Source organism: Pseudomonas sp. JS425, assembly GCF_018223845.1.
GTDB classification, from domain to species: domain Bacteria; phylum Pseudomonadota; class Gammaproteobacteria; order Pseudomonadales; family Pseudomonadaceae; genus Aquipseudomonas; species Aquipseudomonas asiatica.
Window position 1 is genome coordinate 573,617 of the sequence record NZ_CP073661.1, and the last position, 54,634, is coordinate 628,250.

Below are 54,634 nucleotides of genomic sequence, written 5' to 3' on the forward strand. Positions count from 1 at the left end.
TTGAACCCAGTGGTGCGGAAGACAAAACTGCCCAGTGGGTCGTCATCACCAATCACCACGTTCAGTCGACCGTAAGGTTTGCATGCATTGCCTTGGGCCAGTGGGCAACCATCAGGTGAAGGGCAGGGCAGCGATTGGATGCCGTCCTTGGTCAAACGCTTGCAAGTTTCACCATTGCCGACGCACAACGGCCTGCCGGTAGTACGGTCGAACAGGCTGAAGTCCGCACGAAAGTTGAGGTCTGGTTCGTTGAACATTAAGCGGATCGGAATGCTGCGCAGCTTGCCGTCCTGACCATTGCGCAGTTCTTCGTTGAGTGGATGCAGCAGCCAGCCGTCACGGCTCTGGACTTGCGACGTGATGGTGAACTGATTGTCCTTCTCTGGCAGGCGCTTGCCATTTTTCTCGACGACCTTGCCGATGGAAATGCGCCCGAGTACCGGCGGGGTAATGGCTAAACCTTTAAGCATGGCGGTTATCCTTGATCTGAAATAAAAAAGCCACCGGGACGTGAGTGGTCCGGGTGGCTAGGGTGAGCAAGCTGTTTTAGGCGATCAGGAAGCGACGAGTGCCTGCTTTGGCCTTGGGGTAGCGAGCTTGCAGGTAGGGCTTGTCTTTGAGCATCTGTTCGACATCTAGACCAATGCTGTCCTTGGATTTCTTCCAGCTGATGTAACCCTCTGCAAAATCTGCTCGGGTGGCCTCCCCCATGGCCTGCTGCAGAACCTGCTTGAGCTGCGCCTCCCGCGTTTCCTGCTGAGCAATGCTCTGACGAATAGACTTGAGTTCCAGGAAGGTGCAGGTCAGTTCCTTGTGCTGTCTGAAGTCCAGGGTCTGTCCGTTATCCTCGGGGTAGAGGCAGCGCAATGCCGCTTCCGCAGACGCTGTGCCATCGACTGGTGGCGGGGTGTCACTGACGACGTAATCCCAGAACAGCCGTTCTAGATCAATCAGCCGCTTAATCAGCGCCTCGTCGCGTGTGATGCGATGGATTTCCAGATGCTGGCCACCGAGCAGCACCGCCACATCAGCGGCCTGCTTGCCAGTGACTGCAAGCTGGTGCATGACTTGCAATTGCACATATTCGGGCACGCCCTCTTTCCAGAGGCGTGCCCCGTTTATGCCGGCAGTCTTGCACTCTAGGATCTGCACATCGTCGGTACCGATCACCTCGCGGTCGATATTGGCGAGCATCCAGGGCAGCGCCGGATCGGGATGCTGCAGCACCGCGTTGATCCGTCGGACCTTGTGCTGGCTGCGCTTGCTGTAATGCCAGGCCACGATAGGCTCCAGCACATTGCCCCAGTACAGCGGGCTTTCCTCATCGTGAGGATCGACCTTGGGCATGCTGGCATCGCGACCGGTCTTCTCCAGCCACAGCTCCAGCTGCGACTTGTAGGGATTCAGACCCACCGCAGCGGCAGCATCCGAACTGCCGATGCCTTTCTTGCGGATCTGCAACCAGTCCTCGCGGGGCAGCTCCTTGGTGCTGACCAGGCGCAGGGCGGGGCGTTTCTGGCGGGTGCTGCTATTCAATGACGTTGCTTTCATCGTCTTTACCTGCTGGTATAAAAAACGCCCGACCAGCACATGGCTGACCGGGCGCAAGGGGTGAGGTAAGTAAGGGTTAGGCGGCGAGTTGCAGAGCGGCATCCAGGGCGCGTTGTTTGATCTGTGCTCCCTGACCGAACCATGCCGAGTCCAGGCGGTACTCGTTACTGCGGGCACGGCGCTCGTGGTCGACGTACTCGGTCACGGCATTGAGCAGGCCCCAAGCAGTGCCGCGTGCTGAGTCCAGTTGGCTGCCACGACCACGGCCCTCGTACAGTTCCTGGACCTTGCGTAGGGCGCGCTCGTTGGGCAGTTGCTCCGGCAGAGCGCCGGTCGGGCTGGTCTCACACACCACGTTCATGAAATAGCCTAGCGCTTCATGCCTCTGCACCTTACGCTCGGCCAAAGCTCTCATGCGATACATAAACTCGTCCCATTGCGAGACGGCGATACCGAGTTGCTTCTTCACCGCCTTGGGATCGAAGCGGGTGTTGTGTGGCACCTTGATTGCCCGGCTGCTGCCGTCGAGGGCGATGGTCAGGGTGTTATTGCAGACTACGCGCACGGTGGTCGGCGTGGCGGTGGTGGCCAGGGTGCCGTCGCAGGAGGTTGCCAGCAGCAGATAGCCATTCACTTGGTCGTTACCTTTGAGCTCTGTGCCTTGGCCGGTACGTGCCAGCGCCCAGAACTTGCGCCCACCCTTGAGCACGCCAGCCGTTTCCAACTCGTAACCGGAGGCGTCGGTGAGGTCGCGATAAAACTCCAACACTTCACGCGGCTGCACCGTGTGGTAGCGCTGCGAGACCACCGACAGCGGTGCTTTGGTGTCGGAGCGGTAGAGGACTTTCTGTTCGGGGAAGGAGTGAATAGTGCCAAGGTGACCGACAGTATCCGACTTGAAGTGCACCGGACTTTCCTGGATTTGCCAGTCCATGCCGGCTTCACGTTGCCAGACCTCGATAGGTTGTTTACGGGGGAGTTGATTGCCCAGACCGTGCCAGGGAGTAGCGCCGGCGTAGGCCATGGTTTCAATGAGATGAGCCATAGGAATGATTCCTTGCGAATGAATGGGGAAGGGCGTCGTTTCAGCAAACGACGCCTGATCACAACGACTTAACGATTGACGCTAAAGCTGTAACCACACTCCAGGCATTCGTAATTAGCCAGCACCTTGTCATCAATCTGCTCACCTAGCGTGGCCCCGGCTATCCCGCCCGCTACCCCGCCAAACAGACCACCGAGCAGAGCCCCAGCAATACTGCCAATGGCAACCCCTACCGGCCCGCCGACCACTCCCAGCACCGCACCGGCTTCAGCACCCGATAGGGCACCAGCGGCTCCACTGGCCGCACCACCTGCGGCACCAATCAAACCGCCCGCTTGTTTTCCGATATTTTTAGTGATGACGCGTCCCGAGTTGCAGCTTGGGCAAGGGGTATACATGTGCAGATCCTCTCAAGTGATGAGCGTGCCGAGGTAGAAACTGGCACGCCAAATCCCCAGCAGCAGTCGATACTGCGGGGCGTTCACTGAGGTGATATAGGTTTGAAATATTTTTGGATCCAACTATCTGCGGAGGTATTGCTATGAAAGTAATCGGATGCTTGGCGTGGGCTTTATTCTATATTTCGTTTGTTTTTTGACTAATTTTAATAAACTGGTCTAGATGTTTCAGGCTATGGGTTGCAGGGTGACCTGGGCTGCAGAGCTACGCCGGCTAGATCTCAGAATGAGTCCCCACAACCTCCGGTAGGTACAGTGTTATTGCACTGTATTGCGCGGTCGGCTACTGTGCCCGGATAGCAAACGCGAGATATCGTCGTGAACACCAGCAGCACCCTCCTGATGCGCGTCATCAAGTCCCTCGCCCGTTGGCGTTGGCGCACCTGACTTTCTCCTTGCCGGCACCGCCGGTCCGTCCTTTGTTCGTTCCTGTTTCCTCGGCTGTCGGCCACCTACCCCAAAAAACCTTTGCAGCAAAGTAAAAAGCGGGTATTTGTGCGGGTATCAGAGCAGGGTCATTCAATAAAAAGACAGTAAATTCAAGAGGTTAAGCTTAAAATGCTGCTGATGATCGACAATTACGACTCATTCACTTACAACGTCGTTCAGTACCTTGGCGAGCTGGGTGCCGAGGTAAAGGTCATTCGCAATGACGAAATGACCATCGCCCAGATCGAAGCCCTCAACCCCGAGCGCATCGTCGTATCTCCAGGCCCGTGCACGCCGAGTGAGGCGGGCGTGTCCATCGAGGCCATCCTGCATTTTGCCGGCAAGCTGCCGATTCTCGGTGTATGCCTGGGCCACCAGTCCATCGGCCAGGCTTTTGGTGGTGATGTGGTACGTGCCCGCCAGGTGATGCACGGCAAGACCAGCCCGGTACATCACCGTGACCTGGGCGTGTTCGCCGGCCTCAACAACCCGTTGACCGTTACCCGTTACCACTCGCTGGTGGTAAAGCGCGAAACCTTGCCCGAGTGCCTGGAAGTGACCGCCTGGACAGCCCATGCTGACGGTTCGGTCGACGAGATCATGGGCTTGCGCCACAAGACGCTGAATATCGAAGGGGTGCAGTTCCACCCCGAGTCGATCCTGACCGAACAGGGCCACGAACTGTTCGCCAACTTCCTCAAGCAGACCGGCGGCCGCCGCTAAGGATCGAACATGGATATCAAGAGTGCGTTGAGCCGTATCGTCGGCCAGCTGGACCTTTCAACCGAAGAAATGCGCGACGTCATGCGCCAGATCATGACCGGCCAGTGCAGCGAAGCGCAGATCGGCGCCTTCCTGATGGGCATGCGCATGAAGAGCGAAAGCATCGACGAGATCGTCGGTGCGGTGTCGGTGATGCGCGAGCTGGCCGACAAGGTCGAACTGCAGAGCCTCGATGGCGTGGTCGATATCGTCGGTACCGGCGGTGATGGCGCCAACATCTTCAACGTGTCCACCGCCTCGTCGTTCGTACTGGCGGCGGCAGGTTGCACCGTGGCCAAGCATGGCAACCGCGCGGTATCAGGCAAGAGCGGCAGTGCCGACCTGCTGGAGGCCGCCGGTATCTACCTGAACCTGACGCCCACCCAGGTGGCCCGCTGCATCGATAGCCTGGGCATCGGCTTCATGTTCGCGCAAAGCCATCATTCGGCCATGAAGCACGCTGCCGGCCCGCGTCGCGACCTGGGGCTGCGCACCCTGTTCAACATGCTCGGCCCGCTTACGAATCCGGCCGGGGTGAAGCACCAGGTGGTCGGGGTATTCGCCCAGACCCTGTGCCGCCCGTTGGTTGAAGTACTGCAGCGCCTGGGCAGCAAGCACGTGCTGGTGGTGCACTCGAAAGACGGCCTGGACGAGTTCAGCCTGGCTGCGCCGACCTTCGTCGCCGAACTGAAAAATGGCGAAATCACCGAATACTGGGTAGAGCCGGAAGACCTCGGCATGAAGAGCCAGAGCCTGCACGGCCTGGCCGTCGAGAACCCGCAGGCGTCGCTGGAGCTGATCCGCGATGCGCTGGGCCGACGCAAGACCGAAAACGGCCAGAAGGCCGCCGAGATGATCGTGCTCAATGCGGGCGCGGCGCTGTATGCCGCTGACCATGCCATGAGCCTGAAAGCCGGTGTGGAACTGGCCCACGACGTTCTGCACACCGGGCTGGCCTGGGAGAAGCTGCAGGAGCTGGGTGCCTTTACTGCAGTATTCAAGGTGGAGAACGAAGCATGAGTGTGCCGACGGTGCTGGAAAGGATCATTGCCCGCAAGTTTCAGGAAGTGGCCGAGCGCAGCGCGCGCGTCAGCCTCGCCGAACTGGAGGCCCTGGCCAAGGCTGCCGACGCCCCGCGTGGCTTTGCCAAGGCCCTGATCGAGCAAGCCGCGCGCAAGCAGCCGGCGGTGATTGCCGAAATCAAGAAGGCCTCGCCGAGCAAGGGCGTGATTCGCGAGAATTTCGTGCCGGCGGAAATCGCCGTCAGCTACGAGAAGGGCGGGGCGACCTGCCTGTCGGTGCTGACCGATGTGGATTACTTCCAGGGCGCCGACGAGTACCTGCAGCAGGCCCGCGCGGCGGTGTCGCTGCCGGTGATCCGCAAGGACTTCATGGTCGATCCGTACCAGATTGTCGAGGCCCGGGCCTTGGGCGCGGACTGTGTGCTGCTGATCGTGTCGGCGCTGGATGACGTGAAGATGGCCGAACTGGCGGCCACGGCCAAGGATGTTGGCCTCGACGTGCTGGTGGAAGTGCACGATGGCGATGAACTGGAGCGCGCGTTGAAAACCCTGGATACACCGCTGGTGGGGGTGAACAACCGCAATCTGCACACCTTCGAGGTCAGCCTGGAAACCACCCTCGACCTGCTGCCGCGTATTCCGCGTGATCGCCTGGCGGTTACCGAGAGCGGCATCTTGAACCGGGCCGATGTGGAGCTGATGGCGATCAATGAGGTCTACTCGTTCCTGGTAGGTGAGGCATTCATGCGCGCCGAGCAGCCAGGGCTTGAATTGCAGCGGTTGTTCTTCCCGGAACAGGTGAAGAAGACTGTTCAGCAATTGGACTGACCGAATGAAGCCGGCGTTATTGCCGGCTTTTTTGTATGTCTGTAATGGCCCCTTCGCGGGCTCGCCCGCTCCCACAGGATGATCACCGGCTTTGGCATCTGTGGAATTCCTGTGGGAGCGGGCGAGCCCGCGAAGAGGCCGGTAAAAAAAACACATAGGTGGATCAATGACCGATCAACCCCTGGCCCTGACCGTAGAACAAGGCCTGCACGCCGAACAGGAATTGCTGGCCGCCGTCTGCCGCGGGGAGTGCGACAGTGGCGTGCTGTTCTGGCGCCCGACCGACCACGCCCTGGTCATGCCCCGGCGCATGAGCCGTCTGGAAAACTTCGAAGCCGCCTGCGCGGAGCTGGCGATTGCCGGCTGGCCGGTGCTGCTGCGCGAAACCGGCGGCGAACCGGTGCCGCAGTCACACTCCACGGTGAACGTAGCCCTGGTCTATGTTGCCCCCCGCAGCGAAGGCGACCACGGCCGTATCGAAAACGCCTACGAGCGCCTCTGCCTGCCGCTGTGTGAGGTGCTGCGCGAGTGGGGCGGGGTGGCGTCGGTGGGCGAAATCGACGGCGCCTTCTGCGATGGCCGCTACAACGTCAACCTCAATGGCCGCAAACTGGTGGGCACCGCCCAGCGCTGGCGCCAGGGGCTGGGTGGAAAGCGCCCGGTGGTGCTGGTGCACGGTGCGCTGCTGCTGGACAACGAGCGTGATTCGATGGTGGCTGCGGTCAACCGCTTCAACGAGTGCTGCGAGCTGGAGCAGCGCTGCCGCGCCGATGCGCACATCGCCCTGCACGAAGTGGCGCCTGCGGCCCCATGGTTCGAGCGGCTGTCGCAGGCCTATGCCAAGGTGCTGGCCAACCTGCCCAGGGACTAGCGGGTACCGTAGACCACCATGGTCTTGCCTTTGACCTGCACCAGGCTGCGTTCTTCAAGGTCCTTGAGGACGCGGCCGACCATTTCCCGCGAGCAACCGACGATGCGGCCGATTTCCTGACGAGTGATCTTGATCTGCATGCCATCGGGGTGGGTCATGGCGTCGGGTTGCTTGCACAGTTCCAGCAGGCAGCGGGCGACACGCCCGGTAACGTCGAAGAACGCCAGGTCGCCGACCTTGCGCGTGGTGTTGCGCAGGCGCTGGGCCATCTGGCTGCCCAAGGCATAAAGGATTTCCGGGTCCTGGCGCGCCAGTTCGCGAAATTTCTCATAACTGATTTCGGCCACTTCGCATTCGGTCTTGGCGCGCACCCAGGCACTGCGCTGCTGTTCACCTTCGACTGGTTCGAACAGGCCCAGCTCGCCGAAGAAGTCGCCATTGTTGAGGTAGGCGATGATCATTTCATGGCCGTCATCGTCCTCGATGAGGATGGTGACCGAACCCTTGATGATGAACGACAGTGTCTCGGCCCGGTCGCCGGCGCAGATGATGTTGCTTTTGGCGGTATAGCGACGGCGCTGGCAGTGCACCAGCAGCTTGTCGATGTTCTTGATCTTGGCGGGTAGGGCGGAAGCAACCATCACGAAATCCTGTTCGACATGACGCATAGGCTTTTTATAAAGGTTGGCTGGCGAAGTGCGCCAGTCATTTGGCGCCAGCTTATCAGACACTACCGGATGTTTCGGTACTAAACCGATATGACTCGTACTTTTCCCACAGCCGTACAAGGTCTAAGCTGACACCCTTTTTCGTAAATCAGGAGTCCGGGTAGATGAAGGCACGTATCCAGTGGGCCGGTGAGGCGATGTTCCTCGGCGAATCGGGGAGCGGCCATGTCGTCGTGATGGACGGCCCGCCCGAGGCCGGTGGCCGTAACCTGGGCGTGCGCCCGATGGAGATGCTGTTGCTGGGCCTGGGTGGCTGCAGCAGCTTTGACGTGGTCAGCATTCTGAAGAAGTCGCGCCAGGCGGTGGAAAGCTGCGAGGCGTTCCTGGAGGCCGAGCGTGCCAGCGAAGACCCGAAGGTGTTTACCAAGATCCACATGAACTTCGTGGTGAAGGGGCGTGGGCTGAAGGAGGCCCAGGTCAAGCGTGCGGTAGAGCTGTCGGCGGAGAAGTATTGCTCGGCTTCGATCATGCTCGAGCGTGCCGGGGTTGAGATTAGCCACGGGTACGAGATTGTAGAGCTGGGTCAAGGCTGACATTTTGGGGCCGCTTTGCGCCCCATCGCGACACAAGGCCGCTCCTACAAGGGATCGCGTACCACCTGTAGGAGCGGCCCTGGCAATTTCAGCTGCGAAGCGCCGGCAGCGCAGCCCGCACCCATCCCGGCAAACAATCGCGCATCACCCGGCTCAACCGCTCCCGCCGCTTCTGGTAAACCAGCCCCAGCCCGATAACCCCCAGCCCGATCAGGGTCACCACCACCGGGAACAGCAGCGAGTCGGCAAACACCTCGTACGACAGGTACCCCAGGTAAGCCGCCACACCCAACGCCCCGAACACCATGAACACCGGCCGGCGCAACAGCACCGCCATTCCCATCAAGGCAATATTGATCAGGCAGTACAGGGCCTTGCCCAGCTCGCTGCCGCTGTCCACCAGCGTCAGCCCGCCCCAGAATGCCGCCAGCCCGGCCAGGTAGCCCCAGTGGGCATAGTCTTCGCGGGTGCGGCCGTCCACACCAACAAAAAGCACCAGCAAGCCCAGACCGAACCACAGCGAAACCTCGCGGCGCTGTTCCCAGCTGAATGGCGAGCCGAAAAACCATTCGCTCAAGTCCATCGACATGAACCACAGGGCGACGGCAATCGGCATGACGATAAACGGGTAGGGGATCAGCCTCAGCATCAACAGCCCGGCAAGTACCGTGGCTGCTTCCATTGCCAGCCAGCCGCCCTGCACGTAGGTGTAGTACTGGTGATAGTTCGCCTGCGCATCATCCATTGGCCACCAGCCGGCCAGCCGTTCGATGGCGAACACCGCCAACGGCACGATGCTGACCGCCACCGCCGCCAGCACCCCGGCCGCGACGGGCTGTACGCGCCGTTGCAGGTTAACGGCGAACAGTGTGAGCAGCAGAATATAGAGGCTGGCGATGAGCAGTAGCGCCCAGTCGCCGATGCGCATCCAGGCTTCGGTGAGCAACCAGCCCATGGCTGCCATGATCAGCATGGCGCCGAAGTAGAACGCGACATGGGCCAGCTGGAAGCTGCCACGCTGTGCTGGTCGCTGGCGCAAGAATGCCAGCAGGGCCTGGTCCTGGCCCGGCTGGAGAATGCCGGCTTGCACGGCGCGCGCCAGGTCCTTGGCGTCGAAACGGTCCGTCATGGTGATGCCTTCAGATACGGTAGGTGCTCTTGGTCATGACTTTGGCCAACAGGCTCATGCCAAAGCGAACCGGGGCAGGGAAGCGATAACCGCCGGCTTCCAGTGCAGACTCGGCGTGCTGTTCCTCGTCGACGCGCATCTGTTCGAGGATGGCCCGGGACTTTTCGTCTTCCTGCGGAATCTGCTCCAGGTGCTCGTCGAGGTGCTTGCACACCTGATGCTCGGTGGCGGCGACAAAGCCCAGGCTGACCTTGTCGCTGACCAGCCCGGCGAGTGCACCGATACCGAACGACATGCCGTAGAACAACGGGTTGAGCACGCTGGGGTGGCTGTTCAGCTGGCGAATGCGCTGTTCGCACCAGGCCAGGTGGTCCACTTCTTCCTCGGCGGCATGTTCCATGGCCTTGCGCACTTCGGGCAGCTTGGCGGTCAGGGCCTGGCCCTGGTACAGCGCCTGGGCGCACACTTCACCGGTGTGGTTGATACGCATCAGCCCGGCAACATGGCGGGCCTGCTGTTCGTCAAGGTCGACGTCCGGCTGGACGATGGCCGGCGATGGGCGGGCGGGTTGGCCGCTGAAGGGCAGCAAGGTGCGCATGGCGGTATCGGCCTGCAGCAACAAGCGGTCGAGCGGCGAGTAGTGACGTTCGGTAGCCATCGGGCACCTCCGCAAGAATGTGCCCGACAGTTTACCGCAATAGTGGCAGGGTCGCTTGCCGTGGATCAGCCCGGTGGCCAGTGCATCTGGCGCTGGCCAAGCACGTGCATGTGGATGTGGTAGACGGTCTGGCCGCCTTGCTCGTTGCAGTTCATGACTACGCGGAAGCCTTCTTCGCAGCCAAGTTCCTTGGCCAGGCGCTGGGCGGTGAACAAGATGTGACCAGCCAGGCCTTTGTCTTCCTCGGTCAAGTCATTGAGAGTGCGGATGTGCTTTTTCGGGATGACCAGAAAATGCACGGGCGCCTGGGGGGCGATATCGTGGAACGCCAGAACCTGGTCGTCCTCGTAGATGATCTTCGCCGGGATTTCCCGGTTGATGATCTTAATGAATAAATCGTCCACAGCACTTGCTCCATGGTGAGGGTCGGGCCGAGTGTACTCAGCCGGGCGCCGCTCGCCCAGTAGCTATTCCATACCAACCGGGCAATAGCGGCGGTGGATGGCACCGGCCAGCTTGCGCACCAGCCAGCGCGGCAGCAGACGCGGGGCGAACGCCAGCCAGCGGTTGCGCCGGCCGGGCATGATCAGCGCGCGGTTCTTGTCCAGCGCGCGTACCGTGTACAGCGCAACTTCCTCAGGGCTGAGGCAGCGTGGCTTGCCATCCAGCCGCGGAATGCGCCGGCGCGAGGAGTGCACCGGGCCTGGGCACAGTACCGAAACCTTGATGCCGGTGCGCTTGAGTTCTTCACGCAAGGCCTGGGAGAAGCTCAGTACATAGGCCTTGCTAGCGGCATAGGCGGCCATCCACGGGCCAGGCGCCACCCCTGCCAGGCCCGCGACATTGAGGATCTGTCCGCCGCCCTGCACGGCCATCAGGTTACCGATGGCGTGGCACAGGCGGCTCAGGGCCAGCACGTTGACTTCCAGCAAGTCCTGCTCGTCCGCCCACTCATGGGCCAGGAATGGCCCGTAGGTGCGCAGGCCGGCACAATTGACCAGCAGGTCTATACGTCGCTCGCCTTCCTCCAGTTCAAGCACGAAGCCTGACAGGCGTAACGGTTGGCTCAGATCGCAGGCGCGGAATAGCACCTCGACACCGAAGCGTTGGGTCAGTTCGATGGCCACCGGCTCCAGCGTTTCACGCTGGCGAGCCACCAGGATCAGGTTGCGCCCGCGCCGCGCCAGGGCTTCCGCCAGGGCGAGGCCCAGGCCGCTGGAAGCACCAGTGATCATGGCGTAACGGGTCATGCAAGGCTCCTGGGGGCTGAAGAGGGCGCCTAGTGTACAGCTTGGCCAGTCAAGGTGTTGCCTTTTGCTACAAGGTACGGTCGCGCAGGGCCTGGCAGCGCTCCAGAGCGTCCCGGTACTCGTCATGCAGCCGTCCGATGAGCGCGCTGGCACTGGGCAGGTCGTCGATACCGCCGACCCCCTGGCCCGCCGACCACACGGTCTTCCAGGCCTTGGCTTCATCGTCGATCGGCTTGAGCTTGCCTTGCTCGTGGCCGCCCTTGAGGTTATCCATGTCGTAGCCAGCTTGCTCCAGGCTCGGGCGCAGGAAGCTGGCAGGGACGCCGGACACCGCTGGGGTGTGGATGATGTCGGCGGCATGGGAATCGAGCAGCATCTGCTTGTAGGCGCCCGGGGCCTGGCTTTCTGCGGTGGCGATGAAGCGGGTGCCCATGTACGCAAGGTCCGCACCCAGCATTTGCGCGGCGAGGATCTCGTGGCCGTGGTTGAGGCAGCCGGCCAGCAGCAGGGTCTTGTCGAAGAACTGGCGAATCTCTGCGGCCAGGGCGAACGGGCTCCAGGTGCCAGCATGGCCGCCTGCGCCCGCAGCGACGGCGATCAGGCCATCGACGCCGGCTTCGGCGGCTTTCTCGGCATGGCGGCGGGTGGTGACATCGTGGAACACCAGGCCGCCGTAGCCATGTACGGCATCGACCACTTCCTTCACCGCGCCGAGGCTGGTGATGACGATCGGTACGCGATGCTCCACGCACAAGGCCAGGTCGGCCTGCAGGCGCGGGTTGGTCGGGTGGACGATCAGGTTGACGGCATAGGGTGCTGGCGCCTGCAACAGTGCCAGGCCTGCCTCGATTTCCTCCAGCCAGGCCTTGAAGCCGGCACTGTCGCGCTGGTTCAGGGCCGGGAAGCTGCCGACCACGCCGTTGGAACAGCAGGCCAGTACCAGCCTGGGGTTGGAGATCAGGAACATCGGTGCGGCAACCACGGGCAGGCGCAGGCGTTGTTCGAGGGAGGCAGGTAGCGACATGGCAAGGCTCCTTGAGCGGGTGGCTATGTCAAAACGGTTTGACCACCACCAGAATTACGATACCCAGCAGGAACAATACGGGTACTTCGTTGAACCAGCGATAGTAGACATGGCTGCGGGTGTTGCTGCCGCTGGCGAAGCGCTTGCGCTGGGCGCCGCACATGTGATGGTAGACGGTCAGCAGGATGACCAGGGTCAGCTTGGCATGCAGCCAGCCCTGGCTGAGCCAGCCGGGCGTGAGATAGAGCATCCACGCGCCGAATACGTAGGTGGCGATCATCGCCGGGTTCATGATGCCGCGAAACAGCTTGCGCTCCATGGTCACGAAGCGTTCCTGGCTGATGCTGTCCTGGCTTTGGGCGTGGTAGACGAACAGCCGCGGCAGGTAGAACAGGCCGGCGAACCAGCAGACCACGCTGACGATATGCAGCGCTTTGATCCATAGGTAAAGCATGGGGGAGTTCCTTCAGGTATTCACGGTCGTCAGATAGTAGTGGTCAAGCGCCCGAAGGGTCACCCGAAGAGTTGTTACAGGCGCCTTGCGCCCCTATTATCGTGCGCTTTCCAGACGGCTCGTTGATAAGGGGCAAGCGTTATGATCAAGGTCGGTATCGTCGGCGGCACGGGTTACACCGGCGTCGAACTGTTGCGTCTGCTGGCACAGCATCCACAGGCCGAAGTGGCGGTCATCACTTCGCGCTCCGAGGCGGGCGTTGCAGTGGCGGACATGTACCCGAACCTGCGCGGCCACTATGACGGTCTGGCGTTCAGCGTGCCGGACAGCAAGACCCTGGCCGCCTGCGACGTGGTGTTTTTCGCCACCCCGCACGGTGTTGCCCACGCCCTGGCTGGCGAACTGCTGGCGGCAGGTACCAAGGTGATCGACCTGTCGGCCGACTTCCGCCTGCAGGACGCCGCCGAGTGGGGCAAGTGGTACGGCCAGCCGCACGGTGCGCCAGAGCTGCTCAAGGACGCGGTATACGGCCTGCCTGAAGTCAACCGCGAGAAGATTCGCCAGGCGCGCCTGATCGCTGTGCCGGGTTGCTACCCGACTGCTACCCAACTGGGCTTCCTGCCGCTGCTGGAAGCTGGCCTGGCCGACCCGTCGCGCCTGATCGCCGACTGCAAGTCGGGTGTCAGCGGCGCTGGCCGCGGTGCGGCGGTGGGCTCGCTGTTCTGCGAAGCCGGCGAAAGCATGAAAGCCTATGCAGTGAAGGGTCATCGCCACCTGCCGGAAATCAGCCAAGGTCTTCGCCTGGCCGCTGGCAAGGATATCGGCCTGACTTTCGTGCCGCACCTGACGCCAATGATCCGTGGCATCCACGCCACCCTGTACGCTACCGTCGCCGACACTTCGGTCGACCTGCAGGCGCTGTTCGAGAAGCGTTACGCCAACGAACCGTTCGTCGACGTGATGCCGGCTGGCAGCCATCCGGAAACCCGCAGTGTGCGCGGTGCCAACGTCTGCCGCATTGCCGTTCATCGCCCGCAAGGTGGTGACCTGGTGGTGGTGCTGTCGGTGATCGACAACCTGGTCAAGGGCGCGTCCGGCCAGGCAGTGCAGAACCTCAACATCCTGTTCGGCCTGGACGAGCGCATGGGCTTGTCACACGCCGGCCTGCTGCCGTAAGCCGCCAGCATTCGAAAAGGCCCGCGTCGTGCGGGCCTTTTTGTAGGTCGCGACTAAAGCCGCACAATTCTTGACCGATTTTCTCGGGAAAGCGGATAATGCGCGTCATCGAGTTTTATGGCGGCTACCACGCCGGGAGAATCAACATGAGCGTCGAAACCTTCACCCCTACCGCTTTGGAATTCACCCACGGCGCTGCGCAAAAGGTGAAGAACCTGGTTTCCGAGGAAGGCAACGATCGTCTGAAGCTGCGCGTGTTCGTCACCGGTGGTGGCTGCTCGGGCTTCCAGTATGGCTTCACCTTCGATGAGGACGTGGCCGAAGACGACACCATCGTCGAGCGCGAAGGTGTTTCCCTTGTGGTCGACCCAATGAGCTTCCAGTACCTCGCCGGCGCCGAAGTGGATTACCAGGAAGGTCTGGAAGGCTCGCGCTTCGTGATCAAGAACCCGAACGCTGCCACCACCTGTGGCTGCGGCTCCTCGTTCTCGATCTGAGGCCTGGCCATACGAAGACGCCGCGCAATTGCGCGGCGTTTTGCTTTCTGGCGTAAGGTTCAGGCCGGGTAGATTGCGCCGAGTACGCGCAGGCCCTTGGCCGCTGTCACGCTAGGGCGATTGGCAGCGATGCCTTCCAGGCAGCAGTGGGCCAGCCAGGCGAAGGCCATGGCTTCGACCCAGTCCGGGTCCACGCCATGGGCGCCGGTGCTGGCGACACGGGCGTCGGGCAGCAACTGGCCAAGGCGTGCCATCAGGGCGCCGTTGCGCGCACCGCCACCGCAGACCAGCAGCGCTTCGGTGCCTTGCTGGGCGTTGCTCAACGAGTCGATGATGCTGCGTGCGGTCAGTTCCAGCAAAGTTGCCTGTACGTCCTCGTCGCGGTAAGCAGGCAGGCGGGCCAGGTGACCTTCCAGCCAGGACAGGTTGAATACTTCGCGTCCGGTGCTCTTCGGGCCGATTCCGGCGAAGAACGGGTCGGCCAGCAGTGCGCTGAGCAAGTCGGCTCGCACCAAGCCCGAGGCAGCCCAAGCCCCATCCGCATCGTAGGCCTGGCCGCGCTTGCGTTCGATCCAGGCATCCAGCAGCACGTTGCCCGGGCCGCAGTCGAAGCCGTGGACTGGCTTGTCGTGTTCGATCAGGCTGAGGTTGCTGAAGCCGCCCACGTTGAGAATTGCCAGGCGCTGGCCCAGGTGGCTGAACAGGGTTTCATGGAAGGCCGGCACCAGTGGCGCACCTTGGCCACCGGCGGCCACATCGCGCCGGCGGAAGTCGGCGACTACGCTGATGCCGGTAAGCTCGGCCAGCAGCGCCGGGTTGCCGATCTGCACGGTAAAGCCGCGTGCAGGTTCGTGTCGGATGGTCTGGCCGTGGCTGCCGATGGCGCGGATGGCTCCGGCCTGCAGCCCTTGCCTGGTCAGCAGCTCGCGGATGCCTTCGCCTGCCAGGCTGGCCCAGCGGTTTTCCGCCAGTGCAGCGCGGGCGATCTCGTCAGGGCCGCTGCTGCAAAGGCCCAGCAGTTCCTGGCGCAGGTCGCCGGGCATGGGCAGGTAGTGGGTGGCGAGCAGTTGGAGCTGCTCGCCTTGTTCGATCAAGGCAATGTCCAGGCCATCGAGGCTGGTGCCGGACATCACCCCCAGGTAGAGCCCCATGGGCTTAGCGCTTGTTCGCTGCGAGCAGGGTGGCCTTTTCCTGATCCATGCGGGCGATCAGGGGTTGGCTCTGCTGCAGGAAACGCTGGCGCTCGTTCCTGGCGATCGGGTCGGCCATCGGCACCTTCTGGCTCAGCGGGTCGACGTGCACGCCATTGACCTGGAACTCGTAGTGCAGGTGCGGACCGGTGGACAGGCCGGTGGTGCCGATGTAGCCGATGATCTGGCCCTGCTTGACCGAGCCGCCGGTCTTGATGCCCTTGGCAAAGCCCTGCATGTGGCCGTACAGCGTCTTGTAGCGGTTGCCGTGCTGGATGATCACGGTGTTGCCGTAACCACCGCGGCGCCCGGCCAGCTCGATGCGGCCGTCACCGGCTGCCTTGATTGGAGTGCCGCGTGGGGCGGCGTAGTCGACGCCTTTGTGGGCACGGATCTTGTTCAGGATCGGGTGCTTGCGGCCGGCGGAGAAGCGCGAGCTGATGCGGGCGAAGTCGACCGGGGTGCGGATGAAGGCCTTGCGCAGGCTGTTGCCATCGGCGGTGTAGTAGCTGGTGTTGCCCTGCTTGTTGGTATAGCGCACCGCGGTGTAGGTCTTGCCGCGGTTGGTGAAGCGCGCGGACAGGATGTTACCGGTGCCGACGACCTTGCCGTCCATTACCTTCTGCTCGTAGACCACGTCGAATTCATCGCCCGGGCGAATGTCCTGGGCGAAATCGATGTCGTAACCCAGCACGCGAGCCATGTCCATGGTCATGCTGTGGGACAGGCCGGCACGTTGGGCCGAGGCCGACAGCGAGCTTTTGATCACGCCGTGGGCGTAGGCGGTACGCACAACCGGCTTGCTGATCTCGCGGTTGAAGGTATAGCCCTTGTCGGTCTTGGTCAGGCGAATGGTTTCGAGGTTGCTGACCTTGCTGTGCAGGCTGGCCAGCTGGCCGTCCTTGTCGAGCTCGAACTGCAGCACCTGGCCGTGCTTGAGCTGGCTGAACTGCTTGGCCTGCTTGTTGCTGGCCAGCAGGTCGTGCACCGCGTTGCTCGGCAGGCCGACCTTGGCGAACAGGGTGGACAGGGTATCGCCCCGGGCCACAGTGACTTCGCGGTGGCTGGGTTGCTTGGCGGCTTCGACGACCGGTTCGGCGGCAGGGGCTTCCTGCTCGGCCTTCTGGGTCTCGGGGGTGGTCTCTTCGATTTGGGCGAATGGCGAGCCTTGCTCACCTTCTGCCTGCACCAGGGGCGCAGCGCGGGATTCGTCCTTCAACTGCTCGGCAGGGCTCTCCAGCTCGAGGTTGAGGGTGGTTTTCTTGGCTTCCACTTCGCTGGAGGGAAACACCAGCAGGGCCAGGCTGAGCAGGGCGGCGATGCCGCTGGCGGCCAACAGATGGCTTTTCGGATAAAGCGGGGGCGCTTTAGGCGGTTCGTTGGTCATGGGCAAGGTGACTTTGAAAAAGGTGAAATGGAAAAGATGAATGACATGATGAAGATGAAATAACTGTATAAAATATAACCAAATCCATTTTCACGCAAGGGCGCGTAGACGCCGCAAGCGTGTGTTCGGGTCACATTCCTTTGCGAAACTTGTAATTGACGGCCGATCTTGTATGGTTGGCTCCCCCTGAATCTGAGCCTTGCGGGTTTGTCTATGAAGTCGGTTGAAGAGCAGCTGGCGCTTATCAAGCGCGGTGCGGAAGAAGTACTGGTCGAGTCGGAACTGGTGGAGAAGCTCAAGCGCGGCCAGCCTCTGCGCATCAAGGCCGGCTTCGACCCGACCGCGCCTGACCTGCACCTTGGGCACACGGTGCTGATCAACAAGCTGCGCCAGTTCCAGGACCTGGGGCACCAGGTCATCTTCCTGATCGGTGACTTCACCGGCATGATCGGTGACCCGAGCGGCAAGAGCGCCACGCGCCCGCCGCTGACCCGCGAGCAGGTGCTGGAAAACGCCGAGACCTACAAGCAGCAGGTGTTCAAGATCCTCGATCCGGCCAAGACCGAGGTCGCGTTCAACTCCACCTGGATGGACAAGCTGACCCCGGCCGACTTCATTCGCCTGGCATCGCAGTACACCGTGGCGCGCATGCTCGAGCGCGATGACTTCGACAAGCGCTACACCACCAACCAGCCTATTGCCATCCATGAGTTCCTGTACCCGCTGGTGCAGGGTTATGACTCGGTGGCGCTGAAGGCAGATGTCGAGCTGGGTGGTACCGACCAGAAGTTCAACCTGCTGATGGGGCGTGAGCTGCAGCGCGCCTATGGCCAGGAGGCGCAGAACATCGTGACCATGCCGCTGCTCGAAGGGCTCGACGGCGTGAAGAAGATGTCCAAGTCGCTGGGTAACTATGTAGGTATCCAGGAAGCGCCGGGGGTGATGTACAGCAAATTGGTTTCGATCCCGGATACCCTGATGTGGCGCTACTTCGAGCTGCTGAGCTTCCGTTCCATGGAAGAGATCGAGCAGTTCCGTACCGACGTCGCCAATGGCGCTAATCCGCGCGACATCAAGATCAAGCTGGCGGAAGAGATCGTTGCACGCTTCCATGGCGAAGAGGCTGCGGCCAATGCTCACCGTGCCGCGGGTAACCGCATGAAGGAAGGCGAGTTGCCGGAAGATCTGCCGGAGGTCGAAGTCGCTGCGGCTGAAAGCCTGCCAATTGCTGCCGTGCTGAACCGGGCTGGCCTGGTGAAGAACTCGGCTCAGGCGCGTGATTTGCTGAGTGGTGGTGCGGTCAAGGTTGATGGCGCGGTGGTCGATCGTGACTTCGTCTTCGCGCTGGGTGCAACCCATGTGTGCCAGGCGGGCAAGAAGTCATTTGCACGGGTTACCCTCAAGGCCGAGTGATTGTCTGCAGGTGTAGCTATATAGAAGCGGGGAGGCCGACAGGCCTCCCCGCTTTGCTTTTCGGCGATATGAAAGTTTCTTGAAATTAAAGGTTGACGCCCTCTCGAATCCCCTTATAATGCGCCCCACTTCCAGCGACATCGGAACGAAAAACTTGTTGAGATTCAACAAGTTAGATTGTTCAGAAAGAGTTGAAAGGGCTACGATCGAATGATCGACAGCGGTTGAGATGATGGTTGACAGCGCTTCTAAACGCTGTATGATTCGCCTCCCGCTACGAGAGATCGAAGCGAGTCAAGTGTTTGAAGCTAAACGAGTTTCTCGCAAAAAACTTCAAAATAAACGCTTGACAGCAAATGAGGAAAGCGTAGAATGCGCGCCTCGGTTGAGACGAAACGCTCTTAACCAAACGCTCTTTAACAAATCGAATCAAGCAATTCGTGTGGGTGCTTGTGAGTACGGACTGATAGTCACAAAGATTATCAGCATCACAAGTGGCCATGCGAGAAATCACATAGTCATTTGAGATTGCTGAGCCAAGTTTAGGGTTTCTTAAAAACCCAAGCAGTATTGAACTGAAGAGTTTGATCATGGCTCAGATTGAACGCTGGCGGCAGGCCTAACACATGCAAGTCGAGCGGATGACGGGAGCTTGCTCCTTGATTCAGCGGCGGACGGGTGAGTAATGCCTAGGAATCTGCCTGGTAGTGGGGGACAACGTTTCGAAAGGAACGCTAATACCGCATACGTCCTACGGGAGAAAGCAGGGGACCTTCGGGCCTTGCGCTATCAGATGAGCCTAGGTCGGATTAGCTAGTTGGTGAGGTAATGGCTCACCAAGGCGACGATCCGTAACTGGTCTGAGAGGATGATCAGTCACACTGGAACTGAGACACGGTCCAGACTCCTACGGGAGGCAGCAGTGGGGAATATTGGACAATGGGCGAAAGCCTGATCCAGCCATGCCGCGTGTGTGAAGAAGGTCTTCGGATTGTAAAGCACTTTAAGTTGGGAGGAAGGGCAGTAAGTTAATACCTTGCTGTTTTGACGTTACCGACAGAATAAGCACCGGCTAACTCTGTGCCAGCAGCCGCGGTAATACAGAGGGTGCAAGCGTTAATCGGAATTACTGGGCGTAAAGCGCGCGTAGGTGGTTCGTTAAGTTGGATGTGAAAGCCCCGGGCTCAACCTGGGAACTGCATCCAAAACTGGCGAGCTAGAGTACGGTAGAGGGTGGTGGAATTTCCTGTGTAGCGGTGAAATGCGTAGATATAGGAAGGAACACCAGTGGCGAAGGCGACCACCTGGACTGATACTGACACTGAGGTGCGAAAGCGTGGGGAGCAAACAGGATTAGATACCCTGGTAGTCCACGCCGTAAACGATGTCAACTAGCCGTTGGAATCCTTGAGATTTTAGTGGCGCAGCTAACGCATTAAGTTGACCGCCTGGGGAGTACGGCCGCAAGGTTAAAACTCAAATGAATTGACGGGGGCCCGCACAAGCGGTGGAGCATGTGGTTTAATTCGAAGCAACGCGAAGAACCTTACCAGGCCTTGACATGCAGAGAACTTTCCAGAGATGGATTGGTGCCTTCGGGAACTCTGACACAGGTGCTGCATGGCTGTCGTCAGCTCGTGTCGTGAGATGTTGGGTTAAGTCCCGTAACGAGCGCAACCCTTGTCCTTAGTTACCAGCACGTTATGGTGGGCACTCTAAGGAGACTGCCGGTGACAAACCGGAGGAAGGTGGGGATGACGTCAAGTCATCATGGCCCTTACGGCCTGGGCTACACACGTGCTACAATGGTCGGTACAGAGGGTTGCCAAGCCGCGAGGTGGAGCTAATCTCACAAAACCGATCGTAGTCCGGATCGCAGTCTGCAACTCGACTGCGTGAAGTCGGAATCGCTAGTAATCGCGAATCAGAATGTCGCGGTGAATACGTTCCCGGGCCTTGTACACACCGCCCGTCACACCATGGGAGTGGGTTGCACCAGAAGTAGCTAGTCTAACCTTCGGGAGGACGGTTACCACGGTGTGATTCATGACTGGGGTGAAGTCGTAACAAGGTAGCCGTAGGGGAACCTGCGGCTGGATCACCTCCTTAATCGACGACATCAGCCTGCTGATGAGCTCCCACACGAATTGCTTGATTCATGGTTGAAGACGATCAAGATCCTGTATGGATCTTGTGTTGTTCCTGGTCAGAACTTGGAAATGAGCATTCGTTTCGAATGTTGATTTCTGACTTTTGTCAGATCGTTCTTTAAAAATTCGGATATGTGATAGATATAGACTGATGGCCAGTTTCACTGCTGGTTAATCAGGCTAAGGTAAAATTTGTGAGTTCTGCTCGAAAGAGCAACATGCGAATTTTCGGCGAATGTCGTCTTCACAGTATAACCAGATTGCTTGGGGTTATATGGTCAAGTGAAGAAGCGCATACGGTGGATGCCTTGGCAGTCAGAGGCGATGAAAGACGTGGTAGCCTGCGATAAGCTTTGGGGAGTCGGCAAACAGACTGTGATCCAGAGATCTCTGAATGGGGGAACCCACTCAGCATAAGCTGAGTATCTTGTACTGAATACATAGGTGCAAGAGGCGAACCAGGGGAACTGAAACATCTAAGTACCCTGAGGAAAAGAAATCAACCGAGATTCCCTTAGTAGTGGCGAGCGAACGGGGACCAGCCCTTAAGTTGATTTGAGATTAGTGGAACGCTCTGGAAAGTGCGGCCATAGTGGGTGATAGCCCCGTACACGAAAATCTCTTGTCAATGAAATCGAGTAGGACGGAGCACGAGAAACTTTGTCTGAATATGGGGGGACCATCCTCCAAGGCTAAATACTACTGACTGACCGATAGTGAACCAGTACCGTGAGGGAAAGGCGAAAAGAACCCCGGAGAGGGGAGTGAAATAGAACCTGAAACCGTATGCGTACAAGCAGTGGGAGCCTACTTTGTTAGGTGACTGCGTACCTTTTGTATAATGGGTCAGCGACTTATATTCAGTGGCGAGCTTAACCGAATAGGGGAGGCGTAGCGAAAGCGAGTCTTAATAGGGCGTTTAGTCGCTGGGTATAGACCCGAAACCGGGCGATCTATCCATGGGCAGGTTGAAGGTTAGGTAACACTGACTGGAGGACCGAACCGACTACCGTTGAAAAGTTAGCGGATGACCTGTGGATCGGAGTGAAAGGCTAATCAAGCTCGGAGATAGCTGGTTCTCCTCGAAAGCTATTTAGGTAGCGCCTCATGTATCACTCCAGGGGGTAGAGCACTGTTTCGGCTAGGGGGTCATCCCGACTTACCAAACCGATGCAAACTCCGAATACCTGGAAGTGCCGAGCATGGGAGACACACGGCGGGTGCTAACGTCCGTCGTGAAAAGGGAAACAACCCAGACCGTCAGCTAAGGTCCCAAAGTCATGGTTAAGTGGGAAACGATGTGGGAAGGCTTAGACAGCTAGGAGGTTGGCTTAGAAGCAGCCACCCTTTAAAGAAAGCGTAATAGCTCACTAGTCGAGTCGGCCTGCGCGGAAGATGTAACGGGGCTCAAACCATGCACCGAAGCTACGGGTGTCATCTTTGATGACGCGGTAGAGGAGCGTTCTGTAAGCCTGTGAAGGTGAGTTGAGAAGCTTGCTGGAGGTATCAGAAGTGCGAATGCTGACATGAGTAACGACAATGCGAGTGAAAAACTCGCACGCCGAAAGACCAAGGTTTCCTGCGCAACGTTAATCGACGCAGGGTTAGTCGGTCCCTAAGGCGAGGCTGAAAAGCGTAGTCGATGGAAAACAGGTTAATATTCCTGTACTTCCAGTTATTGCGATGGAGGGACGGAGAAGGTTAGGCCAGCCTGGCGTTGGTTGTCCAGGTTTAAGGTGGTAGGCTGAAATCTTAGGCAAATCCGGGATTTCAAAGCCGAGAGCTGATGACGAGTTGCCTTCAGGCGACGAAGTGGTTGATACCATGCTTCCAAGAAAAGCTCCTAAGCTTCAGATAACTGGGAACCGTACCCCAAACCGACACAGGTGGTTAGGTAGAGAATACCAAGGCGCTTGAGAGAACTCGGGTGAAGGAACTAGGCAAAATGGCACCGTAACTTCGGGAGAAGGTGCGCCGGCGAGGGTGAAGGACTTGCTCCGTAAGCCCATGCCGGTCGAAGATACCAGGCCGCTGCGACTGTTTATTAAAAACACAGCACTCTGCAAACACGAAAGTGGACGTATAGGGTGTGACGCCTGCCCGGTGCCGGAAGGTTAATTGATGGGGTTAGCGCAAGCGAAGCTCTTGATCGAAGCCCCGGTAAACGGCGGCCGTAACTATAACGGTCCTAAGGTAGCGAAATTCCTTGTCGGGTAAGTTCCGACCTGCACGAATGGCGTAACGATGGCGGCGCTGTCTCCACCCGAGACTCAGTGAAATTGAAATCGCTGTGAAGATGCAGTGTATCCGCGGCTAGACGGAAAGACCCCGTGAACCTTTACTATAGCTTTGCACTGGACTTTGAATTTGCTTGTGTAGGATAGGTGGGAGGCTTTGAAGTGGGGACGCCAGTTCTCATGGAGCCATCCTTGAAATACCACCCTGGCAACTTTGAGGTTCTAACTCAGGTCCGTTATCCGGATCGAGGACAGTGTATGGTGGGTAGTTTGACTGGGGCGGTCTCCTCCCAAAGAGTAACGGAGGAGTACGAAGGTGCGCTCAGACCGGTCGGAAATCGGTCGTAGAGTATAAAGGCAAAAGCGCGCTTGACTGCGAGACAAACACGTCGAGCAGGTACGAAAGTAGGTCTTAGTGATCCGGTGGTTCTGTATGGAAGGGCCATCGCTCAACGGATAAAAGGTACTCCGGGGATAACAGGCTGATACCGCCCAAGAGTTCATATCGACGGCGGTGTTTGGCACCTCGATGTCGGCTCATCACATCCTGGGGCTGAAGCCGGTCCCAAGGGTATGGCTGTTCGCCATTTAAAGTGGTACGCGAGCTGGGTTTAGAACGTCGTGAGACAGTTCGGTCCCTATCTGCCGTGGACGTTTGAGATTTGAGAGGGGCTGCTCCTAGTACGAGAGGACCGGAGTGGACGAACCTCTGGTGTTCCGGTTGTCACGCCAGTGGCATTGCCGGGTAGCTATGTTCGGAAGAGATAACCGCTGAAAGCATCTAAGCGGGAAACTTGCCTCAAGATGAGATCTCACTGGGATCTTGAATCCCCTAAAGGGCCGTCGAAGACTACGACGTTGATAGGTTGGGTGTGTAAGCGCTATGAGGCGTTGAGCTAACCAATACTAATTGCCCGTGAGGCTTGACCATATAACACCCAAGCAATTTGCTAGCGCAGATTGCGGTGGTGAAGACGAAACAACCGAAAGTTCGCAACATCACAAATATCGCATATCCGGATTCGCTGGGCTGTCCATTTGGACATTCTGGCAACAGAATTTCTTGACGACCATAGAGCATTGGAACCACCTGATCCCATCCCGAACTCAGTAGTGAAACGATGCATCGCCGATGGTAGTGTGGGGTTTCCCCATGTGAGAGTAGGTCATCGTCAAGATTCATTTCGCAAAACCCCTATCTGCGCATGCAGGTAGGGGTTTTGTCTTTGTGGTGCAAAAAATCCCAAGCATACGCCGCCCCTGTGGGAGCGGGTTCACCCGCGAACGCCGGCAAGGCCGGTGCCATCCACCGCGTCGCCTGCTTTGCGGCGAAAGCCCATAAGTGCGGCGCGGGTCTTCAGGGTATGCTGCAGGATCCCCATCGCCTTGCCGGCGGGCCCTTTTCCTATGCAAGCCAACGGCCCATAGCTATCATGCCTGCCTTATTCCAAGTCGAGACTGGCATGCTGAAGTTGTTGAATCTCCTCAAGGATGGTCGGTTCCATTCCGGAGAAGCTCTGGGGGCGGCCCTCGGGGTAAGTCGCAGCGCCGTTTGGAAACAGCTGCAGCACCTGGAGAGCGAGCTGAACCTTAGTATTCACAAGGTTCGTGGGCGCGGCTATCAGCTGTCGGCGCCACTGGCTTTGCTCGATGCACATGCGATCTCCGAGTTTGCCGAAGGCGAGCATTGGCCCGTCTTCATCCACGAAACCATCGACTCGACCAATGCCGAAGGCCTGCGGCTAGCCGGGGAAGGGCAGGTCGCTCCATTTCTGGTCCTGGCCGAGCGCCAGAGCGCCGGCCGGGGTCGTCGCGGTCGGCAATGGGTCAGCCCGTTTGCCGAAAACCTGTATTACAGCCTGGTTCTCCGCGTAGATGGTGGCATGCGCCAGCTCGAGGGCTTGAGCCTGGTGGTGGGGTTGGCAGTAATGCGTACCCTGCAGGCTTTTGGGGTAAAGGATGTGGGGCTCAAATGGCCCAACGATGTCCTCGTACGCGGGCAAAAGATCACCGGTATCCTCCTGGAGTTGGTGGGCGACCCTGCAGATGTTTGTCATGTGGTGCTGGGTATCGGCATCAATGTGAACATGCAGACCAACGATCAGGTCGACCAGGTGTGGACCTCGATGCGTCGCGAAGTAGGTGCGGCAATCGATCGTAACCGGCTGGTAGCGTTGCTCAATCAGCAGTTGCAGCACGAATTGGCACGGCATCGTCGCTATGGGTTTGCCGCATTCCAGGAAGAATGGGAACAGGCGCACCTCTGGCAGGGGCGCAGTGTTTCTCTGGTTGCCGGTAGCATGCGTATTGATGGCGTGGTTCTTGGCGTCGACGGGCAGGGCGGCTTGCGCCTTGAGGTGGACGGGGTGGAGAAGAGCTTCAGTGGTGGTGAGCTCAGTTTGAGGTTGCGTGATGATTCTTGAGCTCGATTGCGGTAACAGCTTCATCAAATGGCGAGTAATCCATGTCGCTGATGCAGTGATTGAAAGCGGCGGTATCGTCGACTCCGATCAGGCGCTGGTGGCCGAAGTGGCTGCACTGGCTTCGGTGCGTCTCAGCGGTTGCCGCATTGTCAGTGTGCGCAGTGAGGAAGAAACCGATGCGCTTTGCGCGCTGATTGCCCAGGCGTTTGCCGTGCAGGCACGGGTGGCGCACCCGGCCCGGGAAATGGCGGGTGTGCGCAATGGCTATGACGATTACCAGCGCCTGGGCATGGACCGTTGGTTGGCGGCGCTGGGGGCCTTTCACTTGGCCAGGGGCGCCTGCCTGGTCATTGATCTGGGGACCGCTGCAAAAGCGGATTTCGTTGCGGCGGATGGCGAGCATCTGGGTGGCTACATCTGCCCGGGGATGCCATTGATGCGTAGCCAGTTGCGTACGCACACCCGGCGTATCCGTTATGACGATGCTTCCGCCGAGCGGGCATTGGCCAGCCTGGCGCCGGGACGCTCGACGGTCGAGGCGGTCGAGCGCGGTTGCGTGTTGATGCTTCAGGGTTTTGCGCGTACCCAGCTCGAACAGGCGCGTGCATTGTGGGGGGAGGATTTCACGGTGTTCCTCACAGGTGGCGATGCGCCGCTGGTAAAGGAGGCCGTCCCCCAGGCGCGTGTCGTGCCTGACCTGGTTTTCGTAGGCCTGGCCATGGCCTGCCCATTGGATTGAGGTGCCTATGCGTTGGTTGTTTCTGCTGTTACTGGTGCTTAACGTCTTCTATTACGTGTGGCACCAGCAGGAAGCCCCGCTGAAGGTCAAGGAAGTCGCGCCCTTGTCGCTGTACAAGGGCAATCAGCAAGAAATCCGCCTGTTGCGCGAAACAGGGGTGTCGGCACCGCCCAAGCGGCGGGACGAGTGCCTGGTGGTCGGTGGTGTGATGGGGCAGGGGCAGCTCGATGCGCTGCGTCAGCGTTTGGTGAGCTTGGATATTGCCACGCTGCCGGTGGTGGGGCAGCTGCCAGGGGCGGACGGTCGTTGGCTCAAGGTTGCCCCGGAAAGCGAGCGTTTGCTGGACCAAACCGTCCTTGCGACTCTTTCCAACGATTTCAAAGACTTAAAACACAAAATTATTTTCTGCCAGGGTATTGCAACTGGCGAATAGCTTGATAGAATGGCGCCCGCTTCACAGGGAACACCACTTAGGTGGCAGAACTGGAAGCAGTGTCAAAGCAGCTAAGTTTCAGATTTGATTGAAAAAATTTGAAAAAACGCTTGACACTGGGACGGCAGACAAATAGAATGCCGGCCACATCTGGAGGGATTCCCGAGCGGTCAAAGGGGACGGACTGTAAATCCGTTGCGAGAGCTTCGAAGGTTCGAATCCTTCTCCCTCCACCAGTTTTAGCGAGAGCCGCAAGCTCCGCGGGTATAGTTTAGTGGTAGAACCTCAGCCTTCCAAGCTGATGATGCGGGTTCGATTCCCGCTACCCGCTCCAAGTTTGCTGGATTTTGCGCAAAGTGTTTCGCTCTTGTAGCTCAGTTGGTAGAGCACACCCTTGGTAAGGGTGAGGTCAGCGGTTCAAGTCCGCTCAAGAGCTCCATATAAACAAGGCAGATATGAAAATATCTGCCTTTGTTTTATCAGCGCAAGACTATTTCTTCTGCGGAGGATTGTATCGATGGCTAAGGAAAAGTTTGATCGTTCCCTTCCCCACGTTAACGTCGGCACTATCGGCCACGTTGACCACGGTAAGACCACTCTGACCGCAGCTCTGACTCGCGTCTGCTCCGAAGTTTTCGGTTCGGCAGTCGTTGAGTTCGACAAGATCGACTCGGCTCCGGAAGAAAAAGCGCGCGGTATCACCATCAACACCGCTCACGTCGAGTACAACTCGAACATTCGTCACTACGCTCACGTTGACTGCCCAGGTCACGCTGACTACGTGAAGAACATGATCACCGGTGCTGCCCAGATGGACGGCGCGATCCTGGTTTGCTCGGCCGCCGATGGTCCGATGCCGCAAACCCGTGAGCACATCCTGCTGTCCCGTCAGGTAGGCGTTCCTTACATCGTGGTCTTCCTGAACAAGGCTGACCTGGTAGACGACGCCGAGCTGCTGGAACTGGTCGAGATGGAAGTTCGCGACCTGCTGTCCACCTACGACTTCCCAGGCGACGACACCCCGATCATCATCGGTTCGGCTCGTATGGCCCTGGAAGGCAAAGACGACAACGAAATGGGTACTACCGCTGTCAAGAAGCTGGTAGAAACTCTGGATGCCTACATCCCTGAGCCGGTTCGTGCCGTTGACCAGCCGTTCCTGATGCCGATCGAAGACGTATTCTCGATCTCGGGTCGTGGTACCGTTGTTACCGGTCGTATCGAGCGTGGTATCGTCCGCGTTCAGGATCCGCTGGAAATCGTTGGTCTGCGTGACACTTCGACCACCACCTGCACCGGTGTTGAGATGTTCCGCAAGTTGCTGGACGAAGGCCGTGCTGGCGAGAACTGCGGCGTTCTGCTGCGTGGTACCAAGCGTGACGACGTTGAGCGTGGCCAGGTTCTGGTCAAGCCAGGTTCGGTCAAGCCGCACACCAAGTTCACCGCAGAAGTCTACGTTCTGTCGAAGGAAGAAGGCGGTCGTCACACTCCGTTCTTCAAAGGCTACCGTCCTCAGTTCTACTTCCGTACCACTGACGTGACCGGTAACTGCGAACTGCCGGAAGGCGTTGAAATGGTAATGCCAGGTGACAACATTCAGATGACTGTCACCCTGATCAAGACCATCGCAATGGAAGACGGTCTGCGCTTCGCTATCCGTGAAGGCGGTCGTACCGTCGGCGCCGGCGTCGTAGCAAAAATTATTGAATAAGTAGTTGATTTACTTGATCAGGCCGGTATAATGGCCGGCCTGATACAGCGTTACAGGTCAGTAGCTCAATTGGCAGAGCGACGGTCTCCAAAACCGTAGGTTGGGGGTTCGATTCCCTCCTGACCTGCCATTTCACCTCGGTGTGATGGCTTTCTTCTCACAGGATCCTCCTCGATGACTCCCAAAACTGAAGCCCAAGAATCGCGTTTTGATCTGTTCAAGTGGCTGGCTGTAGTGGCTTTGGTGGTTGTCGGTGTAGTGGGTAACCAGTATTACTCCGCCTCTCCGATCCTGTATCGCGTCCTTGCACTTCTCGTCCTGGCTGCTGTCGCGGGCTTTGTAGCTCTGCAGACTGCGAAGGGTAAGTCGTTCTTTGCGCTGGCGAAGGAAGCTCGTACCGAGATTCGTAAAGTCGTGTGGCCGACCCGCCAGGAAACCACCCAGACCACGCTGATTGTCGTGGCTGTCGTGCTGGTTATGGCACTGCTGCTGTGGGGTCTTGATTCCCTGCTCGGCTGGGCGGTCTCCTTGATCGTTGGCTAAAGGTGTCCCGTGGCTAAGCGTTGGTATGTTGTGCATGCTTACTCGGGTTACGAGAAGCATGTAATGCGCTCCCTGATCGAGCGCGTCAAGCTGGCTGGCATGGAAGACGGTTTCGGCGAGATCCTGGTCCCGACCGAAGAAGTCGTCGAAATGCGCAACGGCCAGAAGCGCAAGAGTGAGCGTAAATTCTTCCCTGGCTATGTACTGGTCCAGATGGAGATGAACGAAGGGACTTGGCACTTGGTCAAGGACACCCCTCGTGTGATGGGCTTTATTGGTGGCACCGCAGACAAGCCTGCGCCGATCACCGATAAAGAAGCAGAGGCTATCCTGCGTCGCGTTGCCGACGGTAGCGACAAGCCGAAGCCGAAGACGCTGTTCGAGCCTGGTGAAGTGGTTCGAGTCATTGACGGTCCGTTCGCTGACTTCAATGGTAGTGTCGAAGAGGTTAACTACGAAAAGAGTCGCCTGCAGGTAGCGGTGCTCATTTTCGGTCGCTCTACTCCGGTAGAGCTCGAGTTCAGCCAGGTCGAAAAGGTCTAGGCGGACGAAGCATCCCATACCCCGCAGCCCTGTGTGCTGCGGGGTTTTGTCGTCACTGGGATAAAACGCAAGTCATCCGGGGAGCCAGCAGGCGTTCGTACCCGATTTTGGAGTAGCTCATGGCTAAGAAGATTCAGGCTTACATCAAGCTGCAAGTTAAGGCCGGCCAGGCCAACCCAAGCCCACCCGTTGGTCCAGCACTGGGTCAACACGGTGTGAACATCATGGAATTCTGCAAGGCCTTCAACGCCCGTACCCAGGGTCAAGAAGCCGGCCTGCCGACTCCTGTTATCATCACTGTCTACAGCGACCGTAGCTTCACCTTCGAGACCAAGAGCACCCCTGCCTCGGTTCTGCTGAAGAAAGCTGCTGGCCTGACCAGTGGTTCGGCTCGCCCGAACACCGTTAAAGTCGGTACCGTTACCCGTGCTCAGCTGGAAGACATCGCCAAGGCTAAACAGGCTGATCTGACTGCCGCTGACCTGGACGCTGCTGTACGCACCATCGCTGGCTCTGCCCGCAGCATGGGCCTGAACGTGGAGGGTGTGTAATGGCTAAGCTGACCAAACGCCAAAAGGCAATCGCCGAGAAAATCGAAGCAGGCAAGGCCTACAACTTCGAAGAAGCGGCCACTCTGCTGGCTTCGCTGCCGGCTGCCAAGTTCGTAGAATCCTACGACATCGCCGTTAACCTCGGTGTTGACCCGCGTAAATCCGACCAGGTCGTACGTAGCGCTACCGTGCTGCCGCACGGCACTGGCAAGACCGTTCGCGTTGCTGTTTTCACCCAGGGTCCAGCTGCTGAAGCCGCTCTGGCTGCCGGCGCTGACCGCGTAGGTATGGACGATCTGGCTGCCGAAATGAAAGGCGGCGACCTGAACTATGACGTCGTTATCGCATCGCCTGATGCCATGCGCGTTGTAGGTCAGCTGGGTCAGGTTCTGGGTCCTCGCGGCCTGATGCCTAACCCGAAAGTTGGTACCGTGACCCCAGACGTAGCCGGCGCCGTCAAGAACGCCAAGGCTGGTCAGGTTCGCTACCGTACCGACAAGAACGGTATCATCCACACCTCCGTTGGCAAGGTCGGCTTCGAAGCCGGCAAGCTGAAGGAAAACGTTGAAGCCCTGATCGCTGATCTGAAGCGTATCAAGCCAGCTTCCTCGAAAGGTATCTACGTCAAGCGCGTTACCCTGAGCACCACCATGGGCCCAGGTCTGGTCATCGATCAGAGCTCGCTGAACGTGTAAGAACATGGTGGCGCGACCTGTCGCGCCACCAGCAAAAATTGGGGTCCCTGCCTGGCGGGGGCTATCCAAGACCGTAGGCGGCGCAAGCCTTAAAACACCAGCCCACGCAGATGGTGCTCCCGATTCGTTACCGAATCAGACACCAAAACGACATCCGGCCTCGGCCAGATGAAACGGTAAAAACCAGGAGTAAACCCGTGGCAATTAAACTCGAAGACAAGAAGGCCATCGTCGCTGAAGTCAACGAGGCTGCCAAAGTCGCTCTGTCCGCTGTCGTGGCTGATGCCCGTGGTGTGACTGTAGGCGCAATGACCGGACTCCGTAAAGAGGCCCGCGAAGCTGGCGTTTACGTACGTGTCGTACGTAACACCCTGCTGAAGCGCGCTGTTGAAGGCACCGAATTCTCGATCCTCAACGACGCGTTCAAAGGCCCGACCCTGATTGCTTTCTCCAACGAACACCCGGGCGCTGCTGCTCGTCTGTTCAAAGAGTTCGCCAAGGGTCAGGACAAGTTCGAGATCAAGGCAGCTGCGTTCGACGGCAAGTTCCTTGCCGCTAACCAGATCGACGTGCTGGCAACCCTGCCAACTCGCGACGAGGCTATCGCACAGCTGATGAGCGTAATCCAAGGTGCAACCAGCAAGCTGGCTCGTACCCTGGCAGCTCTGCGCGACCAGAAAGAAGCTGCTGCTGCCTAAGGCACGCGCAACTCTTTCAAAATCATACGTTTAATTTGATGGCTGCGTAGGCTGTCACCCCAATACAGGATTGAAGTCATGTCTCTGACTAACGAGCAAATCATCGAAGCAATCGGCCAGAAAACTGTTCTGGAAATTGTTGAACTGATCAAAGCGATGGAAGAAACCTTCGGCGTTACCGCTGCTGCCGCTGTTGCCGCTGGCCCAGCTGCTGGCGCTGCTGCCGCTGTTGAAGAGCAGACCGAGTTCAACGTCGTTCTGACCGAAGCTGGCGACAAGAAAGTAAACGTGATCAAGGCCGTTCGTGAACTGACCGGTCTGGGCCTGAAAGAAGCCAAAGAGAAAGTCGACGGCGCTCCTCAGGTTATCGCTGAAGGCGTTTCGAAAGAAGCCGCTGAAGACGCGAAGAAGAAGCTGGAAGAAGCTGGCGCTAAAGTCGAGCTGAAGTAATCTCGACCTTGCGACTCCAGTCCGAGCGTTGAGCGAAGGGCTGATGGCTGGTGGCTTATGCCACCGGCCTTTTTCCGTTATTGGTGGCCGGTCAGGCCGGCCCCGATAACAAGCTGCAAGACACCCATGTGGGTGGCGCAAACCAAGGGGTTTGCACGATTTTCTGGCTGCTCCCGCCGGGAGAAGCCAAACAAGCAGGTGACCAAGCTGGGGAACGCTGATGGCTTACTCATACACTGAGAAAAAACGTATCCGCAAGGACTTTAGCAAGTTGCCGGACGTCATGGATGTGCCTTACCTCCTGGCCATCCAGCTGGATTCGTATCGCGAATTCCTGCAAGCGGGAGCATCCAAGGATCAGTTCCGCGACGTCGGCCTGCACGCGGCCTTCAAATCGGTATTCCCGATCATCAGCTACTCCGGCAATGCTGCCCTGGAGTACGTAGGCTATCGCCTGGGCGAACCCGCCTTCGATGTGAAGGAATGTGTCCTGCGTGGCGTGACCTTCGCGGTCCCACTGCGGGTCAAGGTGCGCCTGATCATCTTCGACAAGGAATCGTCGAACAAAGCGATCAAGGACATCAAAGAGCAAGAAGTCTACATGGGTGAAATCCCCCTGATGACTGAGAACGGTACCTTCGTTATCAACGGTACCGAGCGTGTGATCGTTTCCCAGCTGCACCGTTCGCCTGGTGTGTTCTTCGACCACGACCGTGGCAAGACTCACAGCTCCGGCAAGCTGCTGTACTCCGCTCGCATCATCCCGTACCGCGGCTCCTGGCTGGACTTCGAGTTCGATCCGAAGGACTGCGTGTTCGTACGTATCGACCGTCGCCGCAAACTGCCGGCCTCGGTGCTGCTGCGTGCCCTGGGTTACAGCACTGAAGAAGTGCTGAATACCTTCTACACCACCAACGTGTTCCATATTTCCGGCGAGAAACTCAGCCTGGAACTGGTACCGCAGCGTCTGCGTGGTGAGGTTGCAGTCATGGATATCCATGACGAAACCGGCAAAGTCATCGTCGAGCAGGGCCGCCGTATTACCGCGCGCCACATCAACCAGCTCGAGAAGGCCGGCGTCAAGCAGCTGGACGTTCCTATGGAATACGTCCTGGGCCGCACTACCGCCAAGGCCATCGTGCATCCGGCTACCGGCGAGATCCTGGCCGAATGCAACACCGAGATGACCACCGAACTGCTGATCAAGGTCGCCAAGGCACAGGTCGTCCGTATCGAGACCCTGTACACCAACGACATCGATTGCGGTCCGTTCATCTCCGATACCCTGAAGATCGACACCACCAGCAACCAGCTGGAAGCCCTGGTCGAGATCTACCGCATGATGCGTCCTGGCGAACCGCCGACCAAGGATGCTGCCGAGACCCTGTTCAACAACCTGTTCTTCAGCGCCGAGCGTTACGACCTGTCCGCCGTTGGCCGCATGAAGTTCAACCGTCGTATCGGTCGTACCGAGATCGAAGGTTCGGGCGTGCTGAGCAAGGAAGATATCGTCGAGGTTCTGAAGACCCTGGTCGACATCCGTAACGGCAAAGGCATCGTCGACGACATCGACCACCTGGGTAACCGTCGTGTACGTTGCGTCGGTGAGATGGCCGAGAACCAGTTCCGCGTTGGCCTGGTGCGTGTCGAGCGCGCCGTCAAGGAACGCCTGTCGATGGCGGAAAGCGAAGGCTTGATGCCGCAAGACCTGATCAACGCCAAGCCGGTTGCGGCAGCGGTGAAAGAGTTCTTCGGTTCCAGCCAGCTGTCCCAGTTCATGGACCAGAACAACCCGCTCTCCGAGATTACCCACAAGCGCCGCGTCTCCGCACTCGGCCCAGGCGGTCTGACCCGTGAGCGTGCCGGCTTCGAAGTCCGTGACGTACACCCGACCCACTACGGCCGTGTGTGCCCGATCGAGACCCCAGAAGGTCCGAACATCGGTCTGATCAACTCCCTGGCAGCCTATGCCCGCACCAACCAGTACGGCTTCCTGGAAAGCCCGTACCGCGTGGTGAAGGAAGGCGTGGTCAGCGACGACATCGTGTTCCTGTCGGCCATTGAAGAAGCGGATCACGTCATCGCCCAGGCTTCGGCCGCGATGAACGAGAAGAAGCAACTGATCGATGAGCTGGTAGCTGTTCGTCACCTGAACGAATTCACCGTCAAGGCGCCGGAAGACGTCACCCTGATGGACGTTTCGCCGAAGCAGGTTGTTTCCGTCGCTGCGTCGTTGATTCCGTTCCTCGAGCACGACGACGCCAACCGTGCATTGATGGGTTCCAACATGCAGCGTCAGGCTGTACCGACCCTGCGCGCCGACAAGCCGCTGGTAGGTACCGGCATGGAGCGCAACGTTGCCCGTGACTCCGGTGTCTGCGTCGTTGCTCGCCGCGGTGGTGTGATCGACTCCGTCGACGCCAGCCGTATCGTTGTTCGCGTTGCCGACGACGAAGTGGAAACCGGCGAAGCAGGTGTGGATATCTACAACCTGACCAAGTACACCCGTTCCAACCAGAACACCTGCATCAACCAGCGTCCGCTGGTGAGCAAGGGTGACAAGGTCCAGCGTGGCGACATCATGGCCGACGGCCCGTCCACCGACATGGGTGAACTGGCACTGGGTCAGAACATGCGCATCGCGTTCATGGCGTGGAACGGCTTCAACTTCGAAGACTCCATCTGCCTTTCCGAGCGTGTGGTTCAGGAAGACCGCTTCACCACCATCCACATCCAGGAACTGACCTGTGTGGCGCGTGACACCAAGCTTGGCCCAGAGGAAATCACTGCGGACATCCCGAACGTGGGTGAAGCCGCACTGAACAAGCTGGACGAAGCCGGTATCGTCTACGTGGGTGCCGAAGTCGGTGCTGGCGACATCCTGGTCGGCAAAGTAACGCCAAAAGGCGAAACCCAGCTGACTCCGGAAGAGAAACTGCTGCGCGCAATCTTCGGTGAGAAGGCCAGCGACGTTAAGGACACCTCCCTGCGCGTGCCAACCGGCACCAAGGGTACCGTCATCGACGTACAGGTCTTCACCCGTGATGGCGTCGAGCGCGACAGCCGCGCCCTGGCCATCGAGAAGATGCAGCTGGACGAGATTCGCAAGGACCTCAACGAAGAGTTCCGCATCGTCGAAGGTGCAACCTTCGAGCGTCTGCGTTCTGCTCTGAACGGCCAGGTGGTCGACGGTGGCGCGGGCCTGAAGAAAGGCACCGTGATCACTGACGAAGTGCTGGATGGTCTGGAGCACGGGCAGTGGTTCAAACTGCGCATGGCCGAAGATGCACTGAACGAGCAGCTGGAAAAGGCTCAGCAGTACATCGTCGATCGTCGCCGTCTGCTGGACGACAAGTTCGAAGACAAGAAGCGCAAGCTGCAGCAGGGTGATGACCTGGCACCGGGCGTACTGAAGATCGTCAAGGTTTACCTGGCAATCCGCCGTCGCATCCAGCCGGGTGACAAGATGGCGGGTCGTCACGGTAACAAGGGTGTCGTCTCGGTAATCATGCCGGTCGAAGACATGCCGCACGACGCCAACGGTACTCCGGTCGATGTCGTACTGAACCCGCTGGGTGTACCTTCGCGTATGAACGTCGGTCAGATCCTCGAAACCCACCTGGGCCTGGCGGCCAAGGGTCTGGGCGAGAAGATCGACCGCATGATCGAAGAGCAGCGCAAGGCCGCTGAACTGCGCGTGTTCCTGACCGAGGTCTACAACGAGATCGGCGGTCGTCAGGAAAACCTGGACGAGTTCACCGACGAAGAGATCCTGGCCCTGGCCCACAACCTGAAGAAGGGCGTGCCAATGGCTACCCCGGTCTTCGACGGTGCCAAGGAGCGCGAGATCAAGGCCATGCTGAAGCTGGCCGACCTGCCAGAGAGCGGCCAGATGGTGCTGTTCGATGGCCGTACCGGCAACAAGTTCGAGCGTCCTGTGACCGTTGGTTACATGTACATGCTCAAGCTGAACCACTTGGTGGACGACAAGATGCACGCGCGTTCCACTGGTTCCTACAGCCTGGTTACCCAGCAGCCGCTGGGTGGTAAGGCGCAGTTCGGTGGTCAGCGTTTCGGGGAGATGGAAGTGTGGGCGCTGGAAGCATACGGCGCGGCATACACCCTGCAAGAAATGCTCACAGTGAAGTCGGACGACGTGAACGGCCGTACCAAGATGTACAAGAACATCGTGGATGGCGATCACCGTATGGAGCCGGGCATGCCCGAGTCCTTCAACGTGTTGATCAAAGAGATCCGTTCGCTCGGTATCGATATCGATCTGGAAACCGAATAACACGTGACGCGAAGGGGAGTGGGGCAGGTAATGCCCGCTCCCTGCTCCGCCAGGAGGAAAGGCCTTGAAAGACCTACTGAATTTGCTGAAAAACCAGGGTCAAGTCGAAGAGTTCGACGCCATCCGCATCGGTCTGGCGTCGCCTGAAATGATCCGTTCGTGGTCGTTCGGTGAAGTTAAGAAGCCGGAAACCATCAACTACCGTACGTTCAAACCTGAGCGTGACGGCCTGTTCTGCGCCAAGATCTTTGGCCCAGTCAAGGACTACGAGTGCCTGTGCGGCAAGTACAAGCGCCTCAAGCATCGCGGCGTGATCTGCGAGAAGTGCGGCGTTGAAGTTGCCCTGGCAAAAGTTCGTCGTGAGCGCATGGCGCACATCGAACTGGCCTCACCGGTTGCCCACATCTGGTTCCTGAAGTCGCTGCCGTCCCGTATCGGCCTGCTGATGGACATGACCCTGCGTGACATCGAGCGCGTGCTCTACTTCGAGAGCTACGTCGTTATCGACCCGGGCATGACGACCCTGGAAAAAGGCCAGCTGCTGAACGACGAGCAGTACTTCGAAGCGCTGGAGGAGTTCGGTGATGACTTCGACGCCCGCATGGGTGCCGAGGCTGTCCGCGAGCTGCTGCACGCTATCGACCTGGAGCACGAGATCGGTCGCCTGCGCGAAGAGATTCCGCAGACCAACTCGGAAACGAAGATCAAGAAGCTGTCCAAGCGCCTGAAGCTGATGGAAGCGTTCCAGGGTTCGGGCAACCTGCCTGAGTGGATGGTCCTGACCGTCCTGCCTGTGCTGCCGCCGGACCTGCGTCCGCTGGTACCGCTGGATGGCGGCCGCTTCGCGACCTCCGACCTGAACGACCTGTATCGTCGGGTGATCAACCGTAACAACCGTCTGAAGCGCCTGCTGGATCTGTCGGCGCCGGACATCATCGTGCGCAACGAAAAGCGCATGCTGCAGGAAGCGGTCGACGCCCTGCTGGACAACGGCCGTCGCGGTCGCGCCATCACTGGCTCGAACAAGCGTCCGCTGAAGTCCCTGGCCGACATGATCAAAGGTAAGCAAGGTCGCTTCCGTCAGAACCTGCTCGGTAAGCGTGTGGACTACTCCGGCCGTTCGGTAATTACCGTAGGCCCGACCCTGCGTCTGCACCAGTGCGGTCTGCCGAAGAAGATGGCCCTCGAGCTGTTCAAGCCGTTCATTTTCGGCAAGCTGGAAATGCGTGGTCTGGCGACCACCATCAAGGCTGCCAAGAAGATGGTCGAGCGTGAGCTGCCAGAGGTGTGGGACGTACTCGCCGAGGTGATCCGCGAACACCCCGTGCTGCTCAACCGTGCACCGACCCTGCACCGTCTGGGTATCCAGGCATTTGAACCGGTTCTGATCGAAGGTAAGGCTATCCAGCTGCACCCGCTGGTCTGTGCCGCGTACAACGCCGACTTCGACGGTGACCAGATGGCTGTTCACGTGCCGCTGACCCTGGAAGCCCAGCTCGAAGCGCGCGCGTTGATGATGTCGACCAACAACATCCTGTCGCCAGCCAACGGTGAGCCAATCATCGTTCCGTCGCAGGACGTGGTACTGGGTCTGTACTACATGACCCGTGAGGCCATCAACGCCAAGGGCGAAGGTCGCGTGTTCGCCGACCTGCAGGAAGTCGACCGCGTATTCCGCGCCGGCGAAGCTGCCCTGCACGCGAAAATCAAGGTTCGTATCAACGAAACCGTGAAAGAGCGTGACGGTTCCGTGGTCAAGAACACCCGCATCGTCGACACCACCGTCGGCCGTGCGCTGCTGTTCCAGGTTGTACCGGCAGGTCTGCCCTACGACGTGGTCAACCAGCCGATGAAGAAGAAGGCGATCTCCAAGCTGATCAACCAGTGCTACCGCGTGGTTGGTCTGAAAGAGACCGTAATCTTTGCTGACCAGCTGATGTACACCGGTTTCGCTTACTCGACCATTTCCGGCGTTTCGATTGGTGTTAACGACTTCGTTATCCCGGACGAGAAAGCTCGCATCATCGGTACCGCTACCGACGAAGTGAAGGAAATCGAGAGCCAGTACGCCTCCGGCCTGGTAACCCAGGGCGAAAAGTACAACAAGGTCATCGACTTGTGGTCGAAGGCGAACGACGAAGTGTCCAAGGCGATGATGGCCAACCTCTCGAAAGAGAAGGTCATCGATCGCGAAGGCAAGGAAGTCGAGCAAGAGTCCTTCAACTCGATGTACATGATGGCTGACTCCGGTGCGCGGGGTTCCGCAGCCCAGATCCGTCAGCTGGCCGGTATGCGTGGCCTGATGGCCAAGCCGGACGGCTCCATTATCGAGACGCCGATCACTGCGAACTTCCGTGAAGGTCTGAGCGTTCTGCAGTACTTCATTTCGACCCACGGTGCTCGTAAGGGTCTGGCGGATACCGCACTGAAGACCGCCAACTCCGGTTACCTGACTCGTCGTCTGGTAGACGTTGCCCAGGATCTGGTTGTTACCGAGATCGACTGCGGCACCGACCAGGGCCTGCTGATGACCCCGCACATCGAAGGTGGTGACGTTGTAGAACCGCTGGGTGAGCGTGTGCTGGGTCGTGTCATCGCCCGTGACGTGTTCAAGCCAGGCACCGAGGACGTCATCGTTCCGGCCGGTACCCTGGTCGACGAGAAGTGGGTCGAATTCATCGAGCTGAACAGCATCGACGAAGTGGTCGTGCGTTCGCCGATCAACTGCGAAACCCGTTACGGCATCTGCGCCAAGTGCTACGGTCGTGACCTGGCTCGCGGTCACCAGGTGAACATCGGTGAAGCTGTCGGCGTTATCGCTGCGCAGTCGATCGGTGAGCCGGGTACCCAGCTGACCATGCGTACGTTCCACATCGGTGGTGCTGCAAGCCGTACCTCGGCTGCCGACAGCGTCCAGGTGAAGAACGGCGGTATGGTGCGTCTGCACAACCTGAAGCAGGTAGAACGTGCCGATGGCAACCTGGTTGCCGTATCGCGTTCGGGCGAGTTGGCCATTGCCGACGAGTTCGGTCGTGAGCGTGAGCGCTACAAGCTGCCTTATGGTGCGGTAATTTCGGTCAAGGAAGGTGAAAAGGTCGAAGCTGGCGCTATCGTCGCCAAGTGGGACCCGCACACCCACCCGATCGTTACCGAACTGAAAGGTACCGTGACCTTCGTTGGCATGGAAGAAGGCATCACCATCAAGCGTCAGACTGACGAATTGACGGGTTTGACCAACATTGAAGTACTGGACGTCAAGGATCGCCCTGCCGCTGGCAAGGAAATCCGTCCTGCTATCAAGATGGTCGACGCTTCTGGCAAGGATCTGTACCTGCCAGGTACCGACGTACCTGCCCAGTACTTCCTGCCGGCCAACGCCCTCGTCGGCGTGGCTGACGGTGCCCAGATCGGTGTTGGTGACGTTATCGCGCGTATCCCGCAAGAAACGTCGAAGACCCGTGACATCACCGGTGGTCTGCCGCGCGTTGCCGACCTGTTCGAAGCGCGCCGTCCGAAAGAGGCCTCGATTCTGGCTGAAGTCAGCGGCACCATCGCGTTCGGCAAGGAGACCAAGGGCAAGCGTCGTCTGGTCATCACCCCGACCGATGGTAGCGATCCGTACGAAGAGCTGATTCCGAAGTGGCGCCACCTGAACGTCTTCGAAGGCGAACAGGTAAACCGCGGCGAAGTTATCTCCGACGGCCCGAGCGATCCGCACGACATTCTGCGTCTGCTGGGTGTGAGCGCGCTGGCGAAGTACATCGTCAACGAGATCCAGGACGTTTACCGTCTGCAAGGCGTTAAGATCAACGACAAGCACATCGAGACCATCCTGCGTCAGATGCTGCGCAAGGTCGAGATCACCGAGTCGGGTGACTCCAGCTTCATCAAGGGCGACCAGATGGAACTGACCCAGGTACTGGTAGAGAACGAGCGTCTCGCCAGCGAGGACAAGTTCATCTCCAAGTTCTCCCGCGTGCTGCTGGGTATCACCAAGGCCTCGCTGTCGACCGAGTCGTTCATCTCCGCGGCTTCCTTCCAGGAAACCACCCGCGTACTGACCGAAGCGGCGGTAACCGGCAAGCGCGACTACCTGCGCGGCCTGAAAGAGAACGTGGTCGTGGGTCGTCTGATTCCGGCCGGTACTGGTCTGGCCTACCACAGCGAGCGTAAGCGTCGCCGTGATGCCGACAAGCCGCTGCGTGTGAGCGCCAGTGAGGTGGAAGCCGCACTGACCGAAGCGCTGAACTCCAGCGGTAACTAAGTACAGGGCAGGGCCCCGGCAAGCCCCGAGCGATCAGCGGCGACATGAAATGTTGCCGATGATCGGACGGGGAGGGCCGGGGCCTCGTCTTGACTGGGTGCAAGATCCTCTTTAGACTTTTGTACCCTTAAATTTGGTGAGGCTCCGTCTCGCCAATTTTTGGCTTTCTTGCAAGACAATAGCGTCGCAAGACAATCAGTGGAGCTAGTAGATGGCAACTATCAACCAGCTGGTACGTCAGCCGCGTAAGCGTACCGTCGAGAAATCCGACGTACCTGCGCTGCAGAACTGCCCGCAGCGTCGTGGCGTGTGCACCCGCGTGTACACCACCACGCCGAAAAAACCAAACTCGGCACTGCGTAAAGTATGCCGTGTGCGTCTGACCAACGGTTTCGAGGTTTCCTCGTACATCGGTGGTGAAGGCCACAACCTGCAAGAGCACAGCGTCGTCCTGATCCGTGGCGGCCGTGTAAAAGACTTGCCAGGTGTTCGTTACCACACCGTTCGCGGCTCTCTGGATACTTCGGGCGTTAAAGGCCGTAACCAGGGTCGTTCGAAGTACGGTACCAAGCGTCCGAAGTAATCGGCCGTTTGCAGACATCCATTTATTTGAGTCGATAAGAGTAAGGTCGGGCAGGGGTCGAAAGACCTGGTCCCGGGCTAACCTGAAGACCGTTTGAGGGCTTATCATGCCAAGACGTCGTGTAGCAGCAAAACGTGAGATCCTTGACGATCCGAAGTACGGATCCCAGATTCTCGCCAAGTTCATGAACCACGTGATGGAAAGCGGCAAGAAGGCCGTAGCCGAGCGCATCGTTTACGGTGCCCTGGATACCGTCAAAGCACGCAAGAACAGCGACCCCCTGGAAATCTTCGAGAAAGCTCTCGACGCCATCGCTCCGCTGGTCGAAGTTAAGTCCCGCCGTGTTGGCGGTGCCACTTACCAGGTTCCGGTTGAAGTTCGTCCGTCCCGTCGTAACGCTCTGGCAATGCGCTGGCTCGTAGACTACGCCCGCAAGCGCGGCGAGAAGTCGATGGCCCTGCGCCTGGCCGGCGAACTGCTGGATGCTGCTGAAGGCAAGGGTGCTGCAGTCAAGAAGCGTGAAGACGTGCACCGTATGGCCGAGGCCAACAAAGCGTTCTCGCACTACCGCTTCTAATTCAAGCATCAATCATTTTGCGAGGGCTTTATGGCTCGTACTACAGCAATTAACCGCTACCGTAACATCGGTATCTGCGCCCACGTTGACGCGGGCAAGACTACCACTACCGAGCGGATCCTGTTCTACACAGGTCTGAGCCACAAGATGGGCGAGGTGCACGACGGCGCCGCGACCACCGACTGGATGGTGCAGGAGCAGGAGCGCGGTATCACCATTACCTCCGCTGCCGTTACCACCTTCTGGAAAGGTTCCCGTGGTCAGTACGACAACTACCGCGTAAACGTCATCGATACCCCCGGCCACGTTGACTTCACCATTGAAGTAGAGCGTTCGCTGCGTGTACTCGACGGCGCGGTCGTTGTGTTCTGCGGTACCTCCGGCGTTGAGCCGCAGTCCGAAACCGTATGGCGTCAGGCCAACAAGTACGGTGTTCCGCGTGTTGTCTACGTGAACAAGATGGACCGTGCTGGTGCCAACTTCCTGCGCGTTGTCGGTCAGATCAAGAACCGCCTGGGTCACACCCCGGTTCCGGTCCAGCTGGCTATCGGTGCAGAAGACGACTTCCAGGGTCAGGTCGACCTGATCAAGATGAAAGCCATCTACTGGAACGAAGACGACAAGGGCACCACGTACCGCGAAGAAGAAATTCCAGCGGACATGGTCGAACTGGCTAACGAATGGCGCAACAACATGGTTGAAGCCGCCGCCGAAGCCAGCGAAGAGCTGATGAACAAGTACCTTGAAGAAGGTGAGCTGACCGTCGAAGAAATCAAGGCAGGTCTGCGTGCGCGCACCCTGGCCAGCGAGATCGTTCCGGCTGTCTGCGGTTCGTCGTTCAAGAACAAGGGTGTTCCCCTGGTTCTCGACGCCGTTATCGACTTCCTGCCTGCTCCGACCGAAATTCCTGCGATCAAGGGTATCCACCCTGATCTGGCCGAAGTGCCGAAGGATGAGATTACCGAAGAGCAGCAGGACGAGCGTCACGCCGACGACAACGAGCCGTTCTCGGCTCTGGCGTTCAAGATCGCTACCGACCCGTTCGTAGGTACCCTGACCTTCGTTCGCGTCTACTCGGGCGTTCTGAGCTCCGGTGACTCGGTCATCAACTCGGTCAAAGGCAAGAAAGAGCGCGTTGGTCGTATGGTGCAGATGCACGCCAACCAGCGTGAAGAGATCAAGGAAGTGCGCGCTGGCGACATCGCGGCCCTGATCGGCATGAAGGACGTTACCACTGGTGAAACCCTGTGCGACGCCGACAAGCCAATCATCCTTGAGCGCATGGACTTCCCGGAGCCAGTGATTTCGCTGTCTGTCGAGCCGAAGACCAAGCAGGACCAGGAAAAGATGGGTATCGCTCTGGGCAAGCTGGCTCAGGAAGACCCGTCGTTCCGCGTCAAGACCGACGAAGAGACTGGTCAGACCATCATCTCCGGTATGGGTGAGCTGCACCTGGACATCATCGTTGACCGCATGAAGCGTGAATTCAACGTTGAGGCCAACATCGGCAAGCCGCAGGTTTCGTACCGCGAGAAGATCACCAAGTCCGGTGTGGAGATCGAAGGCAAGTTCGTTCGCCAGTCGGGTGGTCGTGGTCAGTTCGGTCACTGCTGGATTCGCTTCTCTCAGCCGGATGAAGACGATAAGGGCAATATCACTGAGGGCCTGGTCTTCACCAACGAAGTCGTTGGTGGTGTGGTTCCGAAGGAATACATCCCTGCGATCCAGAAGGGTATCGAAGAGCAGATGAAGAACGGCGTTGTTGCCGGCTATCCGCTGATCGGCCTGAAGGCTACCGTGTTCGACGGTTCGTACCACGACGTCGACTCCAACGAAATGGCGTTCAAGATCGCTGCTTCGATGGCAACCAAGCAACTGGCCCAGAAGGGTGGTGGCGTGGTCCTCGAGCCGATCATGAAGGTCGAAGTTGTAACCCCGGAAGACTACCTGGGTGACGTGATGGGTGACCTGAACCGTCGTCGTGGTCTGGTCCAGGGTATGGATGAATCGGTCTCTGGCCGTGTCGTCCGCGCTGAAGTTCCGCTCGGAGAGATGTTCGGTTACGCAACCGACGTTCGTTCCATGTCTCAGGGTCGCGCAAGCTACTCCATGGAATTCTCCAAATACGCCGAAGCTCCGTCGAACATCGTCGAAGCACTCGTTAAAAAACAAGGCTAATCCCCTTTAGGCAAGAGGTTCACTGTCGTGGCTAAAGAAAAATTTGATCGTTCCCTTCCCCACGTTAACGTCGGCACCATCGGCCACGTTGACCACGGTAAGACCACTCTGACCGCAGCTCTGACTCGCGTCTGCTCCGAAGTTTTCGGTTCGGCAGTCGTTGAGTTCGACAAGATCGACTCGGCTCCGGAAGAAAAAGCGCGCGGTATCACCATCAACACCGCTCACGTCGAGTACAACTCGAACATTCGTCACTACGCTCACGTTGACTGCCCAGGTCACGCTGACTACGTGAAGAACATGATCACCGGTGCTGCCCAGATGGACGGCGCGATCCTGGTTTGCTCGGCCGCCGATGGTCCGATGCCGCAAACCCGTGAGCACATCCTGCTGTCCCGTCAGGTAGGCGTTCCTTACATCGTGGTCTTCCTGAACAAGGCTGACCTGGTAGACGACGCCGAGCTGCTGGAACTGGTCGAGATGGAAGTTCGCGACCTGCTGTCCACCTACGACTTCCCAGGCGACGACACCCCGATCATCATCGGTTCGGCTCGTATGGCCCTGGAAGGCAAAGACGACAACGAAATGGGTACTACCGCTGTCAAGAAGCTGGTAGAAACTCTGGATGCCTACATCCCTGAGCCAGTTCGTGCCGTTGACCAGCCGTTCCTGATGCCGATCGAAGACGTATTCTCGATCTCGGGTCGTGGTACCGTTGTTACCGGTCGTATCGAGCGTGGTATCGTCCGCGTTCAGGATCCGCTGGAAATCGTTGGTCTGCGTGACACTTCGACCACCACCTGCACCGGTGTTGAAATGTTCCGCAAGCTGCTGGACGAAGGCCGTGCTGGCGAGAACTGCGGCGTTCTGCTGCGTGGTACCAAGCGTGATGACGTTGAGCGTGGCCAGGTTCTGGTCAAGCCAGGTTCGGTCAAGCCGCACACCAAGTTCACCGCAGAAGTCTACGTTCTGTCGAAGGAAGAAGGCGGTCGTCACACTCCGTTCTTCAAAGGCTACCGTCCTCAGTTCTACTTCCGTACCACTGACGTGACCGGTAACTGCGAACTGCCGGAAGGCGTTGAAATGGTAATGCCAGGTGACAACATTCAGATGACTGTCACCCTGATCAAGACCATCGCAATGGAAGACGGTCTGCGCTTCGCTATCCGTGAAGGCGGTCGTACCGTCGGCGCCGGCGTCGTAGCAAAAATCATCGAGTAATCACTCGACCGATTGAAAAAACCCCCGCTCAGCGGGGGTTTTTTTTATTGGGTTGACACTAAATGGGGGCGTCTATAGAATCACGCCTCCTTTTAGCGGGCGTAGTGCGTCCGTTGGGAACAGCCTGGAGTCTGAAATCCAATGCAAAATCAGCAAATCCGTATCAGGTTGAAGGCTTTCGACCATCGCCTGATCGACCAATCCACCCAGGAAATCGTGGAAACCGCGAAACGTACTGGTGCACAAGTGCGTGGTCCAATTCCACTGCCTACCCGCAAAGAGCGTTTCACCGTTCTGGTTTCCCCGCACGTCAACAAAGACGCGCGTGACCAGTACGAGATCCGCACTCATAAGCGTGTTCTGGACATCGTCCAGCCAACGGATAAAACCGTTGATGCGCTGATGAAGCTTGATCTGGCGGCAGGTGTGGAAGTACAGATCAGCCTCGGCTAAGACTTCGGTCTGGTCGTGTAACGCTCTGAAATGGGCGGCCATAGCGGGTGAAAGCCCCGTACACTCATGAGGTTTACAACATGACTATTGGTGTAATCGGTCGCAAGTGCGGTATGACCCGCATTTTCACCGAAGAAGGTGTCTCCATTCCGGTCACGGTCATCGAGATCGAGCCGAATCGCGTCACCCAGTTCAAAACTGAAGAAACCGATGGCTACCGTGCAGTGCAAGTCACTGTCGGCGAGCGTCGTGCTTCGCGCGTGACTGCCGCTCAGGCAGGCCACTTCGCCAAGGCCAACGTTGCCGCTGGTCGCGGTGTCTGGGAGTTCCGTCTTGAAGAAGGCGATTTCCAGGCTGGCGATCTGATCAAAGCTGAACTCTTCACTGCAGGCCAGCTGGTAGACGTTACTGGTCAGTCCAAAGGTAAAGGCTTCGCCGGTACCATCAAGCGCTGGAACTTCCGTGGCCAGGACAACACCCACGGTAACTCCGTGTCGCACCGTGTCCCAGGTTCCATCGGCCAGTGCCAGACTCCTGGTCGTGTGTTCAAGGGCAAGAAAATGTCCGGTCACATGGGCGCCGAGCGCGTGACTGTTCAGTCCCTGGAAGTAGTTCGCGTAGACGCTGAACGCAACCTGCTGCTGGTCAAGGGTGCCGTTCCAGGCGCTACTGGCGGCGACGTGGTTGTACGTCCAGCTGTCAAGGCTCGCGGTTAAGGGGAAACTGACATGCAACTCAATGTAAATGACGCTCAGGCGATCGAAGTTTCCGAACTGACTTTCGGTGGCGAATTCAACGAGACGCTGGTACACCAAGCAGTCGTGGCCTACATGGCCGGCGGCCGTCAGGGCACCAAGCAGCAGAAGACCCGTTCCGACGTGGCTGGTGGCGGTAAGCGCCCATGGCGTCAGAAGGGTACTGGCCGTGCTCGTGCTGGTACCACTCGTGGTCCGATCTGGCGTGGCGGTGGTGTAACCTTCGCAGCTCGCCCTCAAGATCACTCGCAGAAGCTCAACAAGAAGATGTACCGCGCAGCCCTGCGCTCCATCCTCGCTGAGCTGGTGCGTAGCGACCGTCTGGTCGTGGTTCAGGACTTCGCTGTTGAAGCACCGAAAACCAAAGATCTGCTGAACAAGCTGAACGGCATGGGTCTGAACGACGTACTGATCGTTTCCGACGCTGTTGATCAGAACCTGTACCTGGCTGCTCGCAACCTGCCGCACGTCGATGTACGTGACGTGCAAGGTTCCGACCCGGTCAGTCTGATCGCATACGAGAAAGTGTTGATCACTGTCTCGGCCGTGAAGAAATTCGAGGAGCTGCTGGGATGAACCAGGAACGCGTATTCAAAGTCCTCCTTGGCCCGCACGTTTCCGAGAAGGCTACCGTTCTGGCTGAGAAAAAAGGCCAGTTCGTATTCAAGGTTGCTACCGATGCAACCAAGCTGGAAATCAAGAAAGCTGTCGAAGGCCTGTTCAACGTAAAAGTTGAAAACGTGTCGACTGTTAACGTTCTGGGTAAAACCAAGCGTACCGCACGTGGTCTGGGCAAGCGTAATGACTGGAAGAAGGCGATCGTCTCCCTTCAGCCAGGCCAAGATCTCGATTTCAGCAGCAGTGCTGAGTAAGGAAGGGGTGCATCATGGCAATCGTTAAATGCAAACCGACTTCCCCTGGCCGCCGTTTCGTGGTCAAGGTGGTCAACCAGGAGCTGCACAAAGGCGCTCCTCACGCACCGCTGATCGAGAAAAAATCGAAGTCTGGTGGTCGTAACAACAATGGCCGCATCACCACTCGTCACGTTGGTGGTGGTCATAAGCAGCATTACCGTCTGGTCGACTTCCGTCGCAACGACAAAGATGGCATTCCAGCCACTGTCGAGCGTATCGAATACGACCCGAACCGTACTGCTCACATCGCCCTGCTGTGCTACGCAGACGGTGAGCGTCGCTACATCATCGCCCCTAAAGGCGTGAGCGCTGGCGACCAGCTGATCGCAGGTGCCCTGGCCCCAATCAAGGCCGGTAACTCCCTGCAGCTGCGCAATATCCCAGTAGGTAGCACCATTCACGGCATCGAACTGAAGCCGGGTAAAGGTGCTCAGATCGCTCGTTCCGCTGGTGCTTCGGCTCAGCTGATCGCTCGTGAAGGCGTCTACGTGACTCTGCGTCTGCGTTCCGGTGAGATGCGTAAAGTACTGGCTGAGTGCCGTGCGACCCTGGGCGAAGTCTCGAACTCCGAGCACAGCCTGCGTTCGCTGGGTAAAGCTGGTGCCAAACGCTGGCGCGGCGTTCGCCCAACCGTTCGTGGTGTTGCCATGAACCCGGTTGACCACCCACATGGTGGTGGTGAAGGTCGTACCTCCGGTGGTCGTCATCCGGTATCGCCATGGGGCTTCCCAACCAAGGGTGCGAAGACCCGTGGTAATAAGCGTACCGACAACATGATCGTCCGTCGTCGCAAGTAACTAGAGGGATACGACAGTGCCACGTTCTCTGAAAAAAGGTCCTTTTATCGATCTTCACCTGCTGAAGAAGGTCGAAGTGGCGGTGGAGAAGAACGATCGCAAGCCAGTTAAAACCTGGTCGCGCCGTTCGATGATCCTGCCACAAATGGTCGGTCTGACCATCGCGGTACACAACGGTCGTCAACATGTCCCAGTTCTGGTGAACGAAGACATGGTCGGCCACAAACTGGGCGAGTTCGCCGGTACCCGCACCTATCGCGGGCACGTGGCTGACAAGAAAGCCAAGCGTTAAGGGGTAAGGAAATGGAAGTAGCCGCTAAGTTGTCGGGCGCTCGCATCTCCGCCCAGAAAGCCCGCTTGGTCGCCGACCAGATCCGCGGGAAGAAGGTGGGCGAAGCGCTCAACCTGTTGGCCTTCAGCAGCAAAAAAGCCGCTGAAATCATGAAGAAAGTCCTCGAGTCGGCCGTTGCCAACGCCGAACACAACGAAGGCGCAGACGTTGATGACCTGAAGGTCTCCACCGTCTTCGTCAACGAAGGGCGTTCGCTGAAGCGCATCATGCCACGTGCCAAAGGCCGTGCTGATCGCATCGTCAAGCGGTCTTGCCATATCACTGTCAAGGTTGCGGACAAGTAACGGAGTCGATCAGATGGGTCAGAAAGTACATCCCACTGGCATTCGCCTGGGAATCGTCAAGGAGCACACCTCCGTCTGGTACGCAGACGGTGCTACTTACGCAGATTACCTGTTGAAGGATCTGAAAACGCGTGAGTACCTCCAGGACAAACTAAAAAGCGCGTCCGTAAGCCGTATCGATATTCATCGTCCGGCTCAAACTGCACGCATCACCATCCACACCGCTCGTCCCGGTATCGTTATCGGTAAGAAAGGTGAAGATGTCGAGAAGCTGCGTCAGGACCTGACCAAGCAGATGGGTGTGCCTGTGCACATCAACATCGAAGAGATCCGCAAGCCGGAACTCGACGCTATGCTGGTTGCGCAGAGCGTAGCTCAGCAGCTGGAACGCCGCGTAATGTTCCGTCGCGCCATGAAGCGCGCCGTACAGAACGCCATGCGTATTGGTGCCAAGGGCATCAAGATCCAGGTGAGCGGTCGTCTCGGCGGTGCTGAGATTGCTCGTACCGAGTGGTATCGCGAAGGTCGTGTGCCTCTGCACACCCTGCGTGCCGATATCGACTACAACACCTACGAAGCTCACACCACTTACGGTGTGATCGGTGTGAAGGTTTGGATCTTCAAAGGCGAAGTTATTGGTGGTCGCCAAGAAGAGCTGAAACCACAAGCACCAGCGCCTCGTAAAAAAGCTGCTAAGTAAGGGGTACGCCAAATGTTGCAACCAAAGCGTACAAAATTCCGCAAGCAGATGACTGGCCACAACCGTGGTCTGGCACTGCGCGGTAGCAAAGTCAGCTTCGGCGAATTCGCCCTGAAAGCTGTTGCTCGCGGTCGCCTCACCGCTCGCCAGATCGAGTCCGCACGTCGTGCGCTGACCCGTCACGTAAAACGTGGCGGTAAGATCTGGATCCGTGTGTTCCCGGACAAGCCGATCTCCAAGAAGCCTCTCGAGGTTCGTATGGGTAAAGGTAAGGGTTCCGTGGAATACTGGGTTGCCCAGATTCAGCCAGGCAAAGTCCTGTATGAAATCGAGGGTGTTTCTGAAGAGCTGGCGCGCGAAGCTTTCGCCCTGGCTGCTGCAAAGCTGCCTCTCGCCACCTCCTTTGTTAAGCGGACGGTGATGTGATGAAAGCGAATGAACTTCGTGAAAAATCGGCACAGCAACTGAATGAGCAACTGCTCGGCTTGCTGCGCGACCAGTTCAATCTGCGTATGCAGAAAGCAACTGGCCAGTTGGGGCAGTCGCACCTGCTCTCGCAAGTTAAGCGTGACATCGCTCGCGTGAAAACTGTGCTCAACCAGCAGGCAGGTAAGTGATCATGGCTGAAGCTGAAAAAACCGTCCGTACGCTGACTGGCCGTGTCGTCAGCGACAAAATGGACAAGACCATCACCGTTCTGATCGAGCGTCGCGTAAAGCACCCGATCTACGGTAAATACGTTAAGCGTTCGACTAAGCTGCACGCGCACGACGAAGCCAACCAGTGCAAGATCGGCGACAAGGTTTCCATCCGTGAAACCCGTCCGCTGGCCAAGACCAAGTCCTGGGCACTGGTTGAAGTCCTCGAACGCGCTGTTGAAGTCTAAGGGCTAGGGGTCGGAGAAATTTTATGATTCAGACTCAATCCATGCTCGATGTGGCCGATAACAGCGGCGCTCGTCGCGTCATGTGCATCAAGGTACTCGGCGGTTCGCACCGCCGTTACGCCGGCATCGGTGACATCATCAAAGTAACCGTCAAGGAAGCAATTCCGCGCGGTAAGGTCAAGAAAGGCCAAGTGATGACTGCTGTTGTCGTGCGCACCCGTCACGGTGTTCGTCGCGCTGACGGTTCCATCATTCGTTTCGACGGCAACGCTGCTGTTCTGCTGAACAACAAGCAAGAGCCGATCGGCACTCGCATCTTCGGGCCAGTGACCCGTGAACTTCGTACTGAGAAGTTCATGAAGATCGTCTCGCTCGCCCCTGAAGTGCTGTAAGGAGATCCGACATGCAAAAGATTCGTCGTGACGACGAGATCATCGTGATCGCCGGCAAAGACAAAGGTAAGCGCGGTAAGGTGCTGAAGGTTCTGGCTGACAACCGTCTGGTTGTTGGTGGTGTGAACCTGGTCAAGCGTCATACCAAGCCTAACCCGATGGCGGGCGTACAGGGCGGTATCGTCGAAAAAGAAGCGCCTCTGCACGCTTCCAACGTTGCCATCTTCAACGGCGAAACCAACAAGGCTGACCGCGTTGGTTTCAAAGTAGAAGACGGTAAAAAAATTCGTGTCTTCAAGTCGACCCAAAAAGCGGTTGATGCTTGAACACTGCTAGGTAGAAGACCATGGCACGACTGAAAGAGATTTACCGGAACGAAATCGCTCCTAAGCTTAAGGAAGAACTTAAGCTGTCGAACGTGATGGAAGTTCCGCGCGTTACCAAGATCACCCTGAACATGGGTCTGGGCGAAGCGATCGGCGACAAGAAAGTCATCGAGCACGCTGTTGCCGACCTGGAAAAGATCACCGGTCAAAAGCCGGTAGTGACTTTCGCTCGTAAATCCATCGCGGGCTTCAAAGTCCGTGAAGGCTGGCCGATCGGTGTCAAGGTGACCCTGCGTCGCGACAAGATGTACGAATTCCTGGACCGCCTGCTGGCGATCTCCCTGCCTCGGGTTCGCGACTTCCGCGGCCTGAATGCCAAGTCCTTCGATGGCCGTGGCAACTACAGCATGGGCGTGAAAGAGCAGATCATCTTCCCGGAAATCGACTACGACAAGATCGATGCTCTGCGCGGTTTGGACATCACCCTGACCACCACTGCTCGTTCGGACGACGAAGGCCGCGCTCTGCTGCGTGCTTTCAAGTTCCCGTTCCGCAACTGATTGGAGTAGGAAAATGGCCAAGAAGAGCATGAAAAACCGCGAGCTGAAGCGTCAGCTCACGGTAGCCAAGTACGCCAAGAAGCGTGCCGAGCTGAAAGCGACCATCGTCAACCTGAACGCCTCTCCTGAAGAGCGTTTCGCTGCCGTTGTCGCCCTGCAGAAGCAGCCACGTGATGCCAGCGCTTCGCGTCTGCGCAACCGTTGCCGCCTGACCGGTCGTCCTCACGGTGTATACCGTAAGTTCGGCCTGGGCCGTAACATGCTGCGTCAAGCTGCAATGCGCGGTGACGTACCAGGTCTGGTCAAGGCCTCCTGGTAATCGCTGCAGGCTGGATCCCGGCGGAAGGGGAGCAATCTTCCGACCGCCGGTGACCTCGCCAACAAACAAGCCCCTATATGGGGCTTGTTTCGTTTCTACCTTGTGTCTAGAATGACCGGCTCACCTGAGCCTGGGTTTTTTGCCCTGTCCGCTCGGGTGGTTGTGATAGCCGCAAGGCTAATAATTCTTGTATCAGGAGCATCTAGCCCATGAGTATGCAGGACCCGTTAGCGGACATGCTAACTCGCATCCGTAATGCCCAGATGGCTGAAAAGTCCGTCGTAAGCATGCCTTCCTCCACCCTGAAGGTCGCGGTTGCCAAAGTTCTGAAAGACGAAGGTTACATCGCCGGCTACCAGGTAACTGGTGAGGCCAAGCCTTCCCTGTCGATCGAACTGAAGTACTTCGAAGGCCGTCCGGTCATCGAGGAACTGAAGCGCTCCAGCCGTCCAGGCCTGCGCCAGTACAAGTCCGTCGCAGAACTGCCGAAAGTACGTGGCGGTCTGGGCGTGTCTATCGTCTCCACCAACAAAGGTGTGATGACTGATCGCGCTGCGCGCGCTGCCGGTGTCGGCGGCGAAGTTCTGTGCACAGTGTTCTAAGGGGAGATAGGCATGTCTCGCGTCGCTAAGAACCCCGTTAAGCTGCCAGCAGGCGTCGAAGTCAAATTCGCCGGCCAGCAGCTTTCGGTGAAGGGTGCCAAAGGCACTCTCGAACTGAACGTTCACTCGTCTGTTGAAGTTACCGAAGAGTCTGGCGAGCTGCGTTTCGTCGCTCGTAACGGTGACCAGCAAGCTCGCGCCATGGCCGGTACCACCCGCGCTCTGGTGAACAACATGGTCCAGGGCGTAAGCCAAGGCTTCGAGCGCAAGCTCCAGCTGGTCGGTGTTGGTTACAAGGCACAGGCCAAGGGCACCGTCCTGAACCTGGCCCTGGGCTTCTCGCACCCAGTGGACTACGAACTGCCAGCCGGTATCACCGCTGAAACCCCAAGCCAGACCGACATCCTGATCAAGGGTATCGACAAGCAGCTGGTGGGTCAGGTGGCCGCTGAAATCCGCGACTTCCGTCCGCCAGAGCCTTACAAAGGCAAGGGTGTGCGTTACGCGGACGAAGTAGTCCGTCGTAAAGAAGCCAAGAAGAAGTAGGGCCTAGCAAATGACCGACAAAAAAGTTACTCGACTGCGTCGCGCTCGCAAAGCACGTCTCAAGATGCACGAACTCGAAGTCGTGCGCCTGTGCGTGTTCCGCTCCTCGCAGCACATCTACGCCCAGGTCATTTCGGCCGACGGCAGCAAGGTTCTGGCAAGCGCCTCGACCTTGGACAAAGAACTGCGTGATGGCGCCACTGGCAACATCGACGCGGCCACTAAGGTTGGCAAGCTGGTAGCTGAGCGTGCGAAAGCCGCCGGTGTATCTCAAGTTGCCTTTGACCGTTCCGGCTTCAAGTACCATGGCCGCGTCAAAGCGCTGGCCGATGCTGCTCGTGAAGGCGGGCTGGAGTTCTAAGTTATGGCAAATAACGATCAAAAGCGCGACGAAGGCTACATCGAGAAGCTGGTTCAAGTTAACCGCGTTGCCAAAACCGTAAAAGGCGGCCGTATCTTCACCTTCACCGCGCTGACCGTGGTAGGTGATGGTAAAGGCCGTGTTGGCTTCGGCCGTGGCAAATCGCGCGAAGTACCTGCCGCGATCCAGAAAGCCATGGAAGCTGCTCGCCGCAACATGATCCAGGTTGACCTGAAGGGCACCACCCTGCAGTACGCCACCAAGGCTGCCCACGGCGCCTCGAAGGTTTACATGCAGCCTGCCTCGGAAGGTACCGGTATCATCGCCGGTGGCGCAATGCGTGCTGTCCTGGAAGTTGCTGGTGTTCAGAACGTTCTGGCCAAGTGCTACGGTTCGACCAACCCAGTGAACGTGGTTTACGCCACCTTCAAGGGTCTGAAAGCCATGCAATCTCCTGAATCCATTGCTGCCAAGCGCGGCAAGAGCGTCGAGGAGATCTTCTGATCATGGCAACCGTAAAAGTAACGCTGATCAAGAGCGTCTCGGGCCGTCTGCCTAACCACAAGCTGTGCGTTAAGGGCCTGGGTCTGCGTCGCATCGGTCACACTGTAGAAGTCCAGGATACTCCCGAAAACCGCGGGATGATCAACAAGGCTTACTACATGCTGAAGGTCGAGGGTTAATCGATGAAACTCAATGATCTGAGTCCAGCGCCGGGTTCCCGTCGCGAGAAGCATCGTCCAGGTCGTGGTATCGGTAGCGGTCTGGGTAAGACCGGCGGCCGTGGCCACAAAGGTCAGACTTCCCGTTCGGGTGGTTCGATCGCTCCTGGCTTCGAAGGCGGTCAACAGCCGCTGCACCGTCGTCTGCCGAAGTTCGGCTTCGTTTCCCTGAAAGCCATGGATCGCGCCGAAGTGCGTCTGTCCGAGCTGGCCAAGGTGGAAGGCGACGTGATCTCCGTGCAATCCCTGAAGGATGCCAACGTGATCGGCCAGAACGTACAGCGCGTGAAAATCATGCTGTCTGGCGAAGTCACTCGCGCAGTCACCATCAAGGGTATCGCAGCCACCAAGGGTGCGCGTGCGGCTATCGAAGCAGCTGGCGGCAAGTTCGAGGAATAAATGGCTAAGCAAGGTGCTCTCTCTTCGCTCGGTAAGGGCGGGATGTCGGAACTCTGGGCTCGTCTGCGCTTTCTGTTCATGGCGATCATCGTCTATCGGATAGGTGCGCATATCCCGGTTCCTGGCATCAATCCAGACCGTCTGGCGGATCTGTTTCGGCAGAATGAGGGGACCATTCTTAGCTTGTTCAACATGTTTTCCGGTGGCGCGCTTGAGCGCATGAGCATCTTTGCACTGGGGATCATGCCGTACATCTCGGCATCGATCATCATGCAGCTGATGACGGCGGTCAGCCCGCAACTGGAACAGTTGAAGAAGGAAGGTGAAGCTGGCCGTCGCAAGATCAGCCAGTACACCCGCTACGGCACCGTTATCCTGGCACTGGTTCAAGCCATTGGCATGTCCATTGGCCTGGCCAACCAGGGCGTGGCGTTTTCTGTAGGCCTGGGCTTCCATGTCGTTGCCGTCTCCACCTTCGTGGCAGGCGCGATGTTCATGATGTGGCTGGGCGAGCAGATCACCGAGCGCGGTGTGGGCAACGGTATCTCGATGTTGATCTTCGCGGGTATCG

At 58.4% G+C, this 54,634-nt stretch carries 59 protein-coding genes, 4 tRNA genes and 3 rRNA genes (2 of these 66 cut by a window edge); 53 read left to right on the top strand and 13 right to left on the bottom strand.

Going from position 1 to position 54,634, the window contains the following annotated elements; all coding sequences use genetic code 11:
- The 4 genes from KDB76_RS02485 to KDB76_RS02500 all read right to left on the bottom strand — a co-directional run.
- Window positions 1-470 carry the 5' portion of a hydrolase or metal-binding protein gene (locus KDB76_RS02485; RefSeq protein ID WP_212632223.1) on the bottom strand. 445 nt of this gene lie to the left of the window's left edge, so 470 of the gene's 915 nt are visible here — the first part of the coding sequence; the start codon lies at window positions 468-470; its stop codon lies off the left edge, out of view.
- A 76-nt stretch (window positions 471-546) separates the two neighbouring features.
- Complete coding sequence (locus KDB76_RS02490) at window positions 547-1,551, bottom strand: lambda-exonuclease family protein (RefSeq protein ID WP_212632277.1); 1,005 nt, start codon at window positions 1,549-1,551, stop codon at window positions 547-549.
- Window positions 1,552-1,627: 76 nt separating this feature from the next.
- A complete protein-coding gene (locus KDB76_RS02495) occupies window positions 1,628-2,596 on the bottom strand; it encodes a DUF932 domain-containing protein (protein WP_212632224.1) in 969 nt (322 codons plus the stop codon).
- A gap of 68 nt (window positions 2,597-2,664) precedes the next feature.
- Window positions 2,665-2,994 carry a hypothetical protein gene (locus KDB76_RS02500; protein WP_122048463.1) on the bottom strand — a complete coding sequence of 110 codons (330 nt, stop codon included), beginning with the start codon at window positions 2,992-2,994 and terminating at the stop codon, window positions 2,665-2,667.
- Between the two features lie 618 nt (window positions 2,995-3,612).
- Between KDB76_RS02500 and KDB76_RS02505 the strand changes: the two genes are divergently transcribed.
- The 4 genes from KDB76_RS02505 (at window position 3,613) to KDB76_RS02520 (ending at window position 6,966) form a co-directional block, all read left to right on the top strand.
- A complete protein-coding gene (locus tag KDB76_RS02505) occupies window positions 3,613-4,206 on the top strand; it encodes an aminodeoxychorismate/anthranilate synthase component II (RefSeq protein ID WP_003259809.1) in 594 nt (197 codons plus the stop codon).
- A gap of 9 nt (window positions 4,207-4,215) precedes the next feature.
- A complete protein-coding gene (trpD, locus tag KDB76_RS02510; protein WP_038408595.1) occupies window positions 4,216-5,265 on the top strand; it encodes an anthranilate phosphoribosyltransferase in 1,050 nt (349 codons plus the stop codon).
- Window positions 5,262-6,095 carry an indole-3-glycerol phosphate synthase TrpC gene (gene trpC, locus KDB76_RS02515; protein ID WP_013970610.1) on the top strand — a complete coding sequence of 278 codons (834 nt, stop codon included), beginning with the start codon at window positions 5,262-5,264 and terminating at the stop codon, window positions 6,093-6,095. Before trpD ends, trpC begins: the two co-directional genes overlap by 4 nt.
- Window positions 6,096-6,261: 166 nt before the next feature.
- Window positions 6,262-6,966, top strand: coding sequence for a lipoate--protein ligase family protein (locus tag KDB76_RS02520; protein WP_038408597.1), 705 nt, complete (start codon window positions 6,262-6,264; stop codon window positions 6,964-6,966).
- Here the strand turns inward: KDB76_RS02520 and crp are convergent.
- Window positions 6,963-7,607 carry a cAMP-activated global transcriptional regulator CRP gene (gene crp / locus KDB76_RS02525; RefSeq protein ID WP_012270218.1) on the bottom strand — a complete coding sequence of 215 codons (645 nt, stop codon included), beginning with the start codon at window positions 7,605-7,607 and terminating at the stop codon, window positions 6,963-6,965. The two genes, KDB76_RS02520 and crp, sit on opposite strands and share 4 nt — an antisense overlap.
- A gap of 191 nt (window positions 7,608-7,798) precedes the next feature.
- Between crp and KDB76_RS02530 the strand changes: the two genes are divergently transcribed.
- Complete coding sequence (locus KDB76_RS02530; RefSeq protein WP_013970613.1) at window positions 7,799-8,227, top strand: OsmC family protein; 429 nt, start codon at window positions 7,799-7,801, stop codon at window positions 8,225-8,227.
- Between the two features lie 88 nt (window positions 8,228-8,315).
- Here KDB76_RS02530 and KDB76_RS02535 read toward each other — a convergent pair whose 3' ends face one another.
- The 6 genes from KDB76_RS02535 to hemJ all read right to left on the bottom strand — a co-directional run bounded on the left by KDB76_RS02535 (window position 8,316) and on the right by hemJ (window position 12,742).
- Window positions 8,316-9,356 carry a hypothetical protein gene (locus KDB76_RS02535; protein ID WP_013970614.1) on the bottom strand — a complete coding sequence of 347 codons (1,041 nt, stop codon included), beginning with the start codon at window positions 9,354-9,356 and terminating at the stop codon, window positions 8,316-8,318.
- Window positions 9,357-9,366: 10 nt separating this feature from the next.
- Entirely contained in the window at window positions 9,367-10,014 is a 648-nt protein-coding gene (coq7, locus tag KDB76_RS02540; protein ID WP_003258825.1) for a 2-polyprenyl-3-methyl-6-methoxy-1,4-benzoquinone monooxygenase, read from the bottom strand.
- 65 nt (window positions 10,015-10,079) lie between these two features.
- On the bottom strand, window positions 10,080-10,418 hold the full coding sequence (locus tag KDB76_RS02545; protein ID WP_013970615.1) for a histidine triad nucleotide-binding protein: 339 nt from the start codon (window positions 10,416-10,418) through the stop codon (window positions 10,080-10,082).
- A gap of 63 nt (window positions 10,419-10,481) precedes the next feature.
- Window positions 10,482-11,264, bottom strand: a complete 783-nt coding sequence (locus KDB76_RS02550) for an SDR family oxidoreductase (protein ID WP_013970616.1) — start codon at window positions 11,262-11,264, stop codon at window positions 10,482-10,484.
- Between the two features lie 67 nt (window positions 11,265-11,331).
- On the bottom strand, window positions 11,332-12,288 hold the full coding sequence (locus tag KDB76_RS02555) for a nitronate monooxygenase family protein (RefSeq protein ID WP_013970617.1): 957 nt from the start codon (window positions 12,286-12,288) through the stop codon (window positions 11,332-11,334).
- A gap of 28 nt (window positions 12,289-12,316) precedes the next feature.
- A complete protein-coding gene (hemJ, locus tag KDB76_RS02560) occupies window positions 12,317-12,742 on the bottom strand; it encodes a protoporphyrinogen oxidase HemJ (protein WP_003258833.1) in 426 nt (141 codons plus the stop codon).
- 141 nt (window positions 12,743-12,883) lie between these two features.
- On the opposite strand from hemJ, the gene argC reads away from it, so the two are divergent.
- On the top strand, window positions 12,884-13,918 hold the full coding sequence (argC, locus tag KDB76_RS02565) for an N-acetyl-gamma-glutamyl-phosphate reductase (protein ID WP_013970618.1): 1,035 nt from the start codon (window positions 12,884-12,886) through the stop codon (window positions 13,916-13,918).
- Window positions 13,919-14,064: 146 nt separating this feature from the next.
- Window positions 14,065-14,415, top strand: a complete 351-nt coding sequence (gene erpA, locus KDB76_RS02570; protein ID WP_015268740.1) for an iron-sulfur cluster insertion protein ErpA — start codon at window positions 14,065-14,067, stop codon at window positions 14,413-14,415.
- Window positions 14,416-14,474: 59 nt separating this feature from the next.
- Here the strand turns inward: erpA and KDB76_RS02575 are convergent, their stop codons facing one another.
- Both KDB76_RS02575 and KDB76_RS02580 read right to left on the bottom strand, forming a co-directional pair.
- Complete coding sequence (locus KDB76_RS02575; RefSeq protein WP_013970620.1) at window positions 14,475-15,566, bottom strand: anhydro-N-acetylmuramic acid kinase; 1,092 nt, start codon at window positions 15,564-15,566, stop codon at window positions 14,475-14,477.
- A 4-nt stretch (window positions 15,567-15,570) separates the two neighbouring features.
- Window positions 15,571-16,992 carry a peptidoglycan DD-metalloendopeptidase family protein gene (locus tag KDB76_RS02580; RefSeq protein ID WP_013970621.1) on the bottom strand — a complete coding sequence of 474 codons (1,422 nt, stop codon included), beginning with the start codon at window positions 16,990-16,992 and terminating at the stop codon, window positions 15,571-15,573.
- 213 nt (window positions 16,993-17,205) lie between these two features.
- Here KDB76_RS02580 and tyrS point away from each other — a divergent pair, with 213 nt between their 5' ends.
- From tyrS to secY, 46 genes are all read left to right on the top strand, one after another.
- Window positions 17,206-18,405, top strand: coding sequence for a tyrosine--tRNA ligase (gene tyrS / locus KDB76_RS02585; RefSeq protein WP_013970622.1), 1,200 nt, complete (start codon window positions 17,206-17,208; stop codon window positions 18,403-18,405).
- A 572-nt stretch (window positions 18,406-18,977) separates the two neighbouring features.
- Window positions 18,978-20,514: ribosomal RNA gene (locus KDB76_RS02590) — 16S ribosomal RNA — on the top strand.
- Window positions 20,515-20,831: 317 nt separating this feature from the next.
- Window positions 20,832-23,723 (top strand): 23S ribosomal RNA (locus tag KDB76_RS02595).
- 131 nt (window positions 23,724-23,854) lie between these two features.
- Window positions 23,855-23,970, top strand: a 5S ribosomal RNA gene (gene rrf, locus KDB76_RS02600).
- The 16S, 23S and 5S rRNA genes sit together here, the layout of an rRNA operon.
- Before the next feature lie 285 nt (window positions 23,971-24,255).
- Window positions 24,256-25,215 (top strand): bifunctional biotin--[acetyl-CoA-carboxylase] ligase/biotin operon repressor BirA, encoded by a 960-nt coding sequence (gene birA, locus KDB76_RS02605; protein ID WP_013970623.1) that lies wholly within the window; start codon window positions 24,256-24,258, stop codon window positions 25,213-25,215.
- Window positions 25,205-25,954 (top strand): pantothenate kinase, encoded by a 750-nt coding sequence (locus KDB76_RS02610; protein ID WP_013970624.1) that lies wholly within the window; start codon window positions 25,205-25,207, stop codon window positions 25,952-25,954. Before birA ends, KDB76_RS02610 begins: the two co-directional genes overlap by 11 nt.
- A 7-nt stretch (window positions 25,955-25,961) precedes the next feature.
- Window positions 25,962-26,387, top strand: a complete 426-nt coding sequence (locus tag KDB76_RS02615) for a hypothetical protein (RefSeq protein WP_023662661.1) — start codon at window positions 25,962-25,964, stop codon at window positions 26,385-26,387.
- Window positions 26,388-26,539: 152 nt separating this feature from the next.
- Window positions 26,540-26,623, top strand: a tRNA-Tyr gene (locus tag KDB76_RS02620).
- Window positions 26,624-26,647: 24 nt separating this feature from the next.
- Window positions 26,648-26,721, top strand: a tRNA-Gly gene (locus KDB76_RS02625).
- Window positions 26,722-26,750: 29 nt separating this feature from the next.
- Window positions 26,751-26,826, top strand: a tRNA-Thr gene (locus tag KDB76_RS02630).
- A gap of 78 nt (window positions 26,827-26,904) precedes the next feature.
- Window positions 26,905-28,098, top strand: coding sequence for an elongation factor Tu (tuf, locus tag KDB76_RS02635; protein WP_013970634.1), 1,194 nt, complete (start codon window positions 26,905-26,907; stop codon window positions 28,096-28,098).
- A 54-nt stretch (window positions 28,099-28,152) separates the two neighbouring features.
- Window positions 28,153-28,228 (top strand) — tRNA-Trp (locus tag KDB76_RS02640).
- 44 nt (window positions 28,229-28,272) lie between these two features.
- A complete protein-coding gene (secE, locus tag KDB76_RS02645; protein ID WP_003257081.1) occupies window positions 28,273-28,641 on the top strand; it encodes a preprotein translocase subunit SecE in 369 nt (122 codons plus the stop codon).
- Between the two features lie 9 nt (window positions 28,642-28,650).
- A complete protein-coding gene (gene nusG, locus KDB76_RS02650; RefSeq protein ID WP_003255501.1) occupies window positions 28,651-29,184 on the top strand; it encodes a transcription termination/antitermination protein NusG in 534 nt (177 codons plus the stop codon).
- A 119-nt stretch (window positions 29,185-29,303) separates the two neighbouring features.
- Entirely contained in the window at window positions 29,304-29,735 is a 432-nt protein-coding gene (gene rplK / locus KDB76_RS02655) for a 50S ribosomal protein L11 (protein ID WP_003255500.1), read from the top strand.
- Complete coding sequence (rplA, locus tag KDB76_RS02660) at window positions 29,735-30,430, top strand: 50S ribosomal protein L1 (RefSeq protein ID WP_013970629.1); 696 nt, start codon at window positions 29,735-29,737, stop codon at window positions 30,428-30,430. Before rplK ends, rplA begins: the two co-directional genes overlap by 1 nt.
- Before the next feature lie 197 nt (window positions 30,431-30,627).
- The gene (gene rplJ, locus KDB76_RS02665) at window positions 30,628-31,128 is read left to right on the top strand and encodes a 50S ribosomal protein L10 (protein ID WP_003257082.1); all 501 of its coding nucleotides are present in this window, start codon (window positions 30,628-30,630) and stop codon (window positions 31,126-31,128) included.
- Between the two features lie 78 nt (window positions 31,129-31,206).
- Entirely contained in the window at window positions 31,207-31,578 is a 372-nt protein-coding gene (rplL, locus tag KDB76_RS02670; protein WP_013970630.1) for a 50S ribosomal protein L7/L12, read from the top strand.
- Window positions 31,579-31,798: 220 nt separating this feature from the next.
- A complete protein-coding gene (gene rpoB, locus KDB76_RS02675) occupies window positions 31,799-35,872 on the top strand; it encodes a DNA-directed RNA polymerase subunit beta (protein ID WP_013970631.1) in 4,074 nt (1,357 codons plus the stop codon).
- A gap of 64 nt (window positions 35,873-35,936) precedes the next feature.
- Window positions 35,937-40,136 carry a DNA-directed RNA polymerase subunit beta' gene (rpoC, locus tag KDB76_RS02680; protein ID WP_013970632.1) on the top strand — a complete coding sequence of 1,400 codons (4,200 nt, stop codon included), beginning with the start codon at window positions 35,937-35,939 and terminating at the stop codon, window positions 40,134-40,136.
- A 211-nt stretch (window positions 40,137-40,347) separates the two neighbouring features.
- On the top strand, window positions 40,348-40,719 hold the full coding sequence (gene rpsL, locus KDB76_RS02685; RefSeq protein WP_003257088.1) for a 30S ribosomal protein S12: 372 nt from the start codon (window positions 40,348-40,350) through the stop codon (window positions 40,717-40,719).
- A gap of 106 nt (window positions 40,720-40,825) precedes the next feature.
- Window positions 40,826-41,296, top strand: coding sequence for a 30S ribosomal protein S7 (gene rpsG / locus KDB76_RS02690; protein WP_003246741.1), 471 nt, complete (start codon window positions 40,826-40,828; stop codon window positions 41,294-41,296).
- Between the two features lie 30 nt (window positions 41,297-41,326).
- Window positions 41,327-43,474 (top strand): elongation factor G, encoded by a 2,148-nt coding sequence (gene fusA, locus KDB76_RS02695; RefSeq protein ID WP_013970633.1) that lies wholly within the window; start codon window positions 41,327-41,329, stop codon window positions 43,472-43,474.
- A 27-nt stretch (window positions 43,475-43,501) separates the two neighbouring features.
- A complete protein-coding gene (tuf, locus tag KDB76_RS02700; protein ID WP_013970634.1) occupies window positions 43,502-44,695 on the top strand; it encodes an elongation factor Tu in 1,194 nt (397 codons plus the stop codon).
- Window positions 44,696-44,836: 141 nt separating this feature from the next.
- Window positions 44,837-45,148 (top strand): 30S ribosomal protein S10, encoded by a 312-nt coding sequence (gene rpsJ / locus KDB76_RS02705; protein WP_003186070.1) that lies wholly within the window; start codon window positions 44,837-44,839, stop codon window positions 45,146-45,148.
- A gap of 80 nt (window positions 45,149-45,228) precedes the next feature.
- Window positions 45,229-45,864, top strand: a complete 636-nt coding sequence (rplC, locus tag KDB76_RS02710) for a 50S ribosomal protein L3 (protein ID WP_003257089.1) — start codon at window positions 45,229-45,231, stop codon at window positions 45,862-45,864.
- Window positions 45,865-45,876: 12 nt separating this feature from the next.
- Window positions 45,877-46,479 (top strand): 50S ribosomal protein L4, encoded by a 603-nt coding sequence (rplD, locus tag KDB76_RS02715; RefSeq protein WP_008089819.1) that lies wholly within the window; start codon window positions 45,877-45,879, stop codon window positions 46,477-46,479.
- On the top strand, window positions 46,476-46,775 hold the full coding sequence (gene rplW / locus KDB76_RS02720) for a 50S ribosomal protein L23 (protein ID WP_003255484.1): 300 nt from the start codon (window positions 46,476-46,478) through the stop codon (window positions 46,773-46,775). Before rplD ends, rplW begins: the two co-directional genes overlap by 4 nt.
- Window positions 46,776-46,789: 14 nt before the next feature.
- Entirely contained in the window at window positions 46,790-47,614 is an 825-nt protein-coding gene (rplB, locus tag KDB76_RS02725) for a 50S ribosomal protein L2 (RefSeq protein WP_015268750.1), read from the top strand.
- A gap of 16 nt (window positions 47,615-47,630) precedes the next feature.
- The gene (rpsS, locus tag KDB76_RS02730; protein ID WP_003255482.1) at window positions 47,631-47,906 is read left to right on the top strand and encodes a 30S ribosomal protein S19; all 276 of its coding nucleotides are present in this window, start codon (window positions 47,631-47,633) and stop codon (window positions 47,904-47,906) included.
- Between the two features lie 11 nt (window positions 47,907-47,917).
- Window positions 47,918-48,250 carry a 50S ribosomal protein L22 gene (rplV, locus tag KDB76_RS02735; protein WP_003103908.1) on the top strand — a complete coding sequence of 111 codons (333 nt, stop codon included), beginning with the start codon at window positions 47,918-47,920 and terminating at the stop codon, window positions 48,248-48,250.
- Window positions 48,251-48,263: 13 nt separating this feature from the next.
- Complete coding sequence (rpsC, locus tag KDB76_RS02740; RefSeq protein WP_003255481.1) at window positions 48,264-48,950, top strand: 30S ribosomal protein S3; 687 nt, start codon at window positions 48,264-48,266, stop codon at window positions 48,948-48,950.
- Between the two features lie 12 nt (window positions 48,951-48,962).
- Window positions 48,963-49,376, top strand: coding sequence for a 50S ribosomal protein L16 (rplP, locus tag KDB76_RS02745; RefSeq protein WP_003255479.1), 414 nt, complete (start codon window positions 48,963-48,965; stop codon window positions 49,374-49,376).
- Complete coding sequence (gene rpmC, locus KDB76_RS02750) at window positions 49,376-49,567, top strand: 50S ribosomal protein L29 (protein WP_002555481.1); 192 nt, start codon at window positions 49,376-49,378, stop codon at window positions 49,565-49,567. Before rplP ends, rpmC begins: the two co-directional genes overlap by 1 nt.
- A gap of 2 nt (window positions 49,568-49,569) precedes the next feature.
- On the top strand, window positions 49,570-49,836 hold the full coding sequence (gene rpsQ / locus KDB76_RS02755; protein WP_003255478.1) for a 30S ribosomal protein S17: 267 nt from the start codon (window positions 49,570-49,572) through the stop codon (window positions 49,834-49,836).
- Window positions 49,837-49,859: 23 nt separating this feature from the next.
- Window positions 49,860-50,228: a 50S ribosomal protein L14 gene (rplN, locus tag KDB76_RS02760; protein WP_002555479.1), complete on the top strand. Its 369-nt coding sequence runs from the start codon at window positions 49,860-49,862 to the stop codon at window positions 50,226-50,228.
- 11 nt (window positions 50,229-50,239) lie between these two features.
- Window positions 50,240-50,554 carry a 50S ribosomal protein L24 gene (rplX, locus tag KDB76_RS02765; protein WP_013970637.1) on the top strand — a complete coding sequence of 105 codons (315 nt, stop codon included), beginning with the start codon at window positions 50,240-50,242 and terminating at the stop codon, window positions 50,552-50,554.
- A gap of 20 nt (window positions 50,555-50,574) precedes the next feature.
- Window positions 50,575-51,114: a 50S ribosomal protein L5 gene (gene rplE, locus KDB76_RS02770; RefSeq protein WP_003257095.1), complete on the top strand. Its 540-nt coding sequence runs from the start codon at window positions 50,575-50,577 to the stop codon at window positions 51,112-51,114.
- A 13-nt stretch (window positions 51,115-51,127) separates the two neighbouring features.
- Window positions 51,128-51,433, top strand: a complete 306-nt coding sequence (rpsN, locus tag KDB76_RS02775) for a 30S ribosomal protein S14 (RefSeq protein ID WP_013970638.1) — start codon at window positions 51,128-51,130, stop codon at window positions 51,431-51,433.
- 209 nt (window positions 51,434-51,642) lie between these two features.
- Window positions 51,643-52,035 carry a 30S ribosomal protein S8 gene (gene rpsH, locus KDB76_RS02780; RefSeq protein ID WP_009681971.1) on the top strand — a complete coding sequence of 131 codons (393 nt, stop codon included), beginning with the start codon at window positions 51,643-51,645 and terminating at the stop codon, window positions 52,033-52,035.
- A 12-nt stretch (window positions 52,036-52,047) separates the two neighbouring features.
- On the top strand, window positions 52,048-52,581 hold the full coding sequence (gene rplF / locus KDB76_RS02785; protein WP_009681972.1) for a 50S ribosomal protein L6: 534 nt from the start codon (window positions 52,048-52,050) through the stop codon (window positions 52,579-52,581).
- A gap of 10 nt (window positions 52,582-52,591) precedes the next feature.
- On the top strand, window positions 52,592-52,942 hold the full coding sequence (gene rplR, locus KDB76_RS02790) for a 50S ribosomal protein L18 (protein WP_009397496.1): 351 nt from the start codon (window positions 52,592-52,594) through the stop codon (window positions 52,940-52,942).
- Between the two features lie 3 nt (window positions 52,943-52,945).
- Window positions 52,946-53,446 (top strand): 30S ribosomal protein S5, encoded by a 501-nt coding sequence (gene rpsE, locus KDB76_RS02795; protein ID WP_003255465.1) that lies wholly within the window; start codon window positions 52,946-52,948, stop codon window positions 53,444-53,446.
- A 2-nt stretch (window positions 53,447-53,448) separates the two neighbouring features.
- Window positions 53,449-53,625, top strand: a complete 177-nt coding sequence (gene rpmD, locus KDB76_RS02800; RefSeq protein ID WP_003255463.1) for a 50S ribosomal protein L30 — start codon at window positions 53,449-53,451, stop codon at window positions 53,623-53,625.
- A 3-nt stretch (window positions 53,626-53,628) separates the two neighbouring features.
- Window positions 53,629-54,063 carry a 50S ribosomal protein L15 gene (gene rplO, locus KDB76_RS02805; protein WP_003257107.1) on the top strand — a complete coding sequence of 145 codons (435 nt, stop codon included), beginning with the start codon at window positions 53,629-53,631 and terminating at the stop codon, window positions 54,061-54,063.
- Window positions 54,064-54,634: the 5' portion of a preprotein translocase subunit SecY gene (secY, locus tag KDB76_RS02810; protein WP_003257108.1), read on the top strand. Its footprint extends 761 nt past the window's final position; the window shows 571 of its 1,332 coding nt (coding positions 1-571); the start codon lies at window positions 54,064-54,066; the stop codon falls past the right edge of the window.

Bases quoted from the DNA above. Each gene is read 5' to 3' on its own strand.
- KDB76_RS02615 (WP_023662661.1), top strand. From the start codon at position 25,962: ATGCGTTGGTTGTTTCTGCTGTTACTGGTGCTTAACGTCTTCTATTAC.
- rplW (WP_003255484.1), top strand. From the start codon at position 46,476: ATGAACCAGGAACGCGTATTCAAAGTCCTCCTTGGCCCGCACGTTTCC.
- rpsQ (WP_003255478.1), top strand. From the start codon at position 49,570: ATGGCTGAAGCTGAAAAAACCGTCCGTACGCTGACTGGCCGTGTCGTC.
- rplP (WP_003255479.1), top strand. From the start codon at position 48,963: ATGTTGCAACCAAAGCGTACAAAATTCCGCAAGCAGATGACTGGCCAC.
- rplE (WP_003257095.1), top strand. From the start codon at position 50,575: ATGGCACGACTGAAAGAGATTTACCGGAACGAAATCGCTCCTAAGCTT.
- rpmC (WP_002555481.1), top strand. From the start codon at position 49,376: ATGAAAGCGAATGAACTTCGTGAAAAATCGGCACAGCAACTGAATGAG.
- rplB (WP_015268750.1), top strand. From the start codon at position 46,790: ATGGCAATCGTTAAATGCAAACCGACTTCCCCTGGCCGCCGTTTCGTG.
- trpC (WP_013970610.1), top strand. From the start codon at position 5,262: ATGAGTGTGCCGACGGTGCTGGAAAGGATCATTGCCCGCAAGTTTCAG.
- argC (WP_013970618.1), top strand. From the start codon at position 12,884: ATGATCAAGGTCGGTATCGTCGGCGGCACGGGTTACACCGGCGTCGAA.
- trpD (WP_038408595.1), top strand. From the start codon at position 4,216: ATGGATATCAAGAGTGCGTTGAGCCGTATCGTCGGCCAGCTGGACCTT.
- rplN (WP_002555479.1), top strand. From the start codon at position 49,860: ATGATTCAGACTCAATCCATGCTCGATGTGGCCGATAACAGCGGCGCT.
- tuf (WP_013970634.1), top strand. From the start codon at position 26,905: ATGGCTAAGGAAAAGTTTGATCGTTCCCTTCCCCACGTTAACGTCGGC.
- rpsN (WP_013970638.1), top strand. From the start codon at position 51,128: ATGGCCAAGAAGAGCATGAAAAACCGCGAGCTGAAGCGTCAGCTCACG.
- rplD (WP_008089819.1), top strand. From the start codon at position 45,877: ATGCAACTCAATGTAAATGACGCTCAGGCGATCGAAGTTTCCGAACTG.
- KDB76_RS02550 (WP_013970616.1), bottom strand. From the start codon at position 11,264: ATGACCCGTTACGCCATGATCACTGGTGCTTCCAGCGGCCTGGGCCTC.
- crp (WP_012270218.1), bottom strand. From the start codon at position 7,607: ATGGTTGCTTCCGCCCTACCCGCCAAGATCAAGAACATCGACAAGCTG.
- tyrS (WP_013970622.1), top strand. From the start codon at position 17,206: ATGAAGTCGGTTGAAGAGCAGCTGGCGCTTATCAAGCGCGGTGCGGAA.
- rplL (WP_013970630.1), top strand. From the start codon at position 31,207: ATGTCTCTGACTAACGAGCAAATCATCGAAGCAATCGGCCAGAAAACT.
- KDB76_RS02495 (WP_212632224.1), bottom strand. From the start codon at position 2,596: ATGGCTCATCTCATTGAAACCATGGCCTACGCCGGCGCTACTCCCTGG.
- rplV (WP_003103908.1), top strand. From the start codon at position 47,918: ATGGAAGTAGCCGCTAAGTTGTCGGGCGCTCGCATCTCCGCCCAGAAA.
- KDB76_RS02580 (WP_013970621.1), bottom strand. From the start codon at position 16,992: ATGACCAACGAACCGCCTAAAGCGCCCCCGCTTTATCCGAAAAGCCAT.
- KDB76_RS02610 (WP_013970624.1), top strand. From the start codon at position 25,205: ATGATTCTTGAGCTCGATTGCGGTAACAGCTTCATCAAATGGCGAGTA.
- hemJ (WP_003258833.1), bottom strand. From the start codon at position 12,742: ATGCTTTACCTATGGATCAAAGCGCTGCATATCGTCAGCGTGGTCTGC.
- rpsJ (WP_003186070.1), top strand. From the start codon at position 44,837: ATGCAAAATCAGCAAATCCGTATCAGGTTGAAGGCTTTCGACCATCGC.
- rplC (WP_003257089.1), top strand. From the start codon at position 45,229: ATGACTATTGGTGTAATCGGTCGCAAGTGCGGTATGACCCGCATTTTC.
- rplO (WP_003257107.1), top strand. From the start codon at position 53,629: ATGAAACTCAATGATCTGAGTCCAGCGCCGGGTTCCCGTCGCGAGAAG.
- rplA (WP_013970629.1), top strand. From the start codon at position 29,735: ATGGCTAAGCTGACCAAACGCCAAAAGGCAATCGCCGAGAAAATCGAA.
- rpsE (WP_003255465.1), top strand. From the start codon at position 52,946: ATGGCAAATAACGATCAAAAGCGCGACGAAGGCTACATCGAGAAGCTG.
- rplR (WP_009397496.1), top strand. From the start codon at position 52,592: ATGACCGACAAAAAAGTTACTCGACTGCGTCGCGCTCGCAAAGCACGT.
- rpoB (WP_013970631.1), top strand. From the start codon at position 31,799: ATGGCTTACTCATACACTGAGAAAAAACGTATCCGCAAGGACTTTAGC.
- KDB76_RS02505 (WP_003259809.1), top strand. From the start codon at position 3,613: ATGCTGCTGATGATCGACAATTACGACTCATTCACTTACAACGTCGTT.
- erpA (WP_015268740.1), top strand. From the start codon at position 14,065: ATGAGCGTCGAAACCTTCACCCCTACCGCTTTGGAATTCACCCACGGC.
- birA (WP_013970623.1), top strand. From the start codon at position 24,256: ATGCTGAAGTTGTTGAATCTCCTCAAGGATGGTCGGTTCCATTCCGGA.
- fusA (WP_013970633.1), top strand. From the start codon at position 41,327: ATGGCTCGTACTACAGCAATTAACCGCTACCGTAACATCGGTATCTGC.
- rpsH (WP_009681971.1), top strand. From the start codon at position 51,643: ATGAGTATGCAGGACCCGTTAGCGGACATGCTAACTCGCATCCGTAAT.
- rpsL (WP_003257088.1), top strand. From the start codon at position 40,348: ATGGCAACTATCAACCAGCTGGTACGTCAGCCGCGTAAGCGTACCGTC.
- coq7 (WP_003258825.1), bottom strand. From the start codon at position 10,014: ATGGCTACCGAACGTCACTACTCGCCGCTCGACCGCTTGTTGCTGCAG.
- rpsC (WP_003255481.1), top strand. From the start codon at position 48,264: ATGGGTCAGAAAGTACATCCCACTGGCATTCGCCTGGGAATCGTCAAG.
- KDB76_RS02535 (WP_013970614.1), bottom strand. From the start codon at position 9,356: ATGACGGACCGTTTCGACGCCAAGGACCTGGCGCGCGCCGTGCAAGCC.
- KDB76_RS02555 (WP_013970617.1), bottom strand. From the start codon at position 12,288: ATGTCGCTACCTGCCTCCCTCGAACAACGCCTGCGCCTGCCCGTGGTT.
- KDB76_RS02490 (WP_212632277.1), bottom strand. From the start codon at position 1,551: ATGAAAGCAACGTCATTGAATAGCAGCACCCGCCAGAAACGCCCCGCC.
- KDB76_RS02500 (WP_122048463.1), bottom strand. From the start codon at position 2,994: ATGTATACCCCTTGCCCAAGCTGCAACTCGGGACGCGTCATCACTAAA.
- KDB76_RS02520 (WP_038408597.1), top strand. From the start codon at position 6,262: ATGACCGATCAACCCCTGGCCCTGACCGTAGAACAAGGCCTGCACGCC.
- secE (WP_003257081.1), top strand. From the start codon at position 28,273: ATGACTCCCAAAACTGAAGCCCAAGAATCGCGTTTTGATCTGTTCAAG.
- rpmD (WP_003255463.1), top strand. From the start codon at position 53,449: ATGGCAACCGTAAAAGTAACGCTGATCAAGAGCGTCTCGGGCCGTCTG.
- KDB76_RS02530 (WP_013970613.1), top strand. From the start codon at position 7,799: ATGAAGGCACGTATCCAGTGGGCCGGTGAGGCGATGTTCCTCGGCGAA.
- rplX (WP_013970637.1), top strand. From the start codon at position 50,240: ATGCAAAAGATTCGTCGTGACGACGAGATCATCGTGATCGCCGGCAAA.
- rplF (WP_009681972.1), top strand. From the start codon at position 52,048: ATGTCTCGCGTCGCTAAGAACCCCGTTAAGCTGCCAGCAGGCGTCGAA.
- rplK (WP_003255500.1), top strand. From the start codon at position 29,304: ATGGCTAAGAAGATTCAGGCTTACATCAAGCTGCAAGTTAAGGCCGGC.
- KDB76_RS02575 (WP_013970620.1), bottom strand. From the start codon at position 15,566: ATGGGGCTCTACCTGGGGGTGATGTCCGGCACCAGCCTCGATGGCCTG.
- rpsG (WP_003246741.1), top strand. From the start codon at position 40,826: ATGCCAAGACGTCGTGTAGCAGCAAAACGTGAGATCCTTGACGATCCG.